Source organism: Desulfospira joergensenii DSM 10085 (genome assembly GCF_000420085.1).
In the GTDB taxonomy this organism is placed as follows: domain Bacteria; phylum Desulfobacterota; class Desulfobacteria; order Desulfobacterales; family Desulfobacteraceae; genus Desulfospira; species Desulfospira joergensenii.
Genome location: NZ_ATUG01000001.1, coordinates 1,725,897 through 1,783,567, shown reverse-complemented (window position 1 = coordinate 1,783,567; position 57,671 = coordinate 1,725,897). Strand labels below are relative to the sequence as shown.

The window sequence follows — 57,671 nt, the reverse complement described above, 5'->3', positions numbered from 1 at the left end:
ATTCCATGAACTCCAGGGCGGGTCGGTGGCTCAGGAACAAATGGTTTGTCAGTGTATGTCCGGCCTGCGGGGTTCCGGACTGGAAGCTGGAGAAGTACTCCTCAACCATATTTAAGCGGAACCAGGGCTCTATGCTGATAAAAGACCATACAAAAGAAACCCACATAAAAGAAACCAATGACAAAAAAGATCCTTTGGCCGGCCCCAAAGCCGGTGAAGGGAAGGGGTCCTGACAAGAGAAAATGAGCCAGGCCTTTCATGATTTGACCGGGATTGTAAACAGGTTGGAGAAGAATCATCCGGTAAAAAAAGAAGAGATCGAGTATCTTCTGGGGCTTTCTGATCCCCGGGAGATGGATCTGCTTTTCAGGGCCGCCCGGAGGGCCAGGTCCGGATATTTCGGCCCAAAGATCTTTTTGTACGGGTTTTTATATTTTTCCACATACTGCCGGAATGACTGCGCCTTCTGTCAGTACAGGAAATCCAACCAGGCCCTTCCCCGGTATAGGAAAACAGAGTCTGAAATTATAAATGCGGCAAAAGAGATGGCCGGGGCCGGGGTCCACCTGGTGGACCTGACCATGGGGGAAGACCCCGGGGTTTACTCCCCAGGAGAGTCCGGGTTCGGCCCCCTGGTCCGCATGATCCAATCCCTTGAAAATGAAATCCGGCTCCCATTGATGATCTCCCCGGGCGTGCTCCCGGATACTGTTCTTGAAGAGCTGGCCAGGGAAAGGATCACCTGGTATGCCTGCTACCAGGAGACCCATAATTTTTCTTTGTACAAGACCCTTCGGCCGGGACAGGAATTTGAAAAACGGCTGGCAGCCAAGCAGAAGGCCAAAGATCTTGGGATGCTTATTGAAGAGGGCATTCTGACCGGTGTGGGAGAGAGTCTGGAAGACCTGGCCGATTCCATTGTCTGGATGAAAGAGTTCGGAGTGGATCAGGCACGGGTGATGACCTTTGTTCCCCAGGCCAACACCCCCATGGCCCATACCGTTGCCCAGGATCATGTAAAAGAATGCATTATCATCGCGGTGATGCGGCTGGTCATGCCGGAGATTCTCATTCCGGCCTCCCTGGACGTGGACGGGCTTTCCGGGTTACAGGCAAGACTGGATGCCGGCGCCAATGTGGTGACATCCATTGTTCCTCCCCAGAAGGGCCTGGCCGGAGTGGCCCATCATTCCCTGGATATTGAGGACTCCCGCAGGACAGTGGATCAACTCCTTCCTGTCCTGAAAACCTGCGGCCTGGAACCTGCCCTGCCGGAAGAGTACAGGGCCTGGACAGCCGCCAGGATGGACAGGACCGGTCCATCTTTCCAGCAAAAGGGAGCCTGATATGCGGATCGCCGTGGTGGGGGGAAAACTCCAGGGAGTGGAGGCTGTTTATCTGGCAAAAAAGGCAGGCTGGGAAACCCTGGTTCTGGACAGGAATATAAAGGCGCCGGCAACAGGACTCTGCGACCGGTTTATGGAGTTTGAGTTCAGCCCTGAACATCCCGTTCCCCGGGATTGTCCCAGGGTGGATCTTATCCTTCCGGCATTTGAGAATGAACGGGCCCTGGGGGCCCTGGAGACCTGGTCCAGGATCAAAAAGATTCCCCTGGCCTTTGATATGGCGGCATTCAGGCTTTCCAGCTCCAAGCTGGCATCGGATCTGCTCTTTAAAAAAATGAATCTTCCGGCCCCCCTGCCGTGGCCGGACTGCCCTTTCCCCGTGGTGGTGAAACCGGACCAGGACAGCGGCAGCCGGGGTGTTGAAGTGCTCAGGGATCCCAAGGAATACTCCCGATGGCTTTCAAGTCATCCCGAACAGGAGGGCCGGGTGATTCAGGAGTACATGGATGGTCCCTCCTTTTCCCTGGAGGTTCTGGGATGTCCCGGATCCTACCGGGCTCTGCAGGTAACGGACCTGAGTATGGACAAGGTCTATGACTGCAAGCGGGTCACGGCCCCGACCCGGCTTTTGCCCCATCAGATAAAGAAGTTCGAAAAGATGGCCCTTGCCCTTGCCGCAGAGATAAAACTGACCGGGATCATGGATGTTGAAGTGATTCTTTCCAGGGATGAGCTCAAACTCCTGGAAATCGATGCCCGGCTTCCCAGCCAGACCCCCATGACGGTTTTTGGGTCCACGGGGATCAACATGGTTGAACTGCTGGGCCGTCTGTTCCTGGGGGGGGAACCTGCCCGGCCCGGACAAAATAAGGAGCGGTTTGCCCTTGTGGAGCATGTCCGGGTCTCCAGGGCCCATTTGGAGGTGGCAGGGGAGCATATCATGTCCCGGCAGGGGCCGTTGAGACTTGAAACCGGGTTTTTCGGCTGTGACGAAGCCATTACCAGTTACAAGCCCGGAGACCCTGAATGGGTGGCCACCCTGATTTTTAGCGGCCGGTCCCGGGAAGAGGTGGAAGCCCGGCAGCAGGACTGCCATGGCCGTATCCGGGAACATCAAAAGGTTTAATCCTGGGGAGAAATCCAAGTGACCCGTTTAAAAGAAAGCGATATCAGCCATATCTCATCCAATCTGCCGGCCTATGACCGGGAGCTTTCAGCCAAAACAGGAAAAACATTATTGGGGATTGCCTGCCATGCCTGCCGTGCCGATGAGATGAAGATCAGAGAGCAGGCCGGGACCTTTTCCATCCAGGTGGTTCCGGTCACGGCCGGTCAGGGCATTATCGGGGATTTCAGTCAAACCGTTGCCGCCATTTTACACTTTATGGGATTTAAGGCCCGGGTTTCTGACAGGCCGGATATCTCCGGAATTGCCGCCGCCTTTGAGCAGGGGGCAGACGCCGTCATGACGGCCGATGATCACAGGTTTGTGGGCATCAACTTACAGACCCGGACCGTGTCGGATAATTCCCGGGCAACCGGCCGGGTCTTTGCCGGAGGCCTTGATCTCATGGCCCGGGGGATCAAGGACAAAGAGGTGCTGGTGATGGGGTGCGGCCCCGTGGGGGAGGCAGCTGCAAAAACCCTTTTATCCTTGGGGGCAAGGGTGGGCCTGTACGATCTTGACCCTTCTGCCGCCCATGCATCAAGGCAAAGGCTTTCAGATGGGGCAGGGAGAGGAACCTCCATGGTTGAGGAAAATCTGGACCGGGCACTTTTAGGCTATTCCCATATTCTGGAAGCCACCCCCGCAGAAGAGAGCCTTCCGCTTGAATCGATATCCGATCAAATGCTTGTGGCCGCGCCCGGGGTTCCCCTGGGAGTTCCGGCAAAGGGCTGTGAGATTCTGGGAGACCGGCTTCTGCATGATACCCTGGAGCTGGGTGTCGCTGCCATGGCCGTTTCCCTGCTTTTATAGCTAAGATGAGCCCATGGGATCCTCTCAAAGGGGACAGACCTCCCTGAGCCAAAGGCGGTTGAACCGCCTATCCCAGTCCGATCATCTTCTGTACGGCTCCCAGGGCCTTGACCCGGATATTTTCATCCACCCTGACTTCATGGTCATGGGGGCGCTCAAGGGAGGCCAGGACATGTTCCAGCCTGATTTTTTTCATGTCTTCACAGAGCATTCTGTCCGAGACCGGAAAGAATTTCTTGCCGGGATTGGCCCTGGAAATGGGATGGATCAGCCCGGTTTCCGTTCCCAGGATAAACTCTTTGGCATGGGATTTCCCGGCGAATTTGATCATGCCCGATGTGGACTCGATGCTATCGGCTTTTTCCAGGATCTCCGGGGGGCATTCAGGATGGGCAATGAACAGGGCATGGGGATGGTTCTTTCTGGCCGCGTCAACCTCTTCAGGGGTCAGGCGGTTGTGAAAAGGGCAGAACCCCTCCCATAGATGGATCTTTTTGTCCGTATGGGCGGCCGCGTATCGGGCCAGGTTTTTGTCCGGGCACATGAGCACCTCATCGGCCTCAAGGGAATTGACCACCCGGATCACATTGGCCGAGGTGCAGCAGACATCGGAAACCGCCTTGACTGCGGCGGATGAATTGACATAGGTGATAACGGGAATGTTTCCCAGTTCTTTTTTCCGGGCTGCCAGCTCTTCCGGCTCCACCATGTCGGCCATGGGGCAGCCCGCATCCTTTACCGGCAGGACCACCTGTTTGTCCGGACAGAGAATGGAAGCGGTCTCGGCCATGAAATGAACCCCGCAGAATACGATGATCCGGGCCGAAGTCCGGGAGGCCTTTATGCTCAGTTCAAGGGAATCCCCGCAAAGATCCGCGATATCCTGGATCTCCGGGGGCTCGTAATTGTGGGCCAGGATAATGGCGTTCTTTTCTTTTGCCGTTCTTTTGATCTGATTTTCAATGGGCTCTTTCATCTGACCTCCCATGTTTTATTCCATTTCTATGATACTGGCCCCTTCCGGGATTTTAAAATCGAAAAAACCGGCCTCCAGGGGGGCAAAGAGGATGTTGCTGAATTCAAACAGGGTGGCGTCTCCATGGGCATTGAGCGTGGTGATCCGGCGGATCTCATGGCTGTCCCGGGATACCCGGAGGATAATGGAGGAGACTTCCCCGGAATCACTGTCTGCCGGGGCCCCGGCCTTGGTATCCAGGGCAAGCTCCACCCAGGCCGGATCCGTCCCCCGGACCGAGATCCGGAAGTTCTTCCGGATCAGTCCGATGTCCGACAAAAAAGCCCCGCCGGCCCCGGACTTGAAAAAGCGGGAAGCGTTTCCCTCCATGACCTGGTTCTGTTCCGGCCTGTAAATCCAGACCGACTTCCCGTTGGTGATGATCTCATGCCGGTCCGGAGCCGTATAGAGCCAGCGCATTTTCCCGGGATGGGAAAACCAGGCCTTTCCGGAAGCGGTTTCCGTGATATCCAGCACCTTGAGGGTGGAGATCTGGGAGAAATCGGCAGAAAAGCTTTTGCCGGCGTATTTTTTTTCCAGGTTGTCCAGGGTAGCGTCCCTGAGTCCCAGGTCTTTGGCAAATCCCGGCACTGACGCCAGGAAAAACCATAAGACCAGGCTTAAGGCCGCAGGTGAAAATAAGGATCTGTATCTTTTCATTATTTTAAGAGCTTTTTGATATCCTTGCGTTTGTCTTCGGCATATATCCGCCGCAGTTTGGGCTTCTCGATCTTACCCGTGGGGTTCCGGGGCACCTCCCCGAAAAATATTTGTTTCAATTGCTTGTACCGGGGAAGTTGGGCCTGGAACTGGACAATATCGGATTCACACATGAATGCCCCGGGTTTGACCGATATAATCCCGGCCGGGATCTCCCCCAGACGGTCGTCGGGCACCCCGATGACGGCAATGTCCTTGATCTTTTCGTGCCGGATAAAGAAATCCTCGATTTCAACGGGAAAGATGTTTTCTCCCCCATAGATGATCATATCCTTTTTCCGGTCCACCAGCCAGATAAAACCGTCTTTGTCGGTTCTGGCGATGTCCCCGGTATGAAGCCATCCGTCTTTAAGGGTTTTCTTTGTGGCCTCGGGGTTTTTATAGTACTCTTTCATGACCCCGGGTCCCTTGATGATGAGTTCACCGGATTCGCCCCCAAAGAGTTCCTCCCCCAGTTTGTCCACCACCTTGACCTCCCATCCGTGGCCGGGAAGCCCGATGGGGCCGACACGACCCGAGTTTTCCACTCCCAGGTGAACGCATCCCGGGCCCGTGGATTCGGTAAGCCCGTAATTGGTGTCATACTCCTGGCCCGGGAAATACTCATGCCAGGTCTGGATAAGGCTTGGCGGCACGGGCTGGGCACCGGCATGCATGAGGCGCCACTGGTCAAGCCTGTATTTTTTCAGGTCAATGTCCCCGTTTTCTATGGCAATGATGATGTCATGGGCCCAGGGCACCAGGAGCCAGGCAATGGTGCATTTTTCCTCGGACACGGCCTCGATGATCCATTCCGGTTTTACCCCCCTGAGCAGGACGCATTTGCCTCCCACCAGGAAACTGCCCATCCAGTGCATCTTGGCCCCGGTATGGTAGAGGGGGGGGATGCATAAAAAGATGTCCTCCCGGGTCTGTCCGTGGTGGGCGTTTTCCACCTCACAGGCATGGGCAAGGTTCTTGTGGGTCAGGAGAACCGCCTTGGGGGTTCCCGTGGTTCCCGAGGTGAAGTAGAGGGCGGCGTCATCCTCCGGGGCCAGATCCACCTTCGGCCGGACAAGGCCGTCTTCCTCTCGGATAAATTCATCAAAGGGACAGGCCCATTCCGGGCAGAGAGGGGCAGGGCCCGTGAAGATCCAGGTCTCCACCATGGGGTCCAGTTGGGGTTTGATCGCTTCAATACGCTGGATGAATTCCTCGCCGAAGATAAAGGCCCGGGCTTCTGCCGTCCGGGTACAGAGCAGGATCTTGTCGGACTCAAACCGAAAGTTCAGGGGTACGGCCCAGGCTCCGGTGTAGAGGATGCCGAAATAGATGGGAAGCCACTCCATGGAGTTGCTCATGAGCTGGACTACCTTATCCGACTTTTTTATCCCGTTTTTCTCAAGGGCCTTGGCCAGGCGGCAGGAGGTTTGGTAAAATTCATTCCAGGTCATCTCACTCCTGCTGCCGCTGGCGGGAATCCTCTCCACCAGTGCGATGTCCTCTCCGTAAAGCCTCTTGTTCTTCTCCAGTATTTCAGTGATGATCATTGAACGCCCTTGTAAAAAATTCTAAAGCCCATATACAGAAAATCCTGCCGCGGGCTATAGTAGCCCACGGCAGGATTTTCTTCAACATTATTGTTTTCTTCTTATTACGGGCTTACCGATTTGTTAAGACCCTATTTGTCCTTTTTGACCTCTTCAAAGTCAGCATCCACCACATCATCATCTTCCTGGGGGGCTGCTCCGTCATTGCCGGCCTGATCTCCGCTCTGGGCCGCCTGCTGGTACATGACCTCGGCCAGTTTGTGGGAGGCCTGGGACAGTGCTTCGACCTTGGACTTGATCTCTTCCACATTGTCTGAATCCTTGGCCTGCTTCAGGGCCTCCACAGCAGATTCAATCCCCTGTCTTGTGGCTTCATCCACCTTGTCGCCGTGTTCCTTAAGGGTCTTCTCGGTCTGGTCCACAAGGGCCTCGGCCTGGTTTTTGGTATCCACCAGTTCCCGTTTCTGCTTGTCTTCCTCTGCATGCATCTCAGCATCCTTGACCATGTTTTCAATTTCTTCGTCTGAAAGGCCGGATGCAGCAGTGATCTGGATGGACTGTTCCTTGCCCGTTGCCTTGTCCTTGGCTGCAACGTGGACAATGCCGTTGGCATCAATATCAAAGGAGACCTCGATCTGGGGAACGCCCCTGGGAGCCGGCGGGATGTCGGAGAGTTCAAACTGGCCCAGGGTCTTGTTGCCTGCGGCCATTTCCCTTTCCCCCTGGAGCACATGGATGGAAACCGCGGGCTGGTTGTCTGCCGCTGTTGAGAAAACCTGGCTCTTCTTGGTGGGGATGGTGGTGTTCTTTTCAATGAGTTTGGTCATGACACCGCCCAGGGTCTCAATGCCCAGGGAAAGCGGGGTGACATCCAGGAGCAGGACATCGTTGACATCCCCCTGGAGCACGCCGGCCTGAACAGCTGCGCCCATGGCCACCACCTCGTCCGGGTTCACCCCTTTGTGGGGCTTTTTACCAAAGATTTTTTCCACCCGTTCCTGAACCGCCGGCATCCGGGTCATTCCGCCCACAAGCACGACTTCATCCACGCCGCCGGCCCCTAGATTGGCTTCTTTTAATGCGGTTTTACAGGGTTTTTCAAGGTTGTCCAGAAGATCGGCCACCAGGGATTCCAGTTTGGCCCGGGTCAGTTTGACGTCCAGATGTTTGGGCCCTGAGGCGTCGGCCGTGATAAAGGGCAGGTTGATGGTGGTTTCCGTGGCAGTGGAGAGTTCCATCTTGGCCTTTTCCGCGGCTTCCTTGAGACGCTGGAGTGCCATTTTGTCCCCCCGGACATCAATGCCCTGTCCTTTTTTAAATTCATCGGCAATATAATCGATGATTCTCAGGTCAAAGTCCTCTCCGCCCAGATGGGTATCGCCGGAGGTGGATTTTACTTCAAATACCCCGTCTCCGATTTCAAGGACAGACACGTCAAAGGTACCTCCGCCCAGATCGAATACGGCTATTTTTTCTTCGCCTTTTTTGTCCAGGCCGTAGGCCAGGGAGGCAGCCGTGGGTTCGTTGATGATTCGTTTGACCTCAAGGCCTGCAATCTTGCCGGCATCTTTGGTGGCCTGTCTCTGGCTGTCGTTGAAGTACGCCGGAACCGTGATTACAGCTTCCTTGACTTCCTCGCCCAGGTAATCCTCGGCGGTTTTCTTGATATTGGCCAGGATAAAAGAGGATATCTCCGCCGGGCTGTGCTGCTTGCCCCTCAGATTGATCCGGGTGTCGCCGTTGGGGGCGGCTTCGATCTTATAGGGAAGGATGGGCAGGTCGTTCTGGACTTCCTTTGACTTGAATTTTCTCCCGATGAGGCGCTTGACCCCGAATACCGTATTTTCGGGATTGGTTACGGCCTGGCGCTTGGCGGTCTGGCCCACCAGCCGCTCCCCGCTTTCCGAAACAGCGACAATGGACGGGGTGGTCCGTCCGCCTTCTGCATTGGTGATGATTTTGACTTCTCCACCCGTTTCCATCACGGCCACACAGGAGTTGGTTGTTCCCAGGTCAATTCCGATTATCTTACCCATAGTAATTCCTCCAAGATATTTTTAATTTTCTTTGGTTTCTTTTTCTTCAACTCTTTTTGAGACAACAACCATGGCCGGTCTGATCAGCCTGTCATGGAGAAGGTAGCCTTTCTGCAGCACGTTGATCACCGTGTTGTCAGGAACCTTATCGGTTTCCTCCTGGGTGACGGCCTGGTGAAAATTGGGATCAAAGGGCTGGTTTTCCGCTTCCACAGGCTTTACATTATAGGTCTCAAAAAGCTTCATGATTTCCTTGAGCGTCAGTTTGACGCCTTCCAAAAGACTTTCCTGATCCGGGTTCTCCTCTGCAGAGGTAATGGCCCTTTCCAGGTTGTCCACCACCGAGAGGAATTGTCTGAAAACGGTCTCATTGGCAAACTTTTTGAAGTCGTCAATTTCCCTTTGCTTTCTCTTTTTGTAGTTTTCAAATTCAGCAGAAAGCCTCAGGGCGCGATCTTTTTCAGCGGAGAGCTGCTCTTTGAGCGATTCGATTCCGTTTTCTTCCTCTTGACCGTTTTTTACCTGTTCTTTTTCGGAATCTTTTGGGGCGGCTTCTTTTTTGGCAGAATCTTTTTCTTCTTTTTTATCTTTTGGCTTGGTTTTGCTTTTGAGTACCAATGTTGTCTCCTGCTCCAATATTTCCTTAGATTTTAAGAGTAAATGATTAAAAACAATAAATTATGGCTGAAAAATAAGTCTGTTTAAAGGCATGTCAAGAATAAAAAGGGGAAGGGTTTAAAAGAAAAGAACCGGCTGGCAGAAGATCAGTAAAATTGCATGACCGGGATCGATCCACGACACAGAAGAGATCACTTATCGCTGCTTCCTTCCGGACCTGACGAGGTTCATGGCCTTCTGTTACGAGGCGACCGATCAGAATAATACCGAATCCGGCTGCCAGCCGGAATCAATATATATAGTCGGTATTTCTTTGTTTTTCAAGTTTAATCTTGATCCGGGGGCCCCTCTATTTTAACTCATCCATGATGGGCCGGGCCCTGTCATCCCCCTGTATGATGCGGCGGAAAAGGGGTTGGGATAAATTTCTCCGGTCGGGAACCCGGGTAAATTATTGTTTGAAGAAAACCGGGTTTTAAGATAGTATAGGGCCGTAACGACTTGAATCTTTTTTCCATGGTTTGAATATTGGGATTCAAGGCCGATCTACTTCTTTATTATTACAGGAGAGTGGTATGAGTGAGATATTGAATGAGGGCCAAAAAACGATTGTCAGACCGGGTGCGGATGTGGTCGCTTCCATGGCAGAGGAACTCAAGGAAGATCTATTGTCTGCCGTGAATGAGTCCCAGGGGGACCTGATCATTGATTTGCAGGGAGTGGAGATCGTTGATTCTGTAGGGATCGGTGTTATTATTGCCGCCCACAATACCCTGAGTCAGTCTGCCCGGAAATTGAAAGTGATAAACGTGCATAAGGATGTGCTGGGCCTCTTTACCACCATGCGCCTGAATCGCAGGTTTGATGTGGAATCGGCCGAATAAATCCCGCGGCAGGAGAATACAGGGGTAAGGGATATGAGGATAATAGCGCTGTTGAGTTGTGTGCTCCTGTTTTTGTCATGTTCTTCATGTGATGATAAAAAAGAGGATTATTCCGGGCTGACGGAATTGGTGGCCCAGCGGCAGAAGGCCCGGAAGGCCTTGTCGGGCAAGTCCTCAGATTCGGTAAGTTCAAAACCGGGCATACAAACGGAAAAAGAGGACTCGGGAACGAAAAAACAGGAGGATCTTTCCTCCAAGACCCTTTATAGTAAAAGGGTTGAGATTATTGATCCTTCTACCGGGACACCCCTTGCCAGGGGAATGGCCTATCTGACCAAAGAGGGGGATATCGTAAAAATCAAGATAATAAAAGAGTAAGACCTTTGGTCCGGATATGAATTTACACCGGCCGTTTTCTTCTATTGGAGCCCGACGGAAGATCGGTAAACTCTTCTTTTTTTGAGCCTTCCCCATTGGGCTTGTCCGGTTCAGGTTCAGGTTCAGCCTCCGGTTTCGGGTCAAGCTTTTCCGGCTCGGTTTTCTGATCCGGCTTCCCGGCTTCAGGTTCCCCGGCCATCTTTTCCACAGGAACCCCGTTCCCGGTCAGAACCTCTTCCTGCCCGTTTTCACCAAGCTGTTCTTCATAATCCTGTATTTTTTTATTGGCAGCGAAAAGCTTTCTGACAGACTCATCCCTGACTTTTTCCAGCTCTTTAATGGTTTTATTGTTTTCCTTAATCCGTTTCTGGAATTTTTCAACCACCTGCTGGGTTCTGTTTGCGGCCTTTTTTTCGATGGCCTTGGTCATGGTATGGATCATCAGGATGTTGACCAGTTCTCCGATCAGGGCGATGATGGTGACATAGACCAGCCCGTCGGCCTGCAAAAAGTACAGAATGGCAACGATTATGATGGAGATAAAAAATATCATTTTACAGTTTGATCTACCCGGTTCTTAAGTTTATTGATGCATCATAGATCAACTCCGGGGAACTTACAATTTTTTTTTACTGGATTATAATTCAAAACAGGTGGGTTTCCGCCCTTATCCAGTTTTCAACGGCTGGCGGCAATTCACAAGCGCCCCGTTGATATCCGAATACCTCATCCGCCGCATCATTGGAGACCCAACCGGATTTCGATACAAAGGCGCCTTTAAGATAACCGGCAGCGGCCAGCTTCCCGTCTGCTTTCCGAAACTCGAAATGGAAATAATTCCACCGGTCATCCCAGGCCTTTAGCTGCAGGGTCAGCGTGCATTTTTCAAACAATGACAATCCTTTTCGATAGGTGATGAGGACGCCTCCTATCATCGGCCTCATGCCATTGCGGATGGCTTTGTACAAAACACCGGTTCTCAAAAAGAAATCAATGCTTCCCAGGTCAAGGAGGGTTAAATACCGGCCGTTATTTAAATGGCGATTGATATCCAGATCATTGGGTAAGATACGGAGCGGTAAAATGATCCCGTCAAAAAAATCGATCTTGGGTTTGAAAAATGATCGGAAGATTGTCCAGATCAATCTGAGATATAGGTTCATTTTTTCCCCCTTGAAGACGCTCAGCAGTGGTAACGCCTGACAATAGCAAAACAGCCTTAAATCTTTTTGAACCCAGTAGGGATAATCGGACCATATCCTGACCTTGGAGGAAATTGCAACTGTTAATTAAGGCAGACTCTTTTCTGTTGATTTTTAGGGTGGAGTCAAGATAGTGTCTAACATAGTTGGCAGGCAATCAGAGCCAATTATGTTTAACCAGTATCGATATCGATTATCCGTACATACATTCAATCCATGTTAAGCGCAAAGAGAAATCCACGCAAAGAGAAATCCAATGGACAGACACCCCATAGAAATACAAATTGAAAGAGCAGACAAGGCCATCGTTGCTGAAGACTTTGACACTTTACTTGATATTTATACGGATGATGCAGTTTTGGTCGTCGAGCCAGGCAGAAATGCGAAAGGGAAAGAATCCATACGCAGGGCATTTGAAGCAATAGCCCTTTATTTTAAGAATGGACTGCGGGTCAGACAAAACGGTATGGAGATTCTTGAAACAGAGAATACGGCTTTGGTTCTGGCCAATACAATTATTTCAGCCCCCAACCTGCCCGATACGGAACGAAAGGCAACCTACGTTTTTAATAAAGCCCCCAATGGGGATTGGCTGTGTTCAATCGATAATTCCTATGGCCATGACATCATAGGGAAAGGCGCTTAAAACCCAGTGCGGGTGGGCGGCATGGGCGGGCAGGTTTGAATAACTTTTCCGGGCTGAAAGCCATTAAATATTTAATGGTTCCGTGGCAGTCCAGGCAGAGCTCCTGGGCAGAGTGGCATGCATATCCTAAAGAGGAACACAAATGAATCCAATCGAATTCTATGAGGCCAAGCTGTTATTTGAAACGGATTCCTGGGATCTGTTCGAGGCAATTAAAACAGGAGCGCCCTGGGTGGTTGTGGACGCACGATCTGAAGAAGCTTTTAGGCTTGAACATATTCCCACGGCCGTCAGCATTCCCCATAAAACAATGTCTGAACTGACTACAGGGCATTTGGACAAATCAAAAATATACATTACCTATTGTGACGGTATCGGATGCAATGCCTCTACAAAAGGCGCCCTTAAATTGGCCAGATTGGGCTTTCAAACCAGAGAGCTGCTAGGCGGTTTGGACTGGTGGAAAAGAGACGGGTATGCAACGGATGGAGAGCAAGGGAAAGAAGGAAGAAAAATTTAAGATTAGGTTCCCATCTGCCATATGCATATCAAACCGCTTCATCGGATGATATGAAGGGGTTAAAATTTTCTATATCTAAGGAGGCTGAAAATGAAAAAACTATACGATTCCGCCGATCTTGAAAGAAAGGAAAACCGTACTCCCCATTACCATTTTACCTGGGGCGGAATGATCATTCCTTCGGTTTTTGCAATTGTCGTTCTGGGCGTTATTTTTTTTCTGGCAAAATAAATTTAATACAATCAAGCGGACACAATTGGCTTAAATAGAAACGGAAATGGTGCAGGGATAAAAACATTCCATGGAAAATGGTCGGGGCGGAGAGATTCGAACTCCCGACATCCTGCTCCCAAAGCAGGCGCGCTACCAGACTGCGCTACGCCCCGAATCAATAAACACAATCAGAATAAATATCATTTTTAGACCTTTGCCGCAAGAACATTTATTGGCCCTGATCCTCCATCAAGGTACCGCCTGCTTCGTTGCCTTTGGTCATTCCTCCCTGCGGAGTATGGTTTATACGACTCAGTCGTCGCTCCTTGGCGCCTTACATCCGGCACCTTGCTGGAAGGCCAGGCAAGAGCGCTATACTCATGGGATTTCTAGGACCATAAAAATTATGCAGTGGATTTGAGTTGATTTTACGGGTTGGAGGGCAGAGTTTTTAATATTCGATCGATTCCCCGGGAAATGGCTTCGGAAAACCGGGTCAATACAGCTTCCCGGTTTTCCGGGGCTGCAAGTATTGAAAGGGAAAAGGGTTCCATGACAAGGGCGGGCATGAGGGTGCCTTCCAGGACAGGGGCAGGGGCAGGGACAACAGAGACTTTTATTGCCTGTCCGCTTAAGGCGTTTGACAAAACGGCTGCCGCCTTTCTGCTTTCTGCCTGGAGAATGAGGGGCTGATCCCGCCAGGAATCCGGCTGGCTTGAACGGCTGCCCCCGGGGTTATCAAAATAAAAGATCATCCCGGGCCCAATCTTTCTCCCGTGGAGGTGGAGGCTGAGAAAGAAATCTGCCCGGTTCTGGTTGGCATGGGCGGCCCGTTCGGCCGGGGGAATCTGGATATCCTCGGTTCTTGTGAGCCGGACATTGTACCGGTTGTCCAGGAGTCTGGCAATCTGTTTGGCCAGGGCCAGGGTCGCTTCTTTTTCATTGGGTCCGGAAGAGGCGGCAATGCCGGTATCCGAGCCCCCGTGTCCCGGGTCAATGACAAGGGTTTTCTGGGTGGTTCTGATGGACTGGGCCGCCCGCAGAGAATCGGATGAAATTCCCGGGGCCGCCAAAAACAAGAGGGCCATCAGGATTCGGAGGGCGAGTTTGGTCAATTTTCTTGACACCTTTATATTGAAGCGTTATCTTAATAAACTTTATTAAAAATGTTTGTATTAGTTTTTTGTGATATTTATGTCATAAATTTTTTTATTTTTAAAGAATTGTTTTTTACGCAATTGGACAGGACGGAAACATGCAGGTAAAAATCGAAGATCAGAGCAGTGTGAAAAAAAAGCTCTCTTTTGAAATTCCCAAGGAAAAAGTGACCAAGGAACTGAACAAGGCCTATAATGAACTGAAGAAAAAGGCCGATGTCAAGGGGTTCAGAAAAGGCAAGATTCCGAGAAAGGTTCTGGAGAACAGGTTTTCCAAGGATGTCCATGCCGATGTGACTCCCCGGCTCATCCAGGATTCATTTGTGGAGGCGGTCCGGGAACATGAATTGAATGTGGTCGGAGCCCCCCAGATGGATCCCCCGGATCTGACTCCGGACCAGGCCTATACCTTTGACGTGGTTGTCGAGATTAAGCCTGAGCTTGAGGATATTGATTTCCAGGGAATTGAACTTGAGAAGAACAAATATCAGGTTTCCGATGATGAGATCCAGGCCCAGATCAGCATGATTCAAAAGACCATGGCCAAAAAAGAGCCGGTAAAAGAAGAACGTCCTGTCAAAGAGACGGATTTTGTTCTCATCGACTATGAAGGATTCCTGGACGGGGAAGCCTATGATAAGACCCCGAAAATTGAAAATTATGTTATGGGTATCGGGCAGGGAGTGCTGCCGGAAGAATTCTCCGAAAAACTGATCGGGACCATTCCCGTGCAGGACCTTGAGGTCGAGGTCTCCTATGCAGAGGATTTCCATGATGAAAATCTCAAGGGAAAAACCATCCTTTACAAGGTGACCCTCAAGGAAATCCAGGAAGAGATTCTGCCCGAAATCAACGATGATCTGGTCAAGGATCTGGGTAAATTTGAAACCCTTGAAGAGGTAAAGGATTCCATCCGGGAAAACCTTGAAAAGGGATATGCCCAGCGGATCAAGCATGAGATGAGTGAACAGGTCTTTCAGCATTTGCTCAAAAAAGTGGAATTCGAAATCCCCGAGGCCTTGATTGAGGGCGAGCTCAACGGCATTATCTCCGAGGCGGAACAGGCCTATGCCCAGAACAATACCAGTCTGGAAGAGGCGGGCCTGAGCCGGGATCTTTTAAAGACCCAGTACAGGGATGTGGCCGAAAAACAGGCCCGGCGCCATGTAATCCTGGAAAAGGTGATTTCCCAGGAAAATCTGGATCTTGACGAAGAAGAACTGAACAAGAGCTTTGAGGAGATGGCCCAGGGCATGAATGCCAGCGTGGACGCCATAAAGAACTTCTTTCAGATGGACCCGAGACAGCTTGAATATTATAAGCATACCCAGCTTGAAAAAAAAGCAGTTGACCTTATAATAGAAAAAGGCAGCGTAACCGAGGTCGACCCCAAGGCTGCCGAGGAGGATTCCAAGGAAGAACCCGAGGAAGCTCCGTCCGGGGAAAAGGCCTAACCTGACCTGATTTTAATCTGAATGTAACCGGATTAAAAAAACGATAATGAAAAAGGAGCCAAAACCGTGCCTCTAATTCCAATGGTTGTTGAACAGAGCAACAGGGGTGAGCGTGCATACGATATTTACTCCCGTCTTTTAAAAGACCGGATTATTTTCCTGGGATCTGCCATAGATAATGAAATTGCCAACCTGATTGTGGCCCAGATGCTCTTCCTGGAATCGGAAGACCCTGAAAAAGATATCAGTTTTTATATCAACTCACCGGGCGGGGTGGTCACCGCCGGCCTGGCCATCTATGATACCATGCAGTATATCAAGCCCGACGTGACAACGGTCTGCATCGGCCAGGCCGCGAGCATGGGAGCCCTTCTCATGGCAGCCGGTGCAAACGGCAAGCGGATCGCCCTGCCCAATTCCAGGATCATGATCCATCAGCCGTTGGGAGGAGCCCAGGGCCAGGCCACTGACATCAAGATCCAGGCCACTGAGATCCTGAGAATGAAAGACAACCTGAACGAGATCCTGTCTTCCCATACCGGACAGAAACTCGAAAGAGTGGCTGAGGATACGGAACGGGATTTTTTCATGTCCGGGCCCGAAGCCAAGGAATACGGGCTGATTGACAGGGTGGTTGCCGATAGAAGCGAGTTGGAGAAAGAAACCCAGGAGCCAGCGGAGGATTAGTCGTCTATGGCAAAGAAAGATGAACCCAATGATCAGTTTTTCTGCTCTTTTTGCGGAAAGAATCAAAAGGAAGTCAAGAAGCTCATTGCCGGTCCCAGTGTCTATATCTGCAACGAATGTATAAAGCTGTGCGGCGAGATCATCGAGGATGAGGAAAAAGAAAAGACAGATGATAAGATCGGGCCCCAGGATTTCCCGGTGCCCAAGAAGATCAAGGAGCAGCTTGATTCCTATGTGATCGAACAGGACCGGGCCAAAAAGGTCCTGTCCGTGGCCGTTTACAACCATTATAAGCGCCTGGCCTCCCATATTGAAAAACGGGATGACGATGTTGAAATCCAGAAGAGCAATATCCTGATCATCGGGCCCACGGGGTGCGGGAAGACCCTTCTGGCCCAGACCCTTGCCCGGTTCCTGGACGTTCCCTTTGCCATAGCCGATGCCACGGCCCTGACCGAAGCCGGGTATGTGGGGGAGGATGTTGAAAATATCGTGCTCTCCCTGGTTCAGAACGCGGACTATGATATTGAAAAGGCCCAGAAGGGAATCATCTATATCGATGAAATCGATAAAATTTCCCAGCGGGGCGATAATCCCTCCATCACCCGGGATGTCTCGGGCGAGGGGGTCCAGCAGGCCCTGCTCAAGATCATTGAAGGAACCGTTGCCTCCATTCCCCCCAAGGGCGGAAGAAAACATCCCCAGCAGGACTACGTAAAGGTGGATACCTCCAATATCCTCTTTATCTGCGGGGGAACCTTTACCGGCCTTGAAAAGGTGGTGGAAAGACGGATCACCAAAAAAAGCATGGGATTCGGGGCCAAGATCGCCGATAAAAAAGATGTCAAGATCGGGGAACTCCTGGAAAAGCTCAAACCCGAGGACCTGATCAAGTTCGGGCTGATTCCTGAATTTTTGGGAAGACTGCCCATAATCACCTCCATCGGCGAGCTCAACGAATCCTCCCTGGTGAAGATCCTGACCCAGCCTAAAAATGCATTGGTGAAGCAATACCATCAGCTTTTCAAGGTAGAGGGAGTGGACCTCCAGTTTACCGATGAAGCCTGTGAGGCCATGGCCAAGGAAGCTGTGGCAAGGAAATCCGGGGCCAGGGGACTTCGGGCCATCATGGAAGAGACCATGCTGGATATCATGTATGAGATTCCTTCCATGGAAAATGTCCGGGAATGCGTGGTGGGTGAAGAAGTCGTGCTCAAGAACGAACCCCCCATTCTTCTCTATGAACAACCCAAGAAACAAGCCTGATAACAGGTACGAATGATCAATATCTCCAAATTTTTTCACCAGGACGGCACCGAGAGTATTAAAAAAACACTGCCCCTGGTGCCCCTGAGAGATATGGTGCTCTTCCCCCACACCACCACATCGGTGTTTGTGGGCAGGGAAAAGTCCATCAACGCCCTGTCAGAGGCCATGGCCCAGGACAAAAAGATATTTCTCACCACCCAGAAAGATCCTGAAGTTCTTAAACCCAATATCCAGGACATCTTCCAGGTCGGAACCGAAGCCAAGATCACCCAGCTTCTCAGGTTGCCCGACGGCACGGTCAAGGCCCTGGTTGAGGGGTGCGAACGGGGAAAAATCGTTAAACTGAGCGATGAAAATAATCTGCTGATGGTGGAGTATATCCCGGTTCCGGAAAAGCCCCTGCCCCAGGATGTGGCAGAGGCGGCCAAGCGGACCGTGGAAGAGGCTTTTCAGCAGTATTCCACCATGTCCGGTGCCGTATCCAAGAGTTTTTTCAAAAGCCTGGAAGCCCTGGAACCCCATGAATCAAGATACTCCGATACCATTGCCTCCCAATTGCCCTTTAAGGTGGCGGACAAGCAGCGCCTCCTGGAATGCGGCGATATTGAGGAGCGGTACTTTCTTTTACTCAAGCTGATCCAAAAAGAGACCCAGGTTTTTTCCATGTCCCAGAAGATCAAGGGCCGGGTTAAGGAGCAGATGGAAAAGCTCCAGAAACGCCATTACCTCAATGAGCAGATGAGGGCCATTAAAAAGGAGATGGGCGAGGATCCGGGGTCCGGTGAATTTCAGGACCTGGAGAAGAAGATAAGAAAAAAGCGGATGTCCAAAGAGGCGGCCGGGGTGGTCAGAAAAGAGCTGGAAAAGCTCAAAATGATGTCCCCCATGTCCTCGGAAGCCACGGTGGTCAGGAACTACATTGACTGGCTCATTGCCCTTCCCTGGTTCAGAAAAAGCCGGTCCAAGATCGATTTGAAAATGGCCGAGGCCATCCTGGAAAGGGATCATTACGGGCTGGAAAAACCCAAGGAAAGAATCCTTGAGTACCTGGCCGTTCAAAAACTGGTGAAAAGGATCAAGGGCCCTATCCTCTGTCTGGTGGGGCCTCCGGGTGTGGGCAAGACCTCTTTGGTCCGGTCCGTGGCATCGGCCACGGGACGCTCCTTTACCCGGATATCCCTGGGGGGGGTCCGGGATGAGGCGGAAATCCGGGGCCACAGAAGAACCTATGTGGGCGCCATGCCCGGTAAGCTGATCCAGACCCTGAAAAAAGTGGGGTACAATAATCCTGTATTCTGTCTGGACGAAATCGATAAGATGACCTCGGATTTCAGGGGAGATCCTTCCTCTGCCCTTCTGGAGGCGCTGGACCCCGAGCAGAACAGGAACTTTAACGACCACTACGTGGAAGTGGATTACGATCTGTCCGAGATTCTATTCATCACCACGGCCAATACCCTGTACGATATTCCGGCCCCCCTGCGGGACCGGATGGAGATCATACAGATCCCGGGGTATACAGAGTATGAAAAAGTAAAAATCGCCACCGGGTATCTCATCCCCAAGCAGCTCAAAGAAAACGGTCTGGACGAATCCGATGTCCTGTTCTCCAAGAATGCCGTGCACGGCATTATCAAGGGCTATACAAAAGAGGCCGGGGTCAGGAACCTGGAAAGGGAGATATCGTCGGTTTTAAGAAAAATAGCCACAAAAATCGTCAGGACGGACAAGCGCAAGCTTTGCCATATCACCGCCGTAAACCTGCATAAATATCTGGGACAGGTCCGTTTTCGGGACAGTGCCCTTGAAAAGGACAATAAAACCGGTATTGTGACCGGTCTTGCCTGGACCCAGGCCGGAGGCGAACTGCTGACCATTGAGGCGGTGACCATGCCGGGCAAGGGAAATGTCATGGTTACGGGAAAGCTGGGAGATGTCATGAAAGAGTCTTCCCAGGCCGCCGTGTCCTATGTCAGGTCCAGAAGCAAAATCCTGGGGATCAAGGAAGACTTTTACAAGGATCTGGATATCCATATCCATGTGCCCGAAGGGGCCATCCCCAAGGACGGGCCGTCTGCCGGCATTGCCATGTGCACGGCCGTGGTTTCCATTCTCACGGGAAAACCCGTGGACCGGAACGTGGCCATGACCGGAGAGATCACCCTCAGGGGAAGGGTGTTGCCCATCGGCGGGGTTAAGGAAAAACTCCTGGCAGCCCACGCCAACGGGATTAAAAAGGTCCTGGTTTCAGGGGAGAACAAAAAGGATATCCATGAGATCCCCAATGCCATCCAGAAGCAGCTTGAAATTGTATTTGTCGACGATATGGCCCAGGTCCTGGAAAACGCCCTGGTGGAGTAGAACCGGATCCGGCCGGAAAGGGATGATTCTTATCCCTCGAGCATGGAGAGAAACTCCGACATGGCCGAAATCTCATCCTTTACCGCAATCTTTCTTCTGATCTGAACCACCCTTTCATGTTCTTCCCTGTCCATGAGCAGGTCTTCCTTCCGGGTTCCGGATTTGTTGATATTGATGGCCGGCCAGATCCTCTGTTCGGCACATTCCCTGGAAAGAAAAAGGTCCATATTGCCGGTTCCCTTGAACTCCTGGAAGATGATATCGTCCATCCTGGAGCCCGTGTCCACGAGAATGGTGGCGACAATGGTCAGGGAGCCTCCGTTTTCCAGTTTCCTGGCTGCCCCGAATATCTTTCTGGGAAATTCCATGGCATTGGCGCCCAGGCCTCCGGTCATGGTTTTGCCGTGACTGTCCGTATCCGCGTTAAAGGCCCGGGTCATCCGGGTAAGGGAGTCAATGAAAACAACGGCGTCCTGCCCGATCTCCGCGCATCGGATGGCCGTATGCATGGCAAGCCGGGTCATCCTCATGTGCTGGCCGATCTGCTGGTCCGCCGAAGAATATAGAACATTGGCCTGGGTAAGGGCTCTCTGGAAGTCGGTCACCTCTTCGGGACGTTCATCCACAAGAAGGATAAATACCTTGGCATCGGGATGGTTTAATACGATGGAATTGGCCATGTGGCTCAAAAGGGTTGTCTTGCCGGATTTGGGGGGAGAAATGATCAGGCCCCTCTGGCCCATGCCGATGGGAACAATCATATCCAGGGCCCTGCCGGTGAGATCATCCTCATTCTGGGTCAGGTAATACCGTTCATGGGGGTTGATGCTGGTCTGTTCCTGGAGCATGGGAATGGCGTTAAAATCTTCAGGAGAGAGATGATTGATGGTCTCAACGACGTTCAGGGCCAGATTCGGGTTGCTGGGGCCTTTTTTCTCCCCATACCCTTGAATAAAGCTTCCTTCACGCAGATTCAGCTTTCGGATAAGTGTGTTTGAAACATAGGGGTTTTCAGGCCGGGGTTGAAAATTATCTTCAATATCCCGTAAAAATCCAAACCCTTTGTCCATTATCTCCAGGTATCCCTGAATCGGTTCCATGTCAACTCCTATCAAAATAAAATTTTTAACGATAAAAACGACTTAAGGATTAGCTGTTTTTTCCAGGGACTGAGTGTCTCGGAAGAAAAGAAAAGATAGTCCTGTTTCAAATTTTATCGGATATTATGATCTTTAAGAATATAACATGTAAATCTGATTCTTGCAAGCCGGTGCGGAAGAATCGATGATTCAGCCCCTTCTTTTTTCAAATCGGATCCGGCAAATCCTCCGGTCGGATTCAAAGGGTCCCTGGTTTCGGGACAAGCTTTTTGCGCCTTATTCGGATTAATTTTTAAAACCGGAATTTCTCTTAAAATTTGCTTGACACCCAAAATGATTGCTGGTATAAAGGCTTCTGTTTTTCGGGCGATTAACTCAGTTGGGAGAGTGCAACCCTTACAAGGTTGAAGTCGCAGGTTCAAGCCCTGCATCGCCCACCAGAAAGCAGCAGGATACGGGGGTGTAGTTCAGTTGGTTAGAACGCTTGCCTGTCACGCAAGAGGCCGCGAGTTCGAGTCTCGTCACTCCCGCCACCATAAAGCAAAAGGCTTTTCAGATGATTCTGAAAAGCCTTTTGCTTTATGGATCTAATCCAGGCGGGTGAAGCAGGGGGCGGTACGGGGAATCTTTGTGATGAAGACATCAGGTAAATTCATCGATTCCGATCCCGCCGGATCAAATTCTTATCTTTTCGCTCTCAGTTCCTCTATTATGGCCTGCCCCATTTCCTTTGTGTTGACAGGCTTTGCGGAAGGTCCGGCAAGGTCCGCTGTGAGGATCCCATTTTCCAGAACTCTGGAAATGGCTTTTTCAATAGCATCGGCCGCCTCTGCGTATCCAAAGGTGTACCTGAGCATCATGGCTCCGGACAGGATCTGGGCGATGGGGTTGGCAATGCCCTTTCCGGCAATATCCGGAGCAGATCCTCCGGCGGGTTCATATAGGCCGAATTTATCCTCGTTGAGGCTGGCCGAGGCGAGAAGTCCCATTGAGCCCGTGATCATGGCGCATTCATCTGAAATGATGTCCCCGAACATATTGCCGCAGAGGAGCACATCAAATTGTCTGGGGTTTCTCACCAGCTGCATGGTGGCATTGTCGACGTAGATATGGTTCAGTTCCACGTCCGGGTACTTTTTGGCAATTTCAGTGACCACTTCCCTCCAGAGCACCATGGAGAAGAGAACATTGGCCTTGTCCACCGAGGTGACCTTCTTTTTTCTCAATCGGGCCGCCTCAAAGGCCATCCTGGCAATCCGTTCGATTTCAAACCGGGTATAGACCATGGTGTCAAAGGCCTTTTCTTCTTTTCCCGACCCTTCCCTTCCCTTGGGCTCCCCAAAGTAGATTCCCCCGGTCAGTTCACGGATACAGAGGATATCAAATCCGTCCCGGACGATCTCGGGTTTCAGGGGGGATGCCGAGGCCAGGCTGGGGAAGACCTTGGCCGGTCTGAGGTTGCAGTATAGGTTAAATGTCTTTCTCAGGGGCAGCAGGGCGCCTCTTTCGGGCTGTTGTTCCGGCGGCAGATTTTCCCATTTGGGTCCGCCCACAGAACCGAATAAAATGGCATCGCTTTCCCGGCATAGATCCAGGGTGGCATCGGGAAGGGCTTTTCCGTGACTGTCAATGGCAGCTCCGCCCACATCGGCAAACTGGTATTCCATCCTAAAATCGAAAAGGGTTCCGGCGGTTTCAAGGATATTCACGGCCTGGGCCATGACCTCGGGTCCGATTCCGTCACCCGGCAGTACAGCTATCTTGTTCAAGTCGATCTCCTTGTTTATTATGGTTGGCCGTTATTCTATAGTAAATGAATAATTATGCAATCATTTTTTAAGTTATCATTAATTAAGTTTAACTATACTGGATTCATTTTTATGTAAAAGAGTCTTCCCATATGCCAGGGATGGGATGAAAATCCCGGATGTAATGGAGAGGCAAGACAAACCTGTCATTCCTTATACTGGCGGGGAAAAGGCGAGCGAAAAGGAATTAAAAATAAAAAACCAAGGCGGTTTTCTGCCTTGGTAAATGGGGTGTAAAGAAAGGGTCAGACCCTCATCACCCGGGTAGCGGATAGCCCTTTATCATTTTCCTGAATTTCAAACTCCACGGTCTCTCCCTCGGAAAGGGTCTTGAAACCGGTCATTTCAATGGCTGAATAGTGGACAAATACATCTTCACCATCTTCCTGTTCAATAAACCCAAAGCCTTTTTTCGAATTGAACCATTTGATCTTTCCTTGCATCAAAACCAGCCCTCCCTCTGAAGTTTTTAGTTCTCCTCATGAGATCTGCCTTTTAAATCGGAGTAAATATTTTCTCCGGATAATATCTAATTGCCTTATTATCGAATTTTAAAAAAAGCAAGAAAAAAAAGGAGGCTGACAACTCAGCCTCCTTTTTGTGGGTTTGAAACCGGTTTTACTTTAGCTTATCTTCTATTTCCATATTCTGCATAGGACATGGCCACCAGTCTGTAGACCAGGTGAGCCATTTTTGAAAAGGGCAGGAATGCAAACAGATTGAAAATGGCGATCAGATGCACCCAGTAGATGAAATATGAGACATACTCCAAATGGGCCAGACGGGCCATTTCAGTCAGCAGACCGGTGAGTCCCAGGATAAAGACCACTCCCAGGATAAACCAGTCTTTATACGCCGTGACCTGGTCTTTGTTGTCCAGCCTGTTTTTGATCATGATCCCCGACCCGATCACCAGAGCCACACCGGCGATGTTGGCCAGCCACTTGATGGGGTTGAGCTGGGGATAGGGCCCGGGATAATTGCCCAGGTAAAGCATCATTCCGCAAACAGCGGTAACAATGAAAAGCCCGATAAAAGAATAAAGCACCATCATGTGCGGGGTGGCCCTTTCCTTGTTGGCTTCACATTCATTGAATTTTTCATGCTTGAGTACCGTGGGAATGACCCGGAAAAAGGCCTGAACCAATGCCTTGTAATCCACGGATGTCTTGTCTGTTTTACCTTCCAGCACGGCATTGTTGTGAATATCGTCAATGAACCGTTTCAGGGCCAGCAGGAAAACAATGGTAACGAGTCCTGCCGTGGGTATGAAAGTCATATCCACAAACCAGGTGGATACGAAGTTGGCATGGGCGATGACATGTTCTACACCTTCATGGGCGTGGGACCAGTTAAGCCGGCCCCCAAGACCGCCCCCGAAAAGGGCGTTGAAGATCTTGGTCATGGTGTCGCCGAAGTTCATGGTGATAAAGGCCAGGATGGCAAACCAGACGGCGGGAATCCCGATGAGAAAGGGCAGTTTTTTGGGATCGTTTACAGCCTTGGCCAGGGCCTTGGGAGTGGCATATTCGGTAATGGCTGCAGATCTGACCGCGGACAATACGTCACCGGGAGCCGCGCCTCTGGGGCACAGATCGGTACAGTCGCCGCATTGATGGCAAAGCCAGATATCCCCGTTGCCGATGAGTTTATCTTTCAGGCCCCAGGATGCGGCGATCATTTCCTTTCTCGGGAAAGGACTGTCTTCGGGTGCAATGGGACAGGCAACGGAACAGGTGGCGCATTGAAAACATTTTTTCAATGTTTCTCCACCCAGGCCCCTTACCTGGGCAATAAACCCCAGATCCGGTTGAGCAATATATTTTTCAGACATATTTACATACCTCCATATGGTTGTTTCGGTATACGATGATTAAAATCCTTTGAACGGGTTCGGACCCAGGTCTTCGACTTCTTCAACAAAGGCATTGATAATTTCAGGGAGTTTATCATATTCGTCAATGGCAATTTCTGCAAAGGCCACGCGCTCTTCTTCAAGGGCCAGACTTGCCAGGGCATCCCCGATTTTCTTTACCCGGACTTCAGCGAGTTCAGATCCTTTGACAAAGTGGCACTGGTAGTCGTCGCCGTGCTTGCATCCGATGAGGATAACACCGTCCATACCCTGGGCCAGAGCATCCTTGATCCAGATGGTATTTACCGAACCCAGGCAGCGTACCGGAATGAACCTGACATTGGGAGAATAGTCAATCCGGTTCATTCCCACCATATCCAGGGCAGGAAAGGCATCGTTTTCGCAGATCAGGGCCAGGAACCGTAAAGGCGGCTCGTCAAAGTCGTCCTCGGAGGGGACGCCCACGGCCTTTACCTGGGAACCGATACTGTCAATGGAGTAATCGGCAAAGGAGATGATTCTTTCAGGGCAGGCACCCATGCAGGTACCGCAGCGGCGGCATCGTGTGGGATTGGCCTTGGGAGTTCCCTTTTCATCGTCATCCAGGGCGCCGAATGGACATTCAACCGTACATCTCTTGCACTGGGTGCATCTCTGGAAAAAGAATTCCGGGTAAGTCATGTCCCCGGAGCGCGGATGAACCGCCATGCCCCGGTTGGCGCTTTCAATGCACTGGATGGCCTTGAGTGCAGCTCCGGAAGCATCTTCAACGGACTCTTCAATGGTCATGGCCCGCCGGACGGCACCGGCCGCGTAAATACCGGTTCTCTGGGTTTCATAGGGGAAGCAGATATAGTTGGAGTCGGCATACTGGCCAAAGATATCATTGTCCCTGAAACCGGGGCCCTGGCGGTAGGCCAGGTTAACAATGGGATCATCCTTGGTGGCAGGCACCATGCCTCCGGCCACAACCACCAGGTCGGCCTGAATGGCCAGATTCTCGCCCAGGAGGGTATTGGTTGCATTTACCGCCAGTCCGTTTCCCTGGCTGGCAACTTCGGTCACCGCCCCTTTGGTCATGAAAATCCCGTCGTCCTGCTGCATGCTCTTGTAAAAGTTTTCCTGGAGTCCCGGGGTTCTCATGTGCTGGTAGATCACATAGGCTTTTCCATCCGCATAATCTTCCCGGACGTATTTGGCCTGCTTCAGGGCCACCTGGCTGGTAACCGAACCGGCATACTCGAAATCCGCATCATCTTCGTCCTTGCCGGGGGACTGGATAAAGACCACGTTCTTGGCCTCTTTCCCGTCGGACGGGCGGACGATTTTGCCCCTGGCTGCAATCTCCTCAAATTCGTGGTTGGTAATCACGTCGGGCAGATCAATTCCCAGGTGTTCAAAGGCCTCCCCTTCCAGGGTGGCGGGGCGCCATCCGGCAGCCAGGACAACGGCTCCGTAAAGTTCGCCCTTGGGATCCAGCTGGAGGATGTCTTCCCGGCCCTCGTTGTATTCAAGATACTTTGCATGGGCGGTTTCCGCATCCAGTTCCTTGCCGCTTTCATCCACAAGCATCTCTTCTGGAAGGGGGAAGGGTACGTCAAAGGGAATCTTTTCACCCGGTTTTTTGAAGGTCACGGTGAACTCTCCGGGCTGACCGGCGATACGGGCCACTTCGCAGTTGGTCCTCACCTCGATATTGGAAAAGGTCCCGATTTCCTGGATCATGGAATCCACCACAGGGGCCTGGAGAGACTCAAACGGTTCTGCCACAGGCATCTGGCTTCTGAGCTTGGCAGCATAACCGCCCAGGGCTTCGGTCTTTTCGACGATGGTGACCTCATAGCCGGTTTTGGCTGCGTCCAAAGCCGCTGCCATACCGGTGACGCCTCCGCCCAGAACCAGGATCTTTTTGGAAAAGGACTCTGTCTTGTAGGCCTCGGGCAGCTTTACTTTTTCAACCCGGATCATGCTCATTTTGATATAGTCTTCCGCCTTCATCTGGACGACATCAAAATGTTCTTCGTCTTCCTTTTGTTCTTCGGTAAGGGCCGGGTAGGTTTCCCTTGAGTGGGGCCATACCACGCCTTCCCTCAGGTTTGTCCTCTCGACAATGCAGCCGGGGAAATTGAAAGTATCAAAGTTGACCCTTCTGGAACAGGCTCCGATGACCATGGTATTGACCTTGCCGTCATCGATGTCCTTCTGGATCAGATCCACACCTTCTTTGGAGCACAGGAAGGGATGGGTGGTGCAGTTAACTCCCTCTTCATCCGGAACATCCACCAGGGCTTCCATGTCGAGGGTATCTCCGATTCCACAGCCTGTGCAGATATATACGCCGTATTTTTTATCCATGGTTTTCGCTACCTCCTTACAAGGGTCTGAATGGCTTTGAGAGCCATGCCGGTGGCATTCTGGTTAGATGTAACAACATCGGCCGGCTTGTTGGCACAGCCTGCTGCGAACATGCCGCCTTTGGAAAAGTCATTCACGATAAAGCCTTCTTCGTTATAGGTCAGGTCTGCGGCAGGTTTATCCACCGCGGCCGTGGGCTGCATGCCCGTGGCCAGCACAAGCATGTCCACGGTCTGTCTGACCTTGTCACCGGTAATGGTGTCTTCGGCGACCAGGTTGATGTTCCCGGTACCGGCTTCTTCGCTGACTTCGGCCACCTTCCCCTTAATAAAAAAGATGTTTTCGTCTTCTTTGAGTTTGGCATAAAAGTTTTCATACTTTCTGCCCGGGGATCTCAGGTCGATATAGTAGATATAGATCTTGGCATCCGGGTACTGGGCCCTCAGATATGTGGCATGCTTCAGGGAAGCCATGCAGCAGATATAGGAGCAGTAGGACAGATGGTTTTCATCCCGGGAACCAGCACATTGGGCAAAGGCGATGGTTTCAGGTTCCTTGTCATCCGAGGGACGAAGGATCTTGCCTCCGGTGGGACCGTTAAGGGAGGCCAGCCTTTCCAGCATCATATTGGTGACGACGTTCTGATAGCGGCCAAATCCCAGGTTGTCGATCTTTGTGGCGTCATAGGGCTGCCAGCCGGTGTTCCAGACAATGGCTCCGACCTTGAGATCAAAGGTCTTTTCTTCCATGTCAAAATCAACGGCATCGTATTTACAGGCCTCTTTAACTTTTTCACGGTCATCGGTGCTCATGGCCGGATCCATAACATACCTCTGGGGGAATGCCATGTTATGGGGCAGGTAGGCGGCCTTTCTTCTGTCCATGCCAAAATTGAACTCATTGGAAATTTCAGTTTCACAGACCGCAGCACATTCTCCGCAGGCCGTACAATTTTCATTGACATACCTTGGAGCGGTCCTGACACTTACCGTGTAATCCCCGGGAGCGCCTTCCACCTTCTGTACTTCAGACAGGGTGAATACCTTGATGTTCTTGTTGTCCTTGATTCTTCTGTAGTTGATCTCCAGTCCGCATGTGGGCGGGCAGAGTTTGGGGAAGTAGTGTTTGAGCTGGGTGACTCTTCCGCCAAGGGATGCTTCCTTTTCCACAAGGAAGACCTCATACCCCACTTCGGCAGCTTCCAGGGCAGTTGTAAGGCCGCTGATTCCACCACCAACCACCATAATGCTTCCTGTCATCGGGGCTGAATTATCTGTTGTCATGCTGTCCCTCCGTGCATTTGAGTTATATGTAATCGTTATTATGTTATTGGTAACATGCCTTTTTCCAGGCACCCTCTCTCCTATTTTCTAATGACATCAACCACTTGAAAAGCCCTTCTGACAGGCCCGGTTCATATCCTTACAAAAGAGGAGACAGGAAGAAGTCCCAAAAAAAGACCTATAATCTGAAAAAACCCCCAGGTGCTGGTAGGCCAGCACCTGGAGGTTAATAACGCTCAGAATCGTACTTTAAGGTCGATCTTCAACGCTAGTCGGAGATAATCTTGACATACGGTTCTTTTTTCAGAGTCCATTCGTTGGTCTCTTTGTTGTATGATGAGTTGGTAAAGCAGAACCACTCGTCGTCATTCTGACCCATGAAGTCGCCTCTGTAGTAGAAACCAGGGTATCTTGATTCTTCACGGAACTGGATGTGACGGGTATGGGCCTGAACCGTGTAGAGACGATGGGTGATTTCCCATGCTCTCATCAGTTCATGCAGGTCACCGGCGGCAATTTTCTCAAGGTCTTCACGGAACATTTCAAACAGTTCCATGAGGATCTCAAGGTTTTTACCGGAAGTCATGTAGAAGGTTCCGGTACCTGCACCGTACTCATTGGTCATCTTCATAAGACGCATGGCCATGCCGGCAGGTTTGCAGTAATTCGGGTTAACGTCAGTGGCCGTTGTGTAATCACAATGGTCAAGGTAGTTTCTGACCGGTTTGTAAACCATGTCAACCAGTTCCTGATCGGTTTCTTTGAAACCGCTAACCTTGTCGCCTTCGGCTTTCAGGTACTGAAGCATGGACTTGGCAATGATACGGCCTTCAGCATGGGAGCCGGAAGAGAACTTATGACCGGAGCAGCCAACGCCGTCACCGGCAGTAAACAGACCCTTGACAGTGGTCATTCTGTTGTAACCCCATTTGTAGCTGTCAGGGACCCAGTCTTCTTCGGGACCGGAGCACCAGAGACCGCAGCAGCCGGAGTGGGAACCCAGCAGGTAGGGCTCGGTGGGCATGATTTCAGAGTCTTTTTTCTCAGGCTCTGTGTTGGTGGCGCACCAGAGGCCGGCCTGGCCAACGGACATGTCAAGGAAATCTTCCCAGGCTTCTGATTCAAGATGCTTGAGCTCTTTCTTGCTCATGGTTTCACCCAGAGCGGCCAGGGCTTTTGAGGTTTCCATGATGATGGGACCGCGGCCTTCTTTGTACTCTTTCATCATGAGATGGTTTCTCAGGCAGGTGGGAGTAACAGCAGCTGTTCCGTAAGGAGCATATTTTTCAAGCTCTGCTTTGGCATCATCGGAACCGGCATAGTTTTCACCGATGCCGTTAACGGTTTTGGCTTTAAAGAGAAGGAACCATGCACCAACAGGTCCGTAACCATCTTTAAAACGAGCCGGGGTGAAACGGTTTTCCATCATGGAAAGTTCGGCACCTGCTCTAAGAGCCATGGTATAAGTGGAACCAGCGTTCCATACGGGATACCATGCACGGCCTTTACCTTCAGCAACGGAACGGGGCTGGTAAATATTAACCGCGCCACCGCAGGCAACCATCATCACCTTTGCGTTGATGATGTAAACCTTGTTTTCACGTACGGAGAAACCGACTGCGCCGGCAACTCTTGAAGGATCGTCCTTGTCGTTGAGAAGTTCAACGATGAAGCATCTTTCAAGGATGTTTTCTTCGCCAAGGGCTTTTTTACCGGCTTCGGCGACGATTCTCTTGTAAGACTCACCGTTGATCATGATCTGCCATTTACCGGTACGGACCGGAGTGGCGCCGCCTTTAAGGGTACCGGCTTTCATTCCCTGTTTACCGTTGAGGTTTTTACCGTCATCGGTTTTTTTCCATACGGGAAGTCCCCATTCTTCGAAAAGATGAACTGAATCGTCAACGTGACGGCCCAGGTCAAAGATCAGGTCTTCACGAACGATACCCATAAGGTCGTTTCTGACCATACGGACATAATCTTCGGGTTTGTTTTCACCGATATAGGTGTTGATTGCAGACAGACCCTGGGCGACTGCGCCGGACCTTTCCAGGGCGGCTTTGTCGCAGAGCAGGATCTTTGTGTCGTCATCTGCCCATTTTTTGATCTCAAATGCAGTTCCGCAGGCAGCCATACCGCCACCGATGATCAGAACATCAACGTCTCTTTTCTCAACCTCAGGATCTCTAACAGCTTTGAGTTCTCCGACAGGTTTGTTAGGTAATGCCATTATATACCTCCAAAATTTTTAAAATAAAGTATCAAATAAAGATTTACGTATAAACTTATGCCAGCTCGGTGGGAGCCTTCAGTTCATAACCGTCTGCCTCTTCAGTGGAGAGCAGGCCGCTGTTAAGATCTTTACCTTTGAGGTCATCATAAGAGTTGGCCTCACCTTCGGGAGTGGTTCTGATGGGGAACTTAAAGCGTTTTACAACGCCGTTTCTAAACTTACAGGTCCACATCACATCCTCGGTACCCATCATGGGCACAACAGAAGCTCCCATGGGTACAAAGTCGGAGTATCCTCTGACTTCAATGGCCTGGGAAGGACAAATTTTTACGCAAGAATAGCATTCCCAGCACTGATCGGGTTCCTGGTTGTATGCTTTCATTTCGTTGGGATCAAGAACCATCAGGTCATTGGGGCAGATGTACATACATGCTGTTTTGTCCCCACCTTTGCAGCCGTCACATTTTTCTGCAATTACAAAAGATGGCATTTAAAATACCTCCATAAATTAAGTTAATCAAATTGCACAATACCGTTGTGCTGTTATCTTCTTTATAAATCTGTCTGGATCTGACACTTTCCAGACTGTGTGTTCTTTTAAGCAAATTTATGTACCATAATTAAAAATTCACTCATGGTGCAATGAATGAACAAACGGTACAGGCTCCGCATAAATGTTATGGAAATAGCACCCTCCCAAGGTTTTTGTCAAGAAAATTTGAAAAAAAAGATTTATCAATTCATTCAATTATATTGATGAACTTTCCCTCCACAATATATACTAAATTAATCTAAATTCGCCACCAGATATGGTGAGGCCGGAGCCGGGAAAATCATCTGGTAAAATGGGTGGTTTGCTGGTAATTTAAGGGGCAATTTGTTTGATCCGGATAGTATAATTTGGAATGGCAGATATAAAAAAGGAAAGTGATTGATGAGTGAAGATATGATCCCCTTGGGAATCAATGATCCCATGGAGTTTGGCTGCGGGGCGGAAAATCCCTGCTTTAACGAATGCTGCAGGGATTTGAACCAGGCCCTGACCCCCTATGATATCCTGAGGATGAAGAAGGCTTTGAAAATCAGTTCCCACTCTTTTTTAAGGGAATACACTTCAATGCACATCGGTCCGGAAACAGGTCTGCCCGTGGTGGAATTCAAACCCAATCCGGCCACGGGTCATGCCTGCCCCTTTGTCACTGAGAAGGGCTGTTCCGTCTATGAAGACCGGCCCGGATCCTGTCGGCTTTATCCCCTGGCCCGGGCCATTGCCAGAGACAGGGCCACGGGTGAAATCCGTGAGTATTTTGCTCTGATCAAGGAAGACCATTGTAAAGGGTTCGGCAAAAAAGAGGGCAGGACCGTGGGGAAGTGGCTTGAGGGTCAGCATGTGGGAGACCACAACCGGCAGAACGACAAGCTCATGGAATTGATCAGCCTCAAAAATCAGATCATGCCGGGAAGGCTGGAAGGGGCGGAATCCGACATTTTCTACCTGGCCCTCTACAACCTGGATGAGTTCAGGGATAAAATCCAAAATCAGGGTCTTCTGAAAGACCTGGTCCTGCCCCGGGATTTTGCGGAAAAGATAGCGGCCGATGATACCGCGCTCCTGGACTTCGGCATTGCCTGGGTAAAACACCGGCTCTTCGGCCGGGAGCTTAGATTCTGATCATGGATATTCAGGGAAAAATCGCCCTGGTGCTGGGGGCGGTCAAGGGGATTGGCAGGGGGATCGGACTGGCCCTGGCAGGGCAGGGTGCCTGCCTGGTCCTCACCCGCCATGACTGGGAAGATTCTTTCAATGAAATGGACCGGGTGTTTCAGGCCTCGGGAGCGACCCACCATATTCTGAAGGCCGACCTGAGGAATCCGGAGGAGATCCGTTCCCTGGCCCGGTTTATCCGGGAGAGGTACGGACGCCTGGATATTCTGATCAACAATATTGAACGCGGCGGATGGCCCACGGTTCACGGGGCCTATACCGAAGACCAGTGGGACCTGGAAATTGAAACCACCCTCAAGGCCAAACGCTGGGTTTTTGATGAGATGCTGCCCTTGCTCAGGTGCTCTGATGAGGCCGTTGTCATCAATATTTCATCCATTGCCGGATTGGTGGGAAGGACCGGACCGGCTGCCCTGGTTTTCAATGACGGGTATGCAGCCGCCAACCGGGGGATTCAGACGCTTACGGAAACCTGGGCCAGGATGGGAGCTCCCGGGATACGGGTAAACGAACTCATGCTCGGGATTTTTGAAACCCGCCACGGCCAAGGGACAAGGGGATGGCAAGAGGTCCTCACGGACATTGAGAAAAAATCTCTTGTTGATCATACCCTGGCCGGCCGGACCGGCCGCATTTCAGATGTGGTCAAAGCAGTCAACTTTATCATTAAGGACGCCCCCTATATGACCGGGACGGTTCTCCGCCTGGATGGCGGCTTTATCCTGGCCGGAGAAAGGGTTCCGCCCATGCCCAAGGGGATTGTCTGAGTCAAAGGCTGACGGATGTTTTTTTGTCAGCCGGATCGTCCCCCGGGCTTTTGTCTGCCCCTGAATTTTTGTCAAGGCGGGCAAGGGGATGAACACCCTGAATCTGCCGGCGGAAAATTGAAAAAAACAGGAAGATCAATTTTTTTGAAGGATATAGAATTCAGCCTCCCGCCCGGTACCGCCTATTTGTCCCGGACATGGGAGATGCCCCATTCATCCGGATAGAAAAGGAGGTAGGTCATTTGGTAACCCTAAGACAGCTTGAATTGTTTCTTTCCCTGGTAAAAACGCCCCATCTAAGCCAGGTTGCAAAAGATCACGGATTGACCCAATCTGCTGTTTCCATGTCCATCAAGGCCCTTGAGGAAACCCTGGGCAAGCCTCTGTTTGACCGGATTCATAAACGGCTGGTGGTCAACGAGAATGGCCGGTATTTTTACAGGATGGTGGATCCCCTCGTTTTCAGCCTCCGGGAAAGTGAAATGATGTTCAGGGATCAGGACCTGCTGGGGGATATCAAAGTCGGCGCCTCTTCTTCCATTGCCAACTATATCCTGCCCCAGATCATCTATGAGTTTGCGGAGAAATACGGAGGGGTGAGACTGGAAAAAATCACCGGAAATACAGAAGAAATCGCAAAACTCATTGAGGTTGGGGATGTGGATATCGGTTTTGTGGAAGCGGATTACAACAGCAGCGAGATTGAGCGTGAGGTTCTTGGGCTGGATGAACTTTACGTGGTGACCGGGGATAAGGATCTCGTCAGAGAAGCCGAGTACAATATGGAAGAGCTGCTGTCAAAACGGTGGATTTTCAGGGAGGAAGGATCCGGGACCCGGGAGGTATTTCTCTATTACATGGAAAAGTATAAAAAGAGGTTCAAACCTTTTTTGGAAGTCGGACACACAGAAGCGGTAAAATCAGTGCTGCAGAACAAGGGGGCGGTCAGCTGCCTTTCCAGAATATCGGTAATGAACGAACTCAATGCCGGCCAGTTGTTCCGTCTCAGGATAAAGGATTTCAAGTTTACCCGTTCCTTTTATACCATCTGGCATAAGAATAAATATTTCAGCTCAGTGCTCAAGAAGTTTCTTTACTATACAAAAGAGCGGTATGAAACCGTATATGAACGCCAGTCACATATCCATTGAGGTCAGAGGCTGTATCCGCCGGTTTTCTACCCTTTGAAGCCCTTGATCCTCAGCGAGTTCCCCACCACGGTCAAAGAGGAAAGCCACATGGCGATGGAGGCCAGTTCTGGTTTCAGGGTCAGGCCGAATGCCGGATAGAGCAGGCCTGCGGCAACCGGGATCATCAGTACATTGTAGAAAAAAGCCCAGAAGAAATTCTGCTTGATCACGGTCAGGGTCTTTTTCCCCAGACGGATGGCCGTGTCCACGTCCAGGGGATTGTTCTTCACCAGGACCACCTCTCCGGTCTCTTTGGCCACGTCGGTTCCGGATCCGATGGCAATGCCGATATCTGCCTGGGCCAGGGCAGGAGCGTCGTTGATCCCGTCTCCCACCATGCCGACCCTATATCCCTTTTGTTGATATTTTTTTACTTGGTTGATCTTGTCTTCCGGCAGGACCTGGGCCTCCACCTGTTCAATACCGGCCTGGTCTGCGGCAAACCGGGCAGAGGAAAGGGTGTCGCCGGAGATCAGGGCGGTCCTTATGCCGGCTTTGTGGAGCCGGGATACGGCCTGCCCGGCCTCGGGCCTGAGGGGATCTGAAAGGGCAATGAGCCCCCTGACAACTTTGTCCAGGGAGACAAATACCAGGGACTGCCCCTGGTCGGCCAGTTCAGCGGCCTTTTGCTCAAGGGCCGGGTCGATTCTGTCTTCGGCAAACCGCTTTCCCGCTTTCAGGGGAAGGCCGTCCAGGAGGCAGACAACCCCCTGGCCGCTGATTTCCCGGCTGTCCCGGGTTTCTTGAATCTTGGCCCCTGTTTCTTTGGCTTTTTTCAGGACAGATCCGGCCAGGGGATGGGATGAGTTGATCTCGGCACTTGCCGCCAGGGACAAGAGTTCGTCACCGGTTCCGTCCGGGAGCGGATAGATTCCGGTGACCTGGGGTCTGCCCCGGGTCAGGGTCCCGGTCTTGTCAAACAATACCATATCCAGTTTGGAGATGTTTTCCAGCACAGACCCCCTTTTAAAAAGGATTCCCCTTTTGAGGCCGACTCCCGAGCCCACCATGATGGCCGTGGGCGTGGCAAGGCCCAGGGCGCAGGGGCAGGCAATGACCAGGACGGCGATCATCCGCTCAAAGGAAAAGAGAAACCGGTCTGCCTGGGCAAGATCGGAGTAAAAATACCAATAGCCGAAACTGGCCAGGGCCGCCAGAACCACTGCAGGGACAAACACATTGGAGACCCGGTCGGCCAGCCTCTGGATGGGGGCCTTGTCGGCCTGGGCATCTTCCACCATTTTAACGATTCCGGCCAGCAGGGTGTCCTTCCCGGTTTTCAGGGTCTCAAGGACAAGGGTGCCGGACTGGTTGATGGTGCCCCCGGTGACAGGTTCTCCCTTAGATTTTTCCACGGGCAGGGACTCCCCGGTGATCATGGATTCATCCACAAAGGTCTGGCCTTGGAGGATGAGCCCGTCCACCGGGATCTTTTCTCCGGCCAAAACCTTTATCCGGTCCCCGACCCGGACCAGGGCAGGGGAAATTTCCTCTTCCACGCCTTTTTCCCGGATGATCCTGGCCTTATCCGGGTTCAGGGCCAGAAGCTCTTTCAATGCCTGCCCGGTTTTTCCCTTGGCCCGGTTCTCCAGCATTTTTCCCAATAAAATAAAGGTGATGATCATGGCGGAACTGTCAAAATAGGCCATGGCCGAAGGATCGAGAAAGAAGAGGGAGTAGACCGAATAAAAATAGGCTGCAGATATCCCCAGGGAGATGAGGACATCCATGTTGGCGGTTCTGTTTTTCAGGGAATAATAGGCCCCCTGGTAAAAGGCAATTCCTGAAACCCCCTGGACCAGGCTGGCCAGGACAAAGAGGATGGAGTTGGTCACGGTCATGGAAAAGAATCCGGCCTGCATGATCACCATCATGGGAATGGTGATCCCCAGGGCAAAGTAAAATCTAAAGCTTTCCTTTCCCTGGGGCAAAGAGTCTTCTCCGGTTTCTTCTATGGCCTTGTACCCGGCCCCATTGACAATACCGAATATTTCTTTTTCATCCAGCAGATCCGGGTTATAGGAGACAAATCCTTTTTCAAGGGGCAGGTTGATGGTTGAGCTCTCAACCCCCTCCACCCCCCTAAAGGCCTTTTCTATGGCCAGGGCGCAGTTGGCGCAGCTCATTCCCTGGATTCCAAAGGAGACCTCGGACAGGTTCTTCCCCCCTGGTGAATCTTTTTCCCCTGAATCTTCAGGCTCGGTTTTCTCCTCTTCAACGGGGACAAGGGAGTATCCCTCATCCAGGATAATGGAGCCAAGGGTCTTCAGATCAGTCAGCCGGCTGTCAAAAACGACTTCCACCCGGTTGTCCCCATGGGAAGCCGAGGCCTCTTCAACCCCGCGGCTTTCGGTCAGGGCCTTGGTTACCGCCCCTTCACAATGGGAACACATCATCCCGTATACCTTTATCTCTTCTTGCTGGATCATGGCTCTTCTATGATTTTCTATTTTTGAACGGTTTTATACCCAAGTTCGTTGATGCCCTGGACAATGTCCTTGATCTCACTGCCTTCTTTGCAGTTGAATTCAGCCTTTTTCCCTTCCAGGTCGACAACGACCTTTGAAATTTCCGGTCTGGATTCGAGAAATTTTTGAACCCGTCCCGAACAATGGTGGCAGGTCATGCCTTCAATGCTTAATGTGACTTCCATGGTTTTTTTCCTTTATTTATTTGAGTATTTAAACAGGGTTTCAATGAGTTCATCGATCTTTGCCTGACCCTGGCCCTTTTGAATGGCATCGGTAACACAGGATTCCACATGGCGTTTCATGATGATCTTGGCCACGCCGTGGAGGGCCTTTTCCGCAGCGGTAATCTGATTGACAATGTCAATGCAGTATTTTTCATTCTCAATCATCCGGGCGATGCCCCTGATCTGGCCTTCAATTTTTTTCAGCCGGCTCAGGGACGCTTTTTTGACCTCTTCATTGACCATGGGGTTCTCCTAAGAACAGGTTTATTATACCATACCCCTGTAGGGTATAATAAAAGATAAATCAGGATCAAAAATTTGTCAAGGGAGGGAAGATCAGGGGGTTTCTTTTTCTGCTTCCTGGGCCTGGACAGCCGTGATGGCAACGGTATTGACAATATCCGTAACCAGGCAGCCCCGGCTCAGATCGTTGACCGGCTTGTTCAGACCCTGGAGGATCGGTCCCACGGCAATGGCCCCTGAAGATCTCTGGACCGCTTTATAGGTGTTGTTTCCCGTATTCAGATCGGGAAAGATGAGTACCGTTGCCCGGCCGGCCACCCTGGACCCGGGCAGTTTGGTCCGGGCCACATCGGGTTCCACCGCCGCGTCATACTGGATGGGGCCCTCGACCAGGAGGTCGGGCCGTTTTTCCTGGACCCGGTGGGTGGCTTGCCTGACCTTGTCCACATCCTTTCCCTTGCCGGAACTTCCCGTTGAGTATGAAAGCATGGCGATCCTGGGGTTTATCCCGAACATCCTGGCCGTTTCGGCAGAGGTGACGGCGATTTCCGCCAGAGTTTCCGCGTCGGGTTCGGGATTGACCGCACAGTCTCCATAGGCCAGGACCTTGTCGGCCAGGCACATGAAAATGACACTGGATACGGATCCGGATCCGGGCTTGGCCCTGATGATCTCAAAGGCCGGCTTGATGGTGGCGGCCGTACTGTGAACCGATCCGGATACCATGCCGTCCACAAGGCCGTGATGAACCATCATGGTACCAAAGAAGTTCAGGTCCATGATCCTGTCCGCGGCATTTTCCCGGGTGATGCCTTTTTTGCTTCTGAGTTCAAAATAGGACTGGGTGAAGAGATCCAGGTATTGGGAGGTCAGGGGTTCAATGATCTCCAGTTCTCCCAGGCGCAGGCCCATGCGTTTGATCTTTTTTACTATCCTCTCCTTATTGCCCAGGAGGATAAGTTCCACGATTTCCCTTCGCAGAAGAATTTCCGCTGCATGGAGAATTCTTTCCTCCTCTCCCTCGGGAAGAACGATTCTTTTCTTATGGGCCCTTGCCTTTTGGAGAACCTCAAATTCAAACATCTTGGGTGTGACAATACTGCTTTTCGAGGTAATGACCTTTTCTCCCAGGCGTTCAATATCGATGTTTTGTTCAAAAAGGGCCAGGGCACGGGTAATCTTCCGGTGATCATCCGGGGAGATATCAGACTGGATTTTTTCCACGGCCACTGCGGTTTCAAAGGTATCTTTTGGGACACTGAGAACCGGCACCATGCTCCTGAATCCTTTGATGACCTCAATGACGGACTTTTCAGGTTTGAGCCCGCCGGTGAGTACGATGCCCGAGATCTTTTCCATGGAGGTCGAGGAGATGGTGGCCAGGCAGGCGACAATGACATCAGCCCGGTCTCCGGGGGTGATGATCAGGGTGCCGTGGTGGATCCGGGACAGAAAATTCCTCAACTGCATGGCGGCCACGGCAAAGCTTCTTACATGGCGGTAAAGCTGGTCCTGACCGAATAAAACTTCTGCCTTTAAGGCCTTGACCACTTCCGATACCGTTGGTTTCCCGATCACGGCCTCGTCGGGAACGGCAAAAACCAGCTTCCCCTTGAAAAGATTTCTTTTTCTGATCTGGTCGATGATGCGCTTTCCGTCCCCGGCCTGGACCCGGTTGATGATGATGCCGATGATGTCGCAGCCCTTGAGCATCAGAGATTCCATGGTCAGGTTGATGAGCAGGATGGCATCTTCCACGTTCTTTTCAAAGGCATTGGCCACCAGCAGGACCGGGCAGGACAGATCCTTGATGATCATGGCATTGATATCAAATTCCAGGCCGGTTGTGGACGACTTGAAGTCAGTGCCTTCGCAGAGGATAAAGTCTGAATGTTTTTTGGCCTCGTTGTACTTTTCAATGATCCGTTCAAAAATCTCTTCTTTTTTACCCTTGGACAGCAGGTGGTCGGCCTCTTCCTGGGTAATCCCGTACATGCTTTCATAGGGGATATCCAGGTCGAACTGAGTGGCCATGAGTCTGATATCCGGATCTTTGCCGTTTCCCTTGTCGATGATGGGGCGGAAAAATCCGACCCGGTCAATTTTTCTGAAAAGCATTTCCATCACCCCCAGGGCAATGGCAGATTTTCCGCTTCCGGATTCGGTGGCGGTTATGTATAGTCCGTTTGACATAAAAATTCCTTAATTATCAAGGGGTTTCCGAGGACCCATTTGGAGGATTGTCCCAGAGCATCTGGGCGATGGTCAGTCTGATTTTCCCGGTGTTGCTGCTTTGCTGCCGGAACAGGGCTTCCACCCGGGCCATTTCCCGGTAAAAGGGAGTCCGGTCAAACGGGACATAGGGTTGATCTTCAAAATTTCCGGCTGCACATCCCGGTCCCTTAATCAGGGCGCCATCCGGCCGGTGGAGTTCATGGGGAAGACCGTGGAGCCTGCAGATCATGGGCCGGTAAGGATACAATGCACACAGGCCTTCTTTGTTCAAAGGGCAGATCAGTTTCAGGGAGACGGTTTCATTGGACTGGGGTTCTCCATGGCTCCGGGAAAATGTCCGGGAGACATAGGTTTTTGCTTTTTGAGTTAAATTTTCCCTAGTAGCGGGGTCCATCTGCTCAAATCCATGGATAAGATAGGCTTTTTCAACAAAGGTGTGGTGGAAAAACAGGGACCTGCAGCAGGTGTCTTCACATCCCCGGCAAAGAAATTCGTATTGGGATGCGGTTTCATCATAGGCCTTGTCCATGGCCCGGTAAAGGGCCTCCAGGGGCTTGAAAATGTCCGGGGTCATTGTTTTTTTAATCCAGGTTAATCGTTAGTGGATGGTGAATACAGGGCCGGCCTTATACCAGGGGGTTGGGGAAAAACAGCTTCTGGTAAAGCTGGAGGGCATATCGATCCGTCATACTGGCGATGATGTCGCATGCCGACCGCTTTAAAGAGTTCTTTGAGGAATCCCAGGGCGCCATTTCCATTTTTTCAAGTTCCGACTGCATGACCTCGGGGTGATCCAGAAAATACCTATAGAGTCCGGTGATGATTTTTTTTACCTTTACAAATTCATTGTGGACCATGGGAGAGCGGTAAACCTTATCATATAAGAATTTTCTCAGGATGGTCATGGCGTGGAAGATGTCCTCACCCATGTCCAGGACAAATTTATCATCCTTTGGGCCGCTGTTGTACACCAGGTTGGCGATCATGGTACTGGCCCTTGCCGAATGGGTTTTTCCCAGTTTTTTTATACAGATCTCCGGGACATCCTTGGGCTGGATGACCTTGCCCCTGAGGGCATCGTCCAGGTCATGGTTTAAATAGGCAATGATGTCCGCCACCCTTACGATTCTTCCCTCAGCCGTGATGGCCGTCTCCCCCGGGGTGGAGGGAATGATATTGCCGAATCCCTTGGAGTGTTTCAGGATCCCGTCCCTTACCTCCAGGGTCAGGTTTAGACCATTGCCCCGGTTTTCAAGGCTGTCCACCACCCTCAGGCTCTGATCGGAATGGGAAAAATAGGATGAATAGGCTTCGATCAATGCGATTTCTCCGCCATGGCCAAAGGGGGTGTGTCCCAGGTCGTGGCCCAGGGCAATTGCCTCGGCAAGGTCTTCGTTCAGCCGCATGGCACGGGCAATATTTCTTGCGATTTCAGATACTTCTAGGGTATGGGTCAGGCGGGTTCTGTAGTGGTCGCCCAAGGGGGAGAGAAATACCTGGGTCTTGTATTTGAGCCGCCGGAAGGCATTGGAGTATACGATTCTGTCCCGGTCCATCTGAAACGGGGTCCGTATATTGCAGTCTGTTTTCTCCTGTTTTCTCCGGGTGGCTTGTTGACTGGGGGTGCCGTGGGACGAGAGAAAGCTCAGTTCCCTTTTCTGAAAGATCTCCCGAATGGAAAGATCTTTTTCCCGGGCATCTGGTATTCTGTTTGGTAATGTCATATAATTTTTTCTTTCACTTGGGTTCAATAAAATACTATAATTACCGGAAAAAGCAACAGGTTGACCTAAATTTATGGATGAGAGTGTGATTTTAAACCATATGGGAATCAAAGAGATACGGGATTTGGAAAAATATATGGAGATGGCCCTGGAGCAGGCCCGGCAGGCATTTGACCGGGAGGAGTTTCCTGTGGGGTGCGTGATCGTTCAGAGCGGCCATGTGATCGCCAGCGGCAGCAGGGCCGGAACAGGGCCCGGCCAGACATTTTTCAGTGAGGTGGACCATGCCGAAGTTCGGGCCCTGAAAAATCTGGAAAAATTCAAAGGAGGGTTTGACCCGGAAGAATCCATATTGTTTTCTACCATGGAGCCCTGTCTGATGTGCTATGGTGCCATTCTCCTTTCCGGGATAAAGACCATTGTATATGCCTATGAAGATGCCATGGGCGGCGGGACCGGATGTGACCTTAATTCCCTGACCCCCCTTTACCGGGACAGGGGCGTGGAAGTGATTAAAGGGGTTTGCCGGGAAAAAAGTCTTGACCTTTTTTATCAGTTTTTTAATAAAGAAGGCAATCAATACTGGAAAGGCAGTTTTCTGGAGTCCTATACCCTGGAGCAGAAACAGAACCAGGAATCAAAGAAGGCTCTTGCTCCGCCGGGTTTAAATTAAATAGTGCTTGCTTTTTTCAAAACACGTAATTATAATCAAAAGGTTATACTTGGTCTGTGAATGTGTGGACCGGCCAGAGGGGCCGAACTATCAAGCGGGCGTACTAAACGGGAGGTGTGAAAATATCTAAGCGAGGAAGGCAGGATCAGACAAATGTGAATAAGGGGATCAGGGCCAGTGAAGTGAGGGTGGTCGGTTCTGACGGCGAACAGATAGGAATTATGCCCACTGAAGAGGCTTTAAGAATAGCTGGTGAAGAGAATCTTGACCTCGTGGAGGTGTCGCCCAGCGCAAGGCCTCCTGTCTGTAAGATAATGGATCATGGAAAGTATAAGTACGAACTGACCAAGAAAAAGCAGGAGGCCAAACGGAAGCAGAAAAACGTTCAGATCAAGGAGATAAAGGTCCGGCCCAAAACCGATGACCATGATCTGGAAACCAAGGTCCGGCATGCTGAAAAATTTATCAGTAAAAACGATAAGGTCAAGGTCACCATGGTCTTCCGGGGCAGGGAAATTATGCTCAAGGAACAGGCCGGTGTGGTTTTGGAGAAAATTGTCCAAATGACCGATGATTTTGCCGTTGTTGAGCAGCCGCCCAAGTTTGAAGGCCGGGTGATCACAATGCTTCTGGGGCCAAAATAAAGCCCTGAACAGACTTGGCTGAAACAGCCCAGGTTTTAAAAAATAGACAAAGAGTGGTGGTATATTGTGGTTAAATAAGGTATACCACCTTCTCTTTTTAGTAAATGTAATAGACAAAGAGAGGTTTATCATGCCTAAGATTAAAACAAGCAGAGCGGCGGCAAAGCGGTTTACCAAGACCGGGTCCGGGAAATACAAATTCAGAAAATCCCATGCCAGCCATATTCTGACCAAAAAAACCACAAAACGGAAACGCTCTTTCCGCCAGGATCAGATCATTGAGCCTGCCAATATGAAAGAAGTGAGAAGGCTGCTGCCAAACGGCTAGGGTTTGGGGCGGTGTTCCTGTTGTGCTGCAGTATTAACTTGAATCATTCCCGGTCACGGGCCAAGGCCTCGGAAGCCGGAAGGTTTATAAGGAGTGAAGCAAAATGAGAGTAAAAAGAGGGTTTAAGGCAAGAAGAAGAAGGAACAAGGTTCTTGCACTTGCAAAGGGATTTAGAGGCGGCAGAAGCAAATTGTACAGAACTGCGGCTGATTCCGTGGACAAAGCATTGATGTATGCATACCGGGACAGACGTGCCCGGAAAAGAGACTTCAGAAAGCTCTGGATTGTCAGGATCAATGCAGGGGCAAGAATGAATGACCTGTCCTATTCAAAATTCATGCACGGCCTGAAACTGGCCGGCAGTGAACTGGACAGGAAAGTTCTGGCTGATCTGGCGGTTTCCGATCCTGCCGGTTTTTCCCAGCTGGCGGCACAGGCAGCATCCCGCCTAAATTAGACATTACACGCGAGTGGGGATATTTTGAACTATATTGCCGATATTGAGAAAGAGGCTCTGGACAGTATCGAGAAGGCAGATTCCCGGGAAAGTCTTGAACAGGTTGCCACCCGGTATCTCGGCAGAAAAGGGGTTCTCACCGGGTTTTTAAGGAATATTTCATCCCTGCCGCCCGGGGAACGTCCCCAGGCCGGCAAGAATGCCAATCTGCTTAAGGTCAGGCTTGAGAAAGAGATCCGGCAGGTTGAGTCCCGTCTTGAAGCGGACCGGGACGGGGAAGCCCGGGGGATTGACGTAACCCTGCCCGGACGGGTTCCCGCACGGGGCGCGTCCCATCCCGTCACCCAGGTGCTCAACGAGATCTGTGGGATCTTTTCGCGTCTGGGATTTGACATTGTCGAAGGCCCGGAAGTGGAGACCGATTACTACAACTTTGAGGCCCTGAACATTCCCAAATATCATCCGGCCAGGGATATGCAGGATACTTTTTACCTGTCTGAGAATATCGTATTGCGGACCCATACATCCGGGTCCCAGCCCCGGGTCATGGAAAAGAACGATCCGCCGGTCCGGATCATCTCACCGGGCAAGGTGTTCCGCTGTGATTCAGACCTGACCCATACCCCCATGTTCCATCAGGTGGAAGGGCTCATGGTAGATGAGGGTATCTCTTTTGGCGATCTTAAGGGGGTGCTGACAACCTTTGTCCATCAATTCTTTGACAGCGGGACTTCCCTGCGGTTCAGACCCAGTTTTTTCCCTTTTACCGAGCCCAGTGCAGAGGTGGATATCCAATGCGTCATGTGCCGGGGCAAGGGCTGCCGGGTCTGTTCAAAGACCGGCTGGATCGAAATCCTGGGATCGGGTATGGTCCATCCGGCCGTGTTTGAAAATGTCGGCTATGACACGGACAAATATACCGGATTTGCCTTTGGTATGGGTATGGAACGGGTAGCCATGCTCAAGTACGGTATTGATGATATCAGAAAATTTTTCGAAAATGATGTGCGTTTCCTGGGGCAGTTTTAGTTATGAAAGTCAGTCTTAGCTGGTTAAAAGAGTATATCCCCATTGGTTTTCAACCCGAAGAGCTTTCAGACAGGCTGACCATGGCCGGGCTTGAGGTGGATTCGGTTGAACCTCTCTACGATTATCTGGATAATGTCGTGGTGGCAAAGGTCCTGGAGGTGCGCCAGCACCCCAATGCAGACAAACTTTCCTGCTGCAAGGTGGATACCGGGAATGGCGAACCGGTTCAGATTGTCTGCGGGGCTCCCAATGTCCGGGAGAATATGTTTGTCCCCTGCGCCCTTCCCGGAGCCGTATTGCCCGGTGATCTGAAAATTAAAAAGAGCAAACTCAGGGGGGAAGTCTCCCAGGGTATGCTCTGCAGTTCAGCCGAGCTTCGCCTCGACTCCGATGCTTCCGGAATCATGGATCTTGACCCTGCCCATCCGGCCGGAACCCCTCTGGAAAAGGCCATGGGCCTTGATGATACCCGGCTGGAAATCGACCTTACCCCCAACCGGCCCGACTGTCTGAGTCTCATCGGCGTGGCCCGGGAAATCGGTGCCTTCAGCGAGCCCAAAGCAAAGGTAACCCTGCCCGATGTGACCCTGCCCCAAGAGAGAATGGGGAAAGAATCCATCCACGACTGGGCAAAGGTCAGGATTGAAGATCCGGATCTTTGTCCCCGGTATACGGCGGGCATGCTCTTTGACGTCAAGGTGGGCCCCTCTCCTTTCTGGCTGCGCCAGAAGCTGGAATCCGTGGGGTTAACCCCCATCAACAATGTGGTGGATATTACCAATTTTGTCATGCTGGAAACCGGACAACCCCTCCATGCTTTTGATTACGACAACCTGGCCAGGGGCGAGATCATCGTTAAGACGGCAGGTTCTCCCGGGGATGCACCCATCGATTTCACCACCCTGGACTCCAAGACCCACAAGCTTGAGCCTGAGATGCTCATGATCTGTGACGGGGAACGGGCCGTGGGCCTAGCCGGGATAATGGGTGGGGAGAACTCGGAGATATCCGATGACACCACCCGGGTGCTGATTGAAAGTGCCCATTTCAATCATGTCTCCATCCGGAGGACGGCCAAGAGGACCGGCATTGCCACAGATGCCTCCCACAGATTTGAGCGGGGGGTGGACCCGGAAGGCACCCTGTTTGCCATGAAAAGGGCGGTTTCCCTGATCGCGCTGGTCTGTGATTCCGCAGTGATTGCAAGGGATATCATTGACGAGTACCCGGCAAGGGTCGAGCCAGTCAGTCTCAGTCTGAGCACGGATGCCCTCAACGTCCGCCTGGGAATCGACCTCTCCTGTGATGCCATCGCCGATATCCTTGAATCCGTGGATTTTAAGGCAGACAAGGCAGGGGAAAATCTTTTAAAAGTGGCTGTTCCCTCCTTCAGGGTGGATGTGACCCGGCCCGAAGACCTGTCCGAGGAAGTGGCCAGGCTGTGGGGATACAACAATATCGAGACCAGCTATCCTCCGGTTCCGGCCCGGGGAAAGGCATTGTCTCCGGTCATCCTGACCCGGGAAAAAATCCGGCAAGCCATGAACGGGTTCTCTTTTCACGAGGCCATCAACTACAATTTTGTTCACCAGGACTCCTGTGACCGGCTGGCCCTTTCCGATGCAGATCCCAGGCGCCGGATGGAGTTTATACTCAACCCCATTTCAGACCAGATGTCTGTTCTGAGAACCTCCCTTGTGCCGGGGCTCCTGGAAACCATGAAAAAGAACAATGCCCAGCAGACCGACACGGTCAGGATATTTGAGATGGGCAAGGTCTTTTTTGCCACAGAGCCTGGCCAACAGCCCCGGGAAGTCGAAATGGTGGCAGGGCTTTTAACCGGGAACCGGCGGGATCCTTCCTGGTTTTCAAAGAAAGCTCCCTTGGATTTCTATGACATGAAAGGGGGGGTGGAAGCCCTTTTAAAAGAACTCTCCATCCAGAACGTCGACTATGCCCGGATCGAGGATGATGCCTGCCCCTATTATGAAAAAGGAATGGGAGCTGTGGTGAAAAAGGGTCAGCAGATTGCCGGATTCATGGGAAAGATTGCCCCCAAGGTAATGAAGACCTACGGCCTCAAACAGGAGGCCTTTGTCTTTGACCTTCAGTTGTCGGTTCTGATGGAGATGATGCCCGAGAAGATCCAGGCCTCTTCCCTGCCCAAGTTTCCATCCATTTCCAGGGACATGACCTTTATCGTGGACTCAGGTCTCGAGGTCGGTTCTGTTCTGGGTCGGATGAAGGAAATGGCCGCCCGGGAGAAATTGATCGAGGAGATCTTTCTTTTTGATCTGTTTGAGGGCCATCCCATTGCAGAGGGAAAAAAATCTCTCTCCTTCAGGGTGGTTTATCGGTCAGATACCAGAACCCTGACCGAGAAGAACATAAAAAAGCTTCATGCCAACATGACCCGGCAGATCATGGATACCTTCCATGCAGATCTGCCGGAGTAACGGGGGTGTTGACAAAGGCGGAATGCCCTGATATATTGTGCTGCTGATGCGGGCATAACTCAGCTGGTAGAGTGCAAGCTTCCCAAGCTTGATGTCGCGAGTTCGAGCCTCGTTGCCCGCTCCATCTTTTTTTTGGAGATGGCAGATATGTTCCATTGATTTGGAGTTTAAACATGATCTGATCCGGTGAACCGGGGGTGAAGATTTTAATGTGGGTTGTACTAGGAACGGGCGTCTGCCCGTTTTTGTATTTAATAGGGAATGAGAGATTTGGGAACAGGTTTGATTGGAGATGCACCGGATGGATTGGCAGGGAGGGTTGCCCAGGTAGCCCTGCCCCTGTGCCAGGCAGAGAACTATGAGCTGGTCCATGTGGAGTGTTTCGGCCGTGACCGGGAGGTCATTGTCCGTGTGTTTGCGGACAAACCCGGGGGCATCACCCTGGAAGACTGCGTTTATATCAGCCGGCAGCTGGGGGATCTGATCGATGTCCATATTGAAAATATGGGGTCGTACAGGCTTGAGGTCTCCTCTCCCGGACCCAACCGCCCCCTCAACAAAAAGGAAGATTTTTATCGATTTGCCGGCAGAAGAGTTAAAATAGAAACCCGAGAAGCCATTGACGGGCAAAGGAAATTTACCGGAGTTCTTGAGAAGGTAAATGAGGATTCCGTTTTAGTCGGCGTTGATGGCAAAAAAGTGGAGATATCAGACCTGCAGATCAGCAAGGCCATACTTGCAGGAGATTAGAATGGAGAACTTTTAAGATGTTTATCACAGATATAAAAAGAGTTATCGACCAGGTAAGCCGTGAAAAGGGGATTGATCCGGAAGTATTGATAAATACGCTCAAAGAGGCCATTGTCTCCGCTGCCAGGAAAAAGATCGGTCCCAGGGCGGATATTGAGGTCCACTATGATGAAAAGACCGGTGACGTCGAAGTTTTCCATTTTAAGGAAGTAGTTGAAGAAGTTGAATATCCGGATTCCGAGCTCACCCTTGAAGAGGGGTATGAATACGATCCTGAATGTGAGATAGGGGACAGCCTGGGGATTCTCGTGGATACCGAGGATTTCGGACGGATCGCCGCCCAATCTGCCAAGCAGGTGATTATCCAGAAGATGCGGGAAGCCGAGAGAAACGCGGTCTATGAAAATTTTATCCACAAAAAGGGAAAGATTATCAACGGCATTGTCCAGCGGTTTGACCGGGGGGCCATCATTGTCAACCTGGGACAGGCTGAGGCCGTGCTCAGACCCAGGGAGCAGATGCCCAAGGAGAACTACAAACGCGGGGACAGGATCCGGGCATATGTCCTGGATGTTCTTGAGGAATCCAAAGGGGCGCAGATTATTCTTTCCAGAACCCATCCGGAATTTCTCATTGAATTGTTTAAAACCGAGGTGCCTGAAGTGGCAGAAGGCATTGTCAACCTCAAGGGTGCGGCCCGGGTCCCGGGGGTCAGGGCAAAAATTGCCGTGGCTTCCATTGATTCGGACGTGGATCCTGTGGGGGCCTGCGTGGGAATGAAAGGCAACCGGGTTCAGAACATTGTCCAGGAACTCCGGGGGGAAAAGATCGATATTGTGCAGTGGAGTCCGGATGTGGCCCGGTTTGTCTGTAATGCCCTTTCCCCGGCAGAGATTGCCAGGGTGATCATTGATGAGGACAATCGATCCATGGAGGTGATTGTCAATGATGAATACCTTTCCATTGCCATTGGAAAAGGCGGGCAGAACGTCTCCCTGGCCTGCGAGATCACCGGCTGGCACCTGGAGGTGACCAGTGAGGAGGAGTACAGCCGGGAGGTGAAGCAGGGGTATGACAGCCTCATGAAATTGAGCAATGTGGGCATGGCCATGGCAGAGGTCCTGTTCAAGGCGGGATTTGCCTCTTTCATGGAGATATCCGAAGCCGCCGTGGAAGATATTGTATCCATCATGGATCTTTCCGAAGAAGAGGCCGAGGCCACAATTGAAGAAGCCCGGCAGCTGACCCTTGAAGAAGAGGCTGCTGAACGGGAAGCCGCCGAGCAGGAGGCCCTGGCAGAATCAGAAGACCCGGAAGAGTTAGAACCTGAAGAGGGCGGCCTTGAACCCCCGGAAGAAGAAATTGCACAGGAAGAAGAAACCGTGCAGGAAGAAGAATCTCCAGATCCGGGTCAGGCAGACCCGGAAGCCGAACAGGAGCCGGAACAAGAAATCCCGGACAAGGATACGGAAGAGGGCGTCTAGGTAAGTCGTATACGAGTGAATTAGAAGCATGGTAAAAAGATAATTTAAAGAGGATTACTGGGGGCAGCCAATGGCCAAAGTCAGAGTATATGAGTTAGCTAAAGATCTGAACATGACAAACAGAGCGCTTCTGAATAAGATGAAAGAATTAAAGATTGAAGTGAAAAGCCATATGAGCTCTCTGGAAGACAGTTCTGTCAGGGCAATCCGTCAGAGTCTGTTTGGTAAGAAAAAAAGAAAACAGGACGTTAAGGTGAAACCTTCGGTTATCCGCAGACGAAAAACCACGACCGAATCCGAACCTGTTTCCGATACGGAAGTCGATGAATCCGAGGTTGCAGAGGAAGAGGTAACCGCCCCTGAAGTGGAGACAGAGCAAGCTTTGCCGGCCCAGGACTCGGGTGAGCAAGATTCGGCCGATGAACCGGTTGCAGAGTCAAAAGAATCCTCTGACCCAGAAGAATCTGAAGATCAGGGTAAGGCTCCCAAAAAAGTGACCAAATCCAAGACCCGGAAATCAGAGCCTGCCAAGATTGTCAAGCCCGCCAAAAAGGATGAGCCTTCAGAACCCGACCTCCCTGAGCCTGAACCGGAAGAGGAAGAAAGACCCGCCCCAGAGGCTGAGGAAGTCGAGGAAGCCAAAGAAAAAAGCCCGGCCCGGAAAACCGCCGAATCTGCAGGCAAGGAGGAGGAAGTCCTGCCCGCTTCCGATGAACCGGCTGCTGAAGAGGAAAAGGAAAACCAGGGGAAAGAAGATACGGAAGAAGCGGCCCAGGCTGCCCAGAAAAAGAAAAAGAAAAAGAAGAAAACCACCCCGGCCAAGATTGTAAAAGTCGCAGATCCCGTTGTGCTTGAAAATCTTCAGAAGATGAAACCCTCTGAGGACAGGAAACGGGGCCAGGTCAACCGGGAGCGTCAGACAGAGCCCCGCAGAACATCCCCGAGAAAAGATGCCGGAGGGCCTGTGCCCGGTAATCTGGGCGTGCCGCCCATGCCGGGAGATCCAGATCCGGCTGGCAGAAAAAAAGACCGGCGCAGGGAAGCGCCCGGATCAGAGTTCCCCGGGAAACGGAAACGGCGGAAGAAAAAATCCGTGGTTGAAGGGGATGCCCTCTACGACCGGGGCAGGAAAAAACGGGGTAAAAAAGAGAGCCGCGGCAAGAAAGGCGGTTTCCAGAAGACCCAGATTACCACTCCCAAGGCCATCAAGAGAAGGGTTAAGATTGACGAGGCCGTTGAACTGGCAGAACTTGCCAAACGCATGGGAATCAAGGCCAATGAGATGATTGCCAAGCTCATGGGCATGGGAGTCATGGCAACGGTAAACCAGACCATTGATTTTGAGACCGCTTCCCTGGTGGCGGCAGAGTTCGATTTTGAAGTGGAAAAGGCCAGTTTTGAGGAAGATACCCTGATCAATATGCCCACGGTTGAAGATGATGAGGGCAATATGATCGAAAGGGCCCCTGTGGTGACCATCATGGGCCATGTCGACCACGGGAAAACCTCGCTTCTGGATGTGATCCGGGAATCCAAGATCACCAGCGGAGAAGCAGGGGGCATTACCCAGCATATCGGGGCCTATAATGTCCAGACCTCTGCCGGCGGGAGAATCACCTTTCTGGACACCCCGGGCCATGCCGCTTTTACGGCCATGAGGTCCAGGGGGGCCCAGGTGACAGATATCGTTATCCTGGTGGTGGCGGCCGACGACGGAGTCATGCCCCAGACCGTAGAGGCCATCAACCATTCCAAGGCCGCGGGTGTGCCCGTGGTGGTGGCCGTGAACAAGATGGACAAAGCCGGGGCCGACCCGGATCGGATCATGCGGGAGCTGTCCGAGTATGACCTCCTGTCCGAAGAATGGGGCGGGAGCGTGATCTTTGTGAAGGTTTCGGCCAAAACAGGCCAGGGCATTGATGAACTCCTTGAAATGGTTCTTCTCCAGTCCGAAGTCCTGGAACTCAAGGCCAACCCGGACCGGAATGCCTCGGGCTATGTTGTGGAATCCCGACTGGATACGGGCCGGGGGGCCGTTGCAACCGTCCTGGTGAAACAGGGGACCTTGCGGGACGGGGATCCCGTGGTCTGCGGTCTTCATTCCGGTAGAATCCGGGCCATGATCGATGACGAGGGAAACAGAATCGAGGATGCCGGACCGAGTACGCCCGCGGAAATCGTCGGCCTCAACGGTGTGCCCGATGCCGGAGATGAGTTTATCGCTGTGGCTTCGGACAAGGATGCCAAGCAGATTGCCGGTCACAGGATGCAGAAACAGCGGGCCAAGGAACTGGCCAAGAAGAGCCGGGCCAACCTTGAAAAGATGTTTGAAAACCTGGGTTCCGCAGAGATCAAGGAACTCAAGCTCATTGTCAAGGCAGATGTTCAGGGCTCCATCGAGGCCCTTAACGATTCTCTCAAGGATCTGGCCAAGGAAGAGGTGGATGTTAAAATCGTACATTCGGGTACAGGGACCATCAACGAATCAGACGTTGCCCTGGCCGGTGTGTCCGACGCCATTATCATCGGCTTTAATGTCCGGCCCACGCCCCAGATCCGGAAGATGGCCAAGGATGAAAACGTGGACATGCGCTTCTATGACATCATCTACGACGTCATCAACGATATCAAGGCGGCCCTGGACGGAATGATGCCCTCCACCTTCCATGAGATCATCATCGGCCGGGCCGATGTTCGGGATACCTTTGTGGTTCCCAAGATCGGAACCATTGCCGGGTGCCATATTGCCGAGGGCAAGGTGATCCGGGGCAAGAAAGTCAGACTTCTCAGGGACGGTATCATCAAGTGTGATACCGAGCTGTCTTCCCTGCGTCGGTTCAAAGACGATGTCAAGGAAGTGGAACAGGGATATGAATGCGGTATCGGCCTTGAAAAATTCAACGATATCAAGGTGGGAGATGCCATTGAGTGCTATGAGGTCGAAGAGAGAAAGTACAAGGCTGAATAGATGAAACCCTACGCCAGAGGAGAGAGGATCGGCATCAAGATCCAGAAGGCCATTACCGAGCTTTTGAACAAAAAGATGCAGGATCCCAGGATCGAAATGGCCACCATTTCCGGGGTGAAAATGACCCCGGATTTAAGGGTGGCCCATATCTACGTCACCGTATTCGGAGGCAGGGACAGGATCGATGAGGTCCTGGAGGGTTTTAAAAAATCCAAGGGGTTTATCAAAAAGAGAATTGCCCCGAAACTGGGCCTCAAATACATGCCTGACCTGAGGTTTGTCTACGATGACACCTTTGACAGGGCGGCCAGGATGGATGCCCTCATCGATTCGGTCAAGCCCCGGGATGAAGATTCCTCCAATGACCCGGAAATACAGGGCCCGGGAATATCAGGTACAGAAGATCCGCAGAATTTAGATTGAGATTCACCTCGGAAAACCTTCAGACCCTTCGTGGCCATTGTTAAGGATTGCTTTTCATGGCAAACCTGATTTTGACCAGGAGGGAATCCATCAGACAAATAAAGGAAGTCAATGATTGACGGTATCCTTCCGGTCGGCAAGCCGGAGAATATATCCTCGGCCCAGGTAGTGGCCCGGGTAAAAAGGGCGCTCCAGGCAAAAAAAGCCGGCCACACCGGAACCCTGGACCCCTTTGCCACGGGCCTGGTGCTGGTTGCCCTGGGCAAGGCCACCCGGATATCAAAGTTTTTCCTGGAAGGCCGAAAATCCTATACCGCCCAGGTAACCCTTGGGATTGAAACCGATACCTATGACAGGACCGGCACCCGGACCTCAGAGGCAGATCCGTCTGTCCTGTCCGAGATAACCCCTTCCCGGGTCGAAAAGACGGTTCTGGAATTCAAGGGAGTTCAGGACCAGGTGGCCCCGAGTTTTTCCGCCCTGAAACATGAAGGCACCCCCCTGTATAAACTGGCGCGCCAGGGAAAGATGATCCTAAAACCCCCCAGACGGATCGAGATATTTGATATCGGGATCACCCGGATGGATCTTCCCCAATTTGAAATCCGTGTGGTCTGCTCTTCGGGAACCTATATCCGGAGCCTGGCCCATGATATGGGCAGGACCCTGGGCTGCGGCGCCCACTTGTCCGGGCTGATCCGCACCGGGTCCAGCCAGTTCCGGCTCGAAAATGCCGTTTCTCTGGAAGAGATTGACGGAATGGACAACAGCCGTATTTCCCAAAGGGTGGTTTCCATGTCCGACTGCCTGGCCTTCATGGACTTTGTCCGGGCAGATTCGGCCCTTGCCCGGAAGATCCGCTACGGGCAAAAGCTCGGGGATACGGACATTGATCCGGACCGGATTGAAAAGGGGCAGGCAGGGGGGAAGACTCCCGGGTATGTAAGAGTCATTGATGAGTCCGGCGATCTGCTGGCCGTGATTTCATCCGGGGAAAAGGATTCAACCTATAATTATTCTTGCGTTTTTGCCGGATAACTGATATTTACAGCAGGTTGTATATTTACTTATGGTGTTGTATCAGCTCCCATTCCTTTTTATCTGAGTGGAATATTGGATAAAAGGCTGCGCCAGGAGACGATCGGATTTTTCACCATTATATTATTTATTCCAAATAAAGGAGTTTAAAGTGGTTTTACTTGCAGAAAGCAAAGAGGAGATGATTGAGCAATTCAAGCTCCACGAGTCTGACACAGGCTCACCAGAAGTCCAGGTGGCGATTTTAACCCACCGGATCAGCTATCTTACCGAACATCTGAAGACACATACAAAAGACCATCATTCAAGACGCGGACTGCTCATCTTGGTTGGCCGGCGCAGAAGCCTTCTTGACTATGTAAAGAAAAAAGATGTGAACCGGTACCGTTCTTTAATTGAAAGACTCGGATTGAGAAGATAAATTGATGACGAACCGGTTTTTGGCGATTCCATGTCAAAAACCGGTTTTTATTATTATTCAGGCGGCAGATTTTGGGAATCCTTTTAAATATAGTCGCATCTTTGCCATCAAATCCCAGGTTTGATGGCAAAGATGCGGGTTTATATTTTTAAGGCCTCCTGAAATTTCCGTCTTTTTTTATTTTAATTTTAGGAGAAATTATGGAAAAGATTGTACAAACAACCATTGGCGGAAAAGAATTTTCCATCCGCACCGGGAAAATGGCCAAACAGGCCTCCGGCGCTGTCGTGGTTAAGTATGGAGAAGCAGAGGTCCTGGTAACGGCAGTGGCTTCCAAGGAACCCAAGGCGGACATCAGCTTTTTGCCCCTGTCTGTGGAATACCAGGAGCGCATTTATGCCGCCGGCAGGATCCCGGGCAACTATTTCAGGCGGGAAATCGGTCGTCCTTCGGAAAACGAAACCCTGAGGGCCCGGCTCATTGACCGGCCCATCCGGCCCCTTTTCGAGGATGATTATAACTTTGAAACCCAGGTCATTGCCACGGTTCTTTCAACGGACAAGCTCTGTGATCCCGGGATTCTGGCCATGGTCGGGGCATCGGCCGCCCTGGAAATATCCGATATCCCCTTTGCCGGCCCCATTGCCGGCATCAAAGTGGGACGGGTCAACGGCGAGTTCATCGCCAACCCCACGCCGGAACAGATGGAAGAAAGCGATATTGACCTGACCGTGGCCGGTTCCAGAACCGGAGTGGTCATGGTGGAGGGGGGTGCCGACATCGTGTCTGAAAAGGACATGCTGGATGCCATCTTCTTCGGGCATGAGACCATGCAGCCCATCATCGATCTTCAGGTTGAACTCAAGGAGGCCTGCGGCAAGGAAAAACGGGCTTTTGTTCCGCCTGCCAGAGACGAGGCCCTGGCGGAAAAGGTCAAGGATTTTGCCAAAGACAAGATCCATGAAACGGTCCAGATCAAAACCAAGATCGAGCGGCAGAACGCATTGAGCCTTTTAAAGGAAGAGACCGTGGCCCAATTCTGTGATGAATATCCGGAACAGGTCAAGGAGATCAAAGAGGTATTCAGTAAAACCGTAAAATCGGTGAGCCGGCAGATCGTTCTTGAAGAAAACCAGCGCATCGACGGCCGGGCCTTTGATGAAGTCCGTCAGATCACATGTGAGGCGGGCTGTCTGCCCCGGCCCCATGGTTCTGCCCTTTTTACCCGGGGTGAAACCCAGGTCCTCGGTGTTCTGACCCTGGGATCGGGTATGGATGAACAGCGGATTGAGACCCTGGACGACGGGAATATGACCCGGGCCTTCATGCTCCATTATAATTTTCCTCCCTATTCAGTGGGTGAGGTTAAACGGCCGGGCGGTCCCAGCCGGAGAGATGTCGGACACGGTAACCTGGCCCACAGGGCCATTGCCCGGGTCATGCCCGAGAAAGAGGATTTTGAATATACGGTCCGCCTGGTGGGCGAGGTTCTGGAATCCAACGGCAGTTCCTCCATGGGAACGGTATGCTCCGGTATCCTGGCCCTCATGGACGGCGGGGTTCCCATCAAGGCACCGGTTTCCGGTATTGCCATGGGTCTTGTCAAAGACGGGGAGAAAACCGTGGTACTTTCCGATATCCTCGGGGATGAAGATCATTTCGGGGACATGGATTTTAAAGTGGCCGGAACCAAAGAGGGGATTACCGCTCTTCAGATGGACATTAAAATCAAGGAACTCTCCAAGGAGATCATGGAAACCGCCCTGGCCCAGGCCAACAGGGGCAGGATCCATATCCTGGACAAGATGCTTGAAACCATCGATAAATCAAGGGACGAGATCTCTCCCCACGCTCCCAAGATTGTCTCCATCACCATCAATCCCGACAAGATCAGGGACATCATCGGTCCCGGAGGCAAGATCATCCGAGCCCTACAGGCCGACACCAACACGGTGATTGAAGTGGATGACTCCGGCCTGGTCAAGATCGCAGCGGAAAACCAGGATGATGCGGACCGGGCCCTGGCCATGGTTTCCGATATTGCCCTGGATCCGGAGATCGGCACCATTTACGAAGGGAAGGTGGTGAAGATCACCGATTTCGGCGCCTTTGTCAATATCAAGTCCGGAACAGACGGCCTGGTGCACATCTCCGAACTTGCCGACTACCGGGTCAAAAAGGTTACCGATGTGGTCAAAGAAGGAGAGATGATCCGCGTCAAGGTCCTGGACATCACCCGGGACGGCAAGATCAAACTGAGTTATAAAGCTGTCAAAGAAGAGGATGAATAATCCTTTTTGCATCTGCCCCCTGGCCTCAGGGTCCAGGGGGAACAGTCTTTTTATTTCCACCCCGGACACGGCCCTGCTCATTGACGCGGGCCTGTCCGGCAAGGAAATCCAGCGCCGCATGGACCAGGTCGGGGAGAACCCCCAGGACCTTTCCGCCATCATCATCACCCACGAACATTCAGACCATATCCGGGGAGCCGGGATATTAAGCCGGCGCTTTAAAATCCCGGTCTATGTCACCCCCCATACCTATTCCGCCTGCCAGGGCCTTGGAAAAATCGATCACCTGAACCACTTCGAGTGCGGCCGGCCCTTTGAGGTGGGCAGCATCCGGATCAACCCCTTTTCCATTTCCCACGATGCCCGGGACCCTGCCGGACTTACCCTGACCTTTCAGGAAAAAAAGATCGGGGTGGCCACGGATCTGGGCATTGTCACCGGCCTGGTCCGGGAGCATCTGAAAAACAGCATCGCCCTTTATCTGGAGTCCAACCATGATCCGGACATGCTCATCAACGGACCCTATCCCTGGCATCTGAAGCAGAGGATCCGGTCCAGAACGGGCCACCTTTCCAATGTGGATGCCAGAAACCTGGTTTCCGAACTCCTTCACCAGGATCTGAAGCACATCATCCTGGCCCATCTGAGCGAGGAGAACAACCATCCCCAGAAAGCGCTACTAGAGGTAACAAAGGGGCTGAACGGTTCTGAAACCGCCCTTTACGTGGCCTCTCCGGACAGGCCCGGCCAGATGATCCGGCTTTAGGGTTTGTCATGACGGGAAAATTATCCATTAAAGCCGGATTTCGGGCCGTGGATGAGGTCTATTCCTCTTTTGAGGAAGAGGTCCGGGGATTCCGGACCGGACAGGCCTGCAAGAGTGGGTGCGCCTTCTGCTGCTCCCATGCCGGATCCATTGATGTGACCACCCTTGAAGGCCTGAGAATCAGGGGCCTGATCCAAAAATTTTCCCGTTCCCGGCAGAAATCTTTGGAAAAGAGCCTTTTTCGGGAAGTCAGGCACCGGGAAAAGAACCTGGTGGTTCCCTGCCCCTTTTTAATGAAGAACAATGTCTGCATGATCTACGAGATCCGCCCCTTTTCCTGCCGGAGGATCTACTCCCTCCATACCTGCACAAAAGAGAATCCGCCCCGGGTGAACCGGAAGGTCATGGACAAGGGCGAAGAAGAGATTAAACGCCTCCAGGAAATTGATTCCACAGGATACTTGGGCCATATTTCCTATATCCTTCACATGCTGGATGCGCCTGGGTTTCTCGACACCTACATGGGGGGAGGATTTGACCCCGGAAAGATCGTGGTGTTCGGCAAGTCCCATAATATCGTCATTAACCAAAAGATGACCCTCTGAAACAAAGAATGTCGGATTGAATCGGATCCACCCATGCCGCAGTCAAAGGGCAAATCCCGGATTAAAAGGCCAGGACCTTCTTTTCCCGGTCAATATATTTTAGATATAATT

At 51.6% G+C, this 57,671-nt stretch carries 54 protein-coding genes, 4 tRNA genes and 1 other RNA gene (2 of these 59 cut by a window edge); 34 read left to right on the top strand and 25 right to left on the bottom strand.

Features of this window, described 5'->3' with window-relative positions; translation table 11 throughout:
* The 4 genes in view from pylSn to pylD are tightly spaced (at most 18 nt apart) and all read left to right on the top strand, a layout consistent with a single transcriptional unit that may run on beyond the window.
* Nucleotides 1-233 carry the 3' portion of a pyrrolysine--tRNA(Pyl) ligase small subunit gene (pylSn, locus tag F608_RS31270; protein ID WP_022665302.1) on the top strand. 190 nt of this gene lie to the left of the window's left edge, so only the last 233 of its 423 coding nucleotides appear in the window; its start codon lies off the left edge, out of view; its stop codon occupies nt 231-233.
* Between the two features lie 9 nt (nt 234-242).
* The gene (gene pylB / locus F608_RS0109005) at nt 243-1,346 is read left to right on the top strand and encodes a methylornithine synthase PylB (RefSeq protein ID WP_022665301.1); all 1,104 of its coding nucleotides are present in this window, start codon (nt 243-245) and stop codon (nt 1,344-1,346) included.
* A gap of 1 nt (nt 1,347) precedes the next feature.
* On the top strand, nt 1,348-2,472 hold the full coding sequence (gene pylC, locus F608_RS31265) for a 3-methylornithine--L-lysine ligase PylC (protein WP_022665300.1): 1,125 nt from the start codon (nt 1,348-1,350) through the stop codon (nt 2,470-2,472).
* An 18-nt stretch (nt 2,473-2,490) separates the two neighbouring features.
* On the top strand, nt 2,491-3,324 hold the full coding sequence (gene pylD / locus F608_RS0108995; protein WP_022665299.1) for a 3-methylornithyl-N6-L-lysine dehydrogenase PylD: 834 nt from the start codon (nt 2,491-2,493) through the stop codon (nt 3,322-3,324).
* A gap of 67 nt (nt 3,325-3,391) precedes the next feature.
* On the opposite strand, the gene nadA is transcribed toward pylD, so the two are convergent.
* The 6 genes from nadA to ffs form a co-directional block, all read right to left on the bottom strand.
* On the bottom strand, nt 3,392-4,300 hold the full coding sequence (nadA, locus tag F608_RS0108990) for a quinolinate synthase NadA (RefSeq protein ID WP_153307472.1): 909 nt from the start codon (nt 4,298-4,300) through the stop codon (nt 3,392-3,394).
* A 15-nt stretch (nt 4,301-4,315) separates the two neighbouring features.
* Nucleotides 4,316-4,999, bottom strand: a complete 684-nt coding sequence (locus F608_RS0108985; RefSeq protein ID WP_022665297.1) for a LolA family protein — start codon at nt 4,997-4,999, stop codon at nt 4,316-4,318.
* Nucleotides 4,999-6,588, bottom strand: a complete 1,590-nt coding sequence (locus F608_RS0108980) for a class I adenylate-forming enzyme family protein (protein ID WP_022665296.1) — start codon at nt 6,586-6,588, stop codon at nt 4,999-5,001. Before F608_RS0108980 ends, F608_RS0108985 begins: the two co-directional genes overlap by 1 nt.
* 131 nt (nt 6,589-6,719) lie before the next feature.
* Nucleotides 6,720-8,624, bottom strand: a complete 1,905-nt coding sequence (dnaK, locus tag F608_RS0108975) for a molecular chaperone DnaK (RefSeq protein WP_022665295.1) — start codon at nt 8,622-8,624, stop codon at nt 6,720-6,722.
* A gap of 21 nt (nt 8,625-8,645) precedes the next feature.
* The gene (gene grpE / locus F608_RS0108970; RefSeq protein ID WP_022665294.1) at nt 8,646-9,242 is read right to left on the bottom strand and encodes a nucleotide exchange factor GrpE; all 597 of its coding nucleotides are present in this window, start codon (nt 9,240-9,242) and stop codon (nt 8,646-8,648) included.
* A 160-nt stretch (nt 9,243-9,402) separates the two neighbouring features.
* Nucleotides 9,403-9,499, bottom strand: an RNA gene (gene ffs, locus F608_RS35655) — signal recognition particle sRNA small type.
* A 318-nt stretch (nt 9,500-9,817) separates the two neighbouring features.
* On the opposite strand from ffs, the gene F608_RS0108960 reads away from it, so the two are divergent.
* Both F608_RS0108960 and F608_RS0108955 read left to right on the top strand, forming a co-directional pair.
* Nucleotides 9,818-10,126 (top strand): STAS domain-containing protein, encoded by a 309-nt coding sequence (locus F608_RS0108960; RefSeq protein ID WP_022665292.1) that lies wholly within the window; start codon nt 9,818-9,820, stop codon nt 10,124-10,126.
* A 33-nt stretch (nt 10,127-10,159) separates the two neighbouring features.
* The gene (locus F608_RS0108955; protein WP_153307471.1) at nt 10,160-10,504 is read left to right on the top strand and encodes a hypothetical protein; all 345 of its coding nucleotides are present in this window, start codon (nt 10,160-10,162) and stop codon (nt 10,502-10,504) included.
* A 22-nt stretch (nt 10,505-10,526) separates the two neighbouring features.
* Here F608_RS0108955 and F608_RS0108950 read toward each other — a convergent pair whose 3' ends face one another.
* On the bottom strand, nt 10,527-11,057 hold the full coding sequence (locus tag F608_RS0108950; RefSeq protein WP_022665290.1) for a hypothetical protein: 531 nt from the start codon (nt 11,055-11,057) through the stop codon (nt 10,527-10,529).
* A gap of 91 nt (nt 11,058-11,148) precedes the next feature.
* Nucleotides 11,149-11,667 (bottom strand): acyl-CoA thioesterase, encoded by a 519-nt coding sequence (locus F608_RS34580; protein ID WP_022665289.1) that lies wholly within the window; start codon nt 11,665-11,667, stop codon nt 11,149-11,151.
* A gap of 295 nt (nt 11,668-11,962) precedes the next feature.
* Between F608_RS34580 and F608_RS0108940 the strand changes: the two genes are divergently transcribed.
* The 3 genes from F608_RS0108940 (at nt 11,963) to F608_RS36140 (ending at nt 13,103) form a co-directional block, all read left to right on the top strand.
* Entirely contained in the window at nt 11,963-12,352 is a 390-nt protein-coding gene (locus F608_RS0108940; RefSeq protein ID WP_022665288.1) for a YybH family protein, read from the top strand.
* A gap of 142 nt (nt 12,353-12,494) precedes the next feature.
* Nucleotides 12,495-12,872 (top strand): rhodanese-like domain-containing protein, encoded by a 378-nt coding sequence (locus F608_RS0108935; RefSeq protein WP_022665287.1) that lies wholly within the window; start codon nt 12,495-12,497, stop codon nt 12,870-12,872.
* A 90-nt stretch (nt 12,873-12,962) separates the two neighbouring features.
* The gene (locus F608_RS36140; protein ID WP_022665286.1) at nt 12,963-13,103 is read left to right on the top strand and encodes a hypothetical protein; all 141 of its coding nucleotides are present in this window, start codon (nt 12,963-12,965) and stop codon (nt 13,101-13,103) included.
* 78 nt (nt 13,104-13,181) lie between these two features.
* On the opposite strand, the gene F608_RS0108925 is transcribed toward F608_RS36140, so the two are convergent.
* Nucleotides 13,182-13,258, bottom strand: a tRNA-Pro gene (locus F608_RS0108925).
* 255 nt (nt 13,259-13,513) lie between these two features.
* Entirely contained in the window at nt 13,514-14,200 is a 687-nt protein-coding gene (locus tag F608_RS0108920) for an N-acetylmuramoyl-L-alanine amidase family protein (protein WP_022665285.1), read from the bottom strand.
* A gap of 140 nt (nt 14,201-14,340) precedes the next feature.
* Between F608_RS0108920 and tig the strand changes: the two genes are divergently transcribed.
* From tig to lon, 4 genes are all read left to right on the top strand, one after another.
* Nucleotides 14,341-15,696: a trigger factor gene (gene tig / locus F608_RS0108915; protein WP_022665284.1), complete on the top strand. Its 1,356-nt coding sequence runs from the start codon at nt 14,341-14,343 to the stop codon at nt 15,694-15,696.
* Nucleotides 15,697-15,762: 66 nt separating this feature from the next.
* The gene (gene clpP / locus F608_RS0108910; protein ID WP_022665283.1) at nt 15,763-16,383 is read left to right on the top strand and encodes an ATP-dependent Clp endopeptidase proteolytic subunit ClpP; all 621 of its coding nucleotides are present in this window, start codon (nt 15,763-15,765) and stop codon (nt 16,381-16,383) included.
* A gap of 6 nt (nt 16,384-16,389) precedes the next feature.
* Nucleotides 16,390-17,649: an ATP-dependent Clp protease ATP-binding subunit ClpX gene (clpX, locus tag F608_RS0108905; RefSeq protein ID WP_022665282.1), complete on the top strand. Its 1,260-nt coding sequence runs from the start codon at nt 16,390-16,392 to the stop codon at nt 17,647-17,649.
* Between the two features lie 12 nt (nt 17,650-17,661).
* Nucleotides 17,662-20,013, top strand: a complete 2,352-nt coding sequence (lon, locus tag F608_RS0108900; protein ID WP_022665281.1) for an endopeptidase La — start codon at nt 17,662-17,664, stop codon at nt 20,011-20,013.
* A gap of 29 nt (nt 20,014-20,042) precedes the next feature.
* Here the strand turns inward: lon and rho are convergent, their stop codons facing one another.
* Nucleotides 20,043-21,113 (bottom strand): transcription termination factor Rho, encoded by a 1,071-nt coding sequence (gene rho, locus F608_RS0108895; RefSeq protein ID WP_022665280.1) that lies wholly within the window; start codon nt 21,111-21,113, stop codon nt 20,043-20,045.
* Nucleotides 21,114-21,477: 364 nt separating this feature from the next.
* Here rho and F608_RS0108885 point away from each other — a divergent pair.
* Nucleotides 21,478-21,553, top strand: a tRNA-Val gene (locus F608_RS0108885).
* Between the two features lie 16 nt (nt 21,554-21,569).
* Nucleotides 21,570-21,646, top strand: a tRNA-Asp gene (locus F608_RS0108880).
* Nucleotides 21,647-21,796: 150 nt separating this feature from the next.
* Here F608_RS0108880 and leuB read toward each other — a convergent pair.
* The 7 genes from leuB to aprB form a co-directional block, all read right to left on the bottom strand.
* Complete coding sequence (gene leuB / locus F608_RS0108875; RefSeq protein WP_022665278.1) at nt 21,797-22,882, bottom strand: 3-isopropylmalate dehydrogenase; 1,086 nt, start codon at nt 22,880-22,882, stop codon at nt 21,797-21,799.
* A gap of 284 nt (nt 22,883-23,166) precedes the next feature.
* Nucleotides 23,167-23,367, bottom strand: a complete 201-nt coding sequence (locus F608_RS0108865) for a cold-shock protein (protein WP_244154259.1) — start codon at nt 23,365-23,367, stop codon at nt 23,167-23,169.
* A 182-nt stretch (nt 23,368-23,549) separates the two neighbouring features.
* Nucleotides 23,550-24,755, bottom strand: a complete 1,206-nt coding sequence (qmoC, locus tag F608_RS0108860; RefSeq protein WP_022665275.1) for a quinone-interacting membrane-bound oxidoreductase complex subunit QmoC — start codon at nt 24,753-24,755, stop codon at nt 23,550-23,552.
* Nucleotides 24,756-24,794: 39 nt separating this feature from the next.
* Nucleotides 24,795-27,131, bottom strand: coding sequence for an FAD-dependent oxidoreductase (locus F608_RS0108855; RefSeq protein ID WP_022665274.1), 2,337 nt, complete (start codon nt 27,129-27,131; stop codon nt 24,795-24,797).
* 8 nt (nt 27,132-27,139) lie between these two features.
* Nucleotides 27,140-28,414, bottom strand: coding sequence for a CoB--CoM heterodisulfide reductase iron-sulfur subunit A family protein (locus F608_RS0108850; protein ID WP_022665273.1), 1,275 nt, complete (start codon nt 28,412-28,414; stop codon nt 27,140-27,142).
* Nucleotides 28,415-28,682: 268 nt separating this feature from the next.
* Complete coding sequence (aprA, locus tag F608_RS0108845) at nt 28,683-30,644, bottom strand: adenylyl-sulfate reductase subunit alpha (protein ID WP_022665272.1); 1,962 nt, start codon at nt 30,642-30,644, stop codon at nt 28,683-28,685.
* 55 nt (nt 30,645-30,699) lie between these two features.
* Nucleotides 30,700-31,137, bottom strand: a complete 438-nt coding sequence (aprB, locus tag F608_RS0108840) for an adenylyl-sulfate reductase subunit beta (RefSeq protein ID WP_022665271.1) — start codon at nt 31,135-31,137, stop codon at nt 30,700-30,702.
* A 444-nt stretch (nt 31,138-31,581) separates the two neighbouring features.
* Here aprB and F608_RS0108835 point away from each other — a divergent pair, with 444 nt between their 5' ends.
* The 3 genes from F608_RS0108835 to F608_RS0108820 all read left to right on the top strand — a co-directional run bounded on the left by F608_RS0108835 (nt 31,582) and on the right by F608_RS0108820 (nt 34,291).
* A complete protein-coding gene (locus F608_RS0108835; protein WP_022665270.1) occupies nt 31,582-32,319 on the top strand; it encodes a YkgJ family cysteine cluster protein in 738 nt (245 codons plus the stop codon).
* A gap of 2 nt (nt 32,320-32,321) precedes the next feature.
* A complete protein-coding gene (locus tag F608_RS0108830) occupies nt 32,322-33,140 on the top strand; it encodes an SDR family NAD(P)-dependent oxidoreductase (protein WP_022665269.1) in 819 nt (272 codons plus the stop codon).
* A 242-nt stretch (nt 33,141-33,382) separates the two neighbouring features.
* Nucleotides 33,383-34,291: a LysR substrate-binding domain-containing protein gene (locus tag F608_RS0108820; RefSeq protein WP_022665267.1), complete on the top strand. Its 909-nt coding sequence runs from the start codon at nt 33,383-33,385 to the stop codon at nt 34,289-34,291.
* Between the two features lie 26 nt (nt 34,292-34,317).
* Here the strand turns inward: F608_RS0108820 and F608_RS0108815 are convergent, their stop codons facing one another.
* The 6 genes from F608_RS0108815 to F608_RS0108790 all read right to left on the bottom strand — a co-directional run bounded on the left by F608_RS0108815 (nt 34,318) and on the right by F608_RS0108790 (nt 41,227).
* A complete protein-coding gene (locus F608_RS0108815) occupies nt 34,318-36,759 on the bottom strand; it encodes a heavy metal translocating P-type ATPase (RefSeq protein ID WP_022665266.1) in 2,442 nt (813 codons plus the stop codon).
* Nucleotides 36,760-36,776: 17 nt separating this feature from the next.
* Nucleotides 36,777-36,983 carry a heavy-metal-associated domain-containing protein gene (locus F608_RS0108810; protein ID WP_022665265.1) on the bottom strand — a complete coding sequence of 69 codons (207 nt, stop codon included), beginning with the start codon at nt 36,981-36,983 and terminating at the stop codon, nt 36,777-36,779.
* A 12-nt stretch (nt 36,984-36,995) separates the two neighbouring features.
* Nucleotides 36,996-37,268, bottom strand: coding sequence for a metal-sensitive transcriptional regulator (locus F608_RS0108805; RefSeq protein ID WP_022665264.1), 273 nt, complete (start codon nt 37,266-37,268; stop codon nt 36,996-36,998).
* Nucleotides 37,269-37,361: 93 nt separating this feature from the next.
* A complete protein-coding gene (gene pta / locus F608_RS0108800; RefSeq protein ID WP_022665262.1) occupies nt 37,362-39,461 on the bottom strand; it encodes a phosphate acetyltransferase in 2,100 nt (699 codons plus the stop codon).
* A gap of 16 nt (nt 39,462-39,477) precedes the next feature.
* The gene (locus F608_RS0108795; protein WP_022665261.1) at nt 39,478-40,077 is read right to left on the bottom strand and encodes a hypothetical protein; all 600 of its coding nucleotides are present in this window, start codon (nt 40,075-40,077) and stop codon (nt 39,478-39,480) included.
* Between the two features lie 52 nt (nt 40,078-40,129).
* On the bottom strand, nt 40,130-41,227 hold the full coding sequence (locus tag F608_RS0108790; protein ID WP_022665260.1) for a deoxyguanosinetriphosphate triphosphohydrolase: 1,098 nt from the start codon (nt 41,225-41,227) through the stop codon (nt 40,130-40,132).
* A gap of 124 nt (nt 41,228-41,351) precedes the next feature.
* On the opposite strand from F608_RS0108790, the gene F608_RS31255 reads away from it, so the two are divergent.
* From F608_RS31255 to F608_RS0108710, 16 genes are all read left to right on the top strand, one after another.
* Nucleotides 41,352-41,900: a nucleoside deaminase gene (locus tag F608_RS31255; protein WP_341833807.1), complete on the top strand. Its 549-nt coding sequence runs from the start codon at nt 41,352-41,354 to the stop codon at nt 41,898-41,900.
* Between the two features lie 116 nt (nt 41,901-42,016).
* The gene (gene infC, locus F608_RS0108780) at nt 42,017-42,544 is read left to right on the top strand and encodes a translation initiation factor IF-3 (RefSeq protein ID WP_084681026.1); all 528 of its coding nucleotides are present in this window, start codon (nt 42,017-42,019) and stop codon (nt 42,542-42,544) included.
* A gap of 130 nt (nt 42,545-42,674) precedes the next feature.
* On the top strand, nt 42,675-42,872 hold the full coding sequence (gene rpmI / locus F608_RS0108775) for a 50S ribosomal protein L35 (RefSeq protein WP_022665256.1): 198 nt from the start codon (nt 42,675-42,677) through the stop codon (nt 42,870-42,872).
* Nucleotides 42,873-42,975: 103 nt separating this feature from the next.
* Nucleotides 42,976-43,329 (top strand): 50S ribosomal protein L20, encoded by a 354-nt coding sequence (gene rplT / locus F608_RS0108770; protein ID WP_022665255.1) that lies wholly within the window; start codon nt 42,976-42,978, stop codon nt 43,327-43,329.
* Nucleotides 43,330-43,350: 21 nt separating this feature from the next.
* Nucleotides 43,351-44,358 (top strand): phenylalanine--tRNA ligase subunit alpha, encoded by a 1,008-nt coding sequence (gene pheS / locus F608_RS0108765; RefSeq protein ID WP_027362598.1) that lies wholly within the window; start codon nt 43,351-43,353, stop codon nt 44,356-44,358.
* Nucleotides 44,359-44,360: 2 nt separating this feature from the next.
* Nucleotides 44,361-46,814 carry a phenylalanine--tRNA ligase subunit beta gene (pheT, locus tag F608_RS0108760; RefSeq protein WP_022665253.1) on the top strand — a complete coding sequence of 818 codons (2,454 nt, stop codon included), beginning with the start codon at nt 44,361-44,363 and terminating at the stop codon, nt 46,812-46,814.
* Nucleotides 46,815-46,862: 48 nt separating this feature from the next.
* Nucleotides 46,863-46,938 (top strand) — tRNA-Gly (locus tag F608_RS0108755).
* Between the two features lie 182 nt (nt 46,939-47,120).
* Nucleotides 47,121-47,564, top strand: coding sequence for a ribosome maturation factor RimP (locus tag F608_RS0108750; RefSeq protein ID WP_027362597.1), 444 nt, complete (start codon nt 47,121-47,123; stop codon nt 47,562-47,564).
* A gap of 17 nt (nt 47,565-47,581) precedes the next feature.
* Nucleotides 47,582-49,048 carry a transcription termination factor NusA gene (gene nusA, locus F608_RS0108745; protein WP_022665251.1) on the top strand — a complete coding sequence of 489 codons (1,467 nt, stop codon included), beginning with the start codon at nt 47,582-47,584 and terminating at the stop codon, nt 49,046-49,048.
* 70 nt (nt 49,049-49,118) lie between these two features.
* Nucleotides 49,119-52,016 carry a translation initiation factor IF-2 gene (gene infB / locus F608_RS0108740; protein ID WP_022665250.1) on the top strand — a complete coding sequence of 966 codons (2,898 nt, stop codon included), beginning with the start codon at nt 49,119-49,121 and terminating at the stop codon, nt 52,014-52,016.
* Nucleotides 52,017-52,439, top strand: coding sequence for a 30S ribosome-binding factor RbfA (rbfA, locus tag F608_RS0108735; RefSeq protein ID WP_022665249.1), 423 nt, complete (start codon nt 52,017-52,019; stop codon nt 52,437-52,439).
* A 111-nt stretch (nt 52,440-52,550) separates the two neighbouring features.
* Nucleotides 52,551-53,477: a tRNA pseudouridine(55) synthase TruB gene (truB, locus tag F608_RS31250; protein WP_022665248.1), complete on the top strand. Its 927-nt coding sequence runs from the start codon at nt 52,551-52,553 to the stop codon at nt 53,475-53,477.
* Between the two features lie 151 nt (nt 53,478-53,628).
* Entirely contained in the window at nt 53,629-53,898 is a 270-nt protein-coding gene (gene rpsO, locus F608_RS0108725) for a 30S ribosomal protein S15 (protein ID WP_022665247.1), read from the top strand.
* A 200-nt stretch (nt 53,899-54,098) separates the two neighbouring features.
* Nucleotides 54,099-56,189 carry a polyribonucleotide nucleotidyltransferase gene (gene pnp, locus F608_RS0108720; RefSeq protein ID WP_022665246.1) on the top strand — a complete coding sequence of 697 codons (2,091 nt, stop codon included), beginning with the start codon at nt 54,099-54,101 and terminating at the stop codon, nt 56,187-56,189.
* Nucleotides 56,182-56,955 (top strand): MBL fold metallo-hydrolase, encoded by a 774-nt coding sequence (locus F608_RS0108715; RefSeq protein ID WP_022665245.1) that lies wholly within the window; start codon nt 56,182-56,184, stop codon nt 56,953-56,955. Before pnp ends, F608_RS0108715 begins: the two co-directional genes overlap by 8 nt.
* A gap of 8 nt (nt 56,956-56,963) precedes the next feature.
* Nucleotides 56,964-57,560, top strand: coding sequence for a YkgJ family cysteine cluster protein (locus F608_RS0108710; protein WP_022665244.1), 597 nt, complete (start codon nt 56,964-56,966; stop codon nt 57,558-57,560).
* 61 nt (nt 57,561-57,621) lie between these two features.
* Here the strand turns inward: F608_RS0108710 and F608_RS34575 are convergent, their stop codons facing one another.
* On the bottom strand, nt 57,622-57,671 hold the 3' end of the coding sequence (locus tag F608_RS34575) for an HD domain-containing phosphohydrolase (RefSeq protein ID WP_022665243.1). It continues 2,572 nt past the right edge of the window; 50 of the gene's 2,622 nt are visible here — the last part of the coding sequence; its start codon lies beyond the right edge, outside the window; it ends in the stop codon at nt 57,622-57,624.

Excerpts from the sequence above, each read along its gene's own strand:
- pylB (WP_022665301.1), top strand. The coding sequence starts at position 243 with ATGAGCCAGGCCTTTCATGATTTGACCGGGATTGTAAACAGGTTGGAG.
- pylC (WP_022665300.1), top strand. The coding sequence starts at position 1,348 with ATGCGGATCGCCGTGGTGGGGGGAAAACTCCAGGGAGTGGAGGCTGTT.
- nadA (WP_153307472.1), bottom strand. The coding sequence starts at position 4,300 with ATGAAAGAGCCCATTGAAAATCAGATCAAAAGAACGGCAAAAGAAAAG.
- F608_RS0108985 (WP_022665297.1), bottom strand. The coding sequence starts at position 4,999 with ATGAAAAGATACAGATCCTTATTTTCACCTGCGGCCTTAAGCCTGGTC.
- F608_RS0108980 (WP_022665296.1), bottom strand. The coding sequence starts at position 6,588 with ATGATCATCACTGAAATACTGGAGAAGAACAAGAGGCTTTACGGAGAG.
- dnaK (WP_022665295.1), bottom strand. The coding sequence starts at position 8,624 with ATGGGTAAGATAATCGGAATTGACCTGGGAACAACCAACTCCTGTGTG.
- F608_RS0108960 (WP_022665292.1), top strand. The coding sequence starts at position 9,818 with ATGAGTGAGATATTGAATGAGGGCCAAAAAACGATTGTCAGACCGGGT.
- F608_RS0108955 (WP_153307471.1), top strand. The coding sequence starts at position 10,160 with ATGAGGATAATAGCGCTGTTGAGTTGTGTGCTCCTGTTTTTGTCATGT.
- F608_RS0108950 (WP_022665290.1), bottom strand. The coding sequence starts at position 11,057 with ATGATATTTTTTATCTCCATCATAATCGTTGCCATTCTGTACTTTTTG.
- F608_RS34580 (WP_022665289.1), bottom strand. The coding sequence starts at position 11,667 with ATGAACCTATATCTCAGATTGATCTGGACAATCTTCCGATCATTTTTC.
- F608_RS0108940 (WP_022665288.1), top strand. The coding sequence starts at position 11,963 with ATGGACAGACACCCCATAGAAATACAAATTGAAAGAGCAGACAAGGCC.
- F608_RS0108935 (WP_022665287.1), top strand. The coding sequence starts at position 12,495 with ATGAATCCAATCGAATTCTATGAGGCCAAGCTGTTATTTGAAACGGAT.
- F608_RS36140 (WP_022665286.1), top strand. The coding sequence starts at position 12,963 with ATGAAAAAACTATACGATTCCGCCGATCTTGAAAGAAAGGAAAACCGT.
- tig (WP_022665284.1), top strand. The coding sequence starts at position 14,341 with ATGCAGGTAAAAATCGAAGATCAGAGCAGTGTGAAAAAAAAGCTCTCT.
- clpX (WP_022665282.1), top strand. The coding sequence starts at position 16,390 with ATGGCAAAGAAAGATGAACCCAATGATCAGTTTTTCTGCTCTTTTTGC.
- lon (WP_022665281.1), top strand. The coding sequence starts at position 17,662 with ATGATCAATATCTCCAAATTTTTTCACCAGGACGGCACCGAGAGTATT.
- rho (WP_022665280.1), bottom strand. The coding sequence starts at position 21,113 with ATGGAACCGATTCAGGGATACCTGGAGATAATGGACAAAGGGTTTGGA.
- qmoC (WP_022665275.1), bottom strand. The coding sequence starts at position 24,755 with ATGTCTGAAAAATATATTGCTCAACCGGATCTGGGGTTTATTGCCCAG.
- F608_RS0108855 (WP_022665274.1), bottom strand. The coding sequence starts at position 27,131 with ATGGATAAAAAATACGGCGTATATATCTGCACAGGCTGTGGAATCGGA.
- F608_RS0108850 (WP_022665273.1), bottom strand. The coding sequence starts at position 28,414 with ATGACAACAGATAATTCAGCCCCGATGACAGGAAGCATTATGGTGGTT.
- aprA (WP_022665272.1), bottom strand. The coding sequence starts at position 30,644 with ATGGCATTACCTAACAAACCTGTCGGAGAACTCAAAGCTGTTAGAGAT.
- aprB (WP_022665271.1), bottom strand. The coding sequence starts at position 31,137 with ATGCCATCTTTTGTAATTGCAGAAAAATGTGACGGCTGCAAAGGTGGG.
- F608_RS0108835 (WP_022665270.1), top strand. The coding sequence starts at position 31,582 with ATGAGTGAAGATATGATCCCCTTGGGAATCAATGATCCCATGGAGTTT.
- F608_RS0108830 (WP_022665269.1), top strand. The coding sequence starts at position 32,322 with ATGGATATTCAGGGAAAAATCGCCCTGGTGCTGGGGGCGGTCAAGGGG.
- F608_RS0108815 (WP_022665266.1), bottom strand. The coding sequence starts at position 36,759 with ATGATCCAGCAAGAAGAGATAAAGGTATACGGGATGATGTGTTCCCAT.
- F608_RS0108810 (WP_022665265.1), bottom strand. The coding sequence starts at position 36,983 with ATGGAAGTCACATTAAGCATTGAAGGCATGACCTGCCACCATTGTTCG.
- F608_RS0108805 (WP_022665264.1), bottom strand. The coding sequence starts at position 37,268 with ATGGTCAATGAAGAGGTCAAAAAAGCGTCCCTGAGCCGGCTGAAAAAA.
- pta (WP_022665262.1), bottom strand. The coding sequence starts at position 39,461 with ATGTCAAACGGACTATACATAACCGCCACCGAATCCGGAAGCGGAAAA.
- F608_RS0108795 (WP_022665261.1), bottom strand. The coding sequence starts at position 40,077 with ATGACCCCGGACATTTTCAAGCCCCTGGAGGCCCTTTACCGGGCCATG.
- F608_RS0108790 (WP_022665260.1), bottom strand. The coding sequence starts at position 41,227 with ATGACATTACCAAACAGAATACCAGATGCCCGGGAAAAAGATCTTTCC.
- rpmI (WP_022665256.1), top strand. The coding sequence starts at position 42,675 with ATGCCTAAGATTAAAACAAGCAGAGCGGCGGCAAAGCGGTTTACCAAG.
- rplT (WP_022665255.1), top strand. The coding sequence starts at position 42,976 with ATGAGAGTAAAAAGAGGGTTTAAGGCAAGAAGAAGAAGGAACAAGGTT.
- pheT (WP_022665253.1), top strand. The coding sequence starts at position 44,361 with ATGAAAGTCAGTCTTAGCTGGTTAAAAGAGTATATCCCCATTGGTTTT.
- nusA (WP_022665251.1), top strand. The coding sequence starts at position 47,582 with ATGTTTATCACAGATATAAAAAGAGTTATCGACCAGGTAAGCCGTGAA.
- infB (WP_022665250.1), top strand. The coding sequence starts at position 49,119 with ATGGCCAAAGTCAGAGTATATGAGTTAGCTAAAGATCTGAACATGACA.
- rbfA (WP_022665249.1), top strand. The coding sequence starts at position 52,017 with ATGAAACCCTACGCCAGAGGAGAGAGGATCGGCATCAAGATCCAGAAG.
- truB (WP_022665248.1), top strand. The coding sequence starts at position 52,551 with ATGATTGACGGTATCCTTCCGGTCGGCAAGCCGGAGAATATATCCTCG.
- pnp (WP_022665246.1), top strand. The coding sequence starts at position 54,099 with ATGGAAAAGATTGTACAAACAACCATTGGCGGAAAAGAATTTTCCATC.
- F608_RS0108715 (WP_022665245.1), top strand. The coding sequence starts at position 56,182 with ATGAATAATCCTTTTTGCATCTGCCCCCTGGCCTCAGGGTCCAGGGGG.
- F608_RS0108710 (WP_022665244.1), top strand. The coding sequence starts at position 56,964 with ATGACGGGAAAATTATCCATTAAAGCCGGATTTCGGGCCGTGGATGAG.